General features: G+C 65.2%; 50 protein-coding genes, 1 tRNA gene, 1 other RNA gene, 1 pseudogene and 1 riboswitch. Of the genes and pseudogenes, 31 read left to right on the forward strand and 22 right to left on the reverse strand.

Annotated elements, in window-relative coordinates; all coding sequences use genetic code 11:
- Together KBY74_RS02885 and mutT are read left to right on the forward strand one after the other, a co-directional pair.
- The coding region (locus KBY74_RS02885) for a sigma factor-like helix-turn-helix DNA-binding protein (protein WP_315859026.1) at window positions 1-361 on the forward strand (361 nt) is incomplete at its 5' end.
- An 8-nt stretch (window positions 362-369) separates the two neighbouring features.
- Window positions 370-783: pseudogene (gene mutT / locus KBY74_RS02890) on the forward strand (8-oxo-dGTP diphosphatase MutT); the annotation flags it as partial.
- Between the two features lie 50 nt (window positions 784-833).
- Here the strand turns inward: mutT and tsaE are convergent.
- On the reverse strand, window positions 834-1,409 hold the full coding sequence (gene tsaE, locus KBY74_RS02895) for a tRNA (adenosine(37)-N6)-threonylcarbamoyltransferase complex ATPase subunit type 1 TsaE (protein ID WP_315859027.1): 576 nt from the start codon (window positions 1,407-1,409) through the stop codon (window positions 834-836).
- Here tsaE and ahcY point away from each other — a divergent pair.
- Both ahcY and KBY74_RS02905 read left to right on the forward strand, forming a co-directional pair.
- Window positions 1,408-2,847 carry an adenosylhomocysteinase gene (gene ahcY, locus KBY74_RS02900; protein ID WP_254941431.1) on the forward strand — a complete coding sequence of 480 codons (1,440 nt, stop codon included), beginning with the start codon at window positions 1,408-1,410 and terminating at the stop codon, window positions 2,845-2,847. The genes tsaE and ahcY overlap by 2 nt on opposite strands.
- Before the next feature lie 10 nt (window positions 2,848-2,857).
- Window positions 2,858-3,517, forward strand: coding sequence for a DedA family protein (locus KBY74_RS02905; RefSeq protein ID WP_254941432.1), 660 nt, complete (start codon window positions 2,858-2,860; stop codon window positions 3,515-3,517).
- A gap of 12 nt (window positions 3,518-3,529) precedes the next feature.
- Here KBY74_RS02905 and KBY74_RS02910 read toward each other — a convergent pair whose 3' ends face one another.
- Window positions 3,530-3,931, reverse strand: a complete 402-nt coding sequence (locus KBY74_RS02910; RefSeq protein ID WP_254941433.1) for a single-stranded DNA-binding protein — start codon at window positions 3,929-3,931, stop codon at window positions 3,530-3,532.
- A 129-nt stretch (window positions 3,932-4,060) separates the two neighbouring features.
- Between KBY74_RS02910 and KBY74_RS02915 the strand changes: the two genes are divergently transcribed.
- From KBY74_RS02915 to KBY74_RS02945, 7 genes are all read left to right on the forward strand, one after another.
- Window positions 4,061-5,107, forward strand: a complete 1,047-nt coding sequence (locus KBY74_RS02915; protein WP_106632915.1) for a rod shape-determining protein — start codon at window positions 4,061-4,063, stop codon at window positions 5,105-5,107.
- A gap of 5 nt (window positions 5,108-5,112) precedes the next feature.
- A complete protein-coding gene (gene mreC / locus KBY74_RS02920) occupies window positions 5,113-5,853 on the forward strand; it encodes a rod shape-determining protein MreC (protein ID WP_254941434.1) in 741 nt (246 codons plus the stop codon).
- Window positions 5,850-6,353 carry a rod shape-determining protein MreD gene (locus KBY74_RS02925; protein ID WP_106632917.1) on the forward strand — a complete coding sequence of 168 codons (504 nt, stop codon included), beginning with the start codon at window positions 5,850-5,852 and terminating at the stop codon, window positions 6,351-6,353. The genes mreC and KBY74_RS02925 overlap by 4 nt, the downstream gene beginning before the upstream one ends.
- Before the next feature lie 4 nt (window positions 6,354-6,357).
- The gene (locus KBY74_RS02930) at window positions 6,358-7,707 is read left to right on the forward strand and encodes an ABC transporter substrate-binding protein (protein WP_254941435.1); all 1,350 of its coding nucleotides are present in this window, start codon (window positions 6,358-6,360) and stop codon (window positions 7,705-7,707) included.
- 135 nt (window positions 7,708-7,842) lie between these two features.
- Entirely contained in the window at window positions 7,843-8,571 is a 729-nt protein-coding gene (gene rpaB / locus KBY74_RS02935; protein WP_106632950.1) for a response regulator transcription factor RpaB, read from the forward strand.
- 39 nt (window positions 8,572-8,610) lie between these two features.
- A complete protein-coding gene (gene lysS, locus KBY74_RS02940) occupies window positions 8,611-10,143 on the forward strand; it encodes a lysine--tRNA ligase (RefSeq protein ID WP_254941436.1) in 1,533 nt (510 codons plus the stop codon).
- A 43-nt stretch (window positions 10,144-10,186) separates the two neighbouring features.
- Window positions 10,187-10,450: a hypothetical protein gene (locus KBY74_RS02945; RefSeq protein WP_094559041.1), complete on the forward strand. Its 264-nt coding sequence runs from the start codon at window positions 10,187-10,189 to the stop codon at window positions 10,448-10,450.
- Window positions 10,451-10,530: 80 nt separating this feature from the next.
- Here the strand turns inward: KBY74_RS02945 and KBY74_RS02950 are convergent, their stop codons facing one another.
- From KBY74_RS02950 to egtB, 5 genes are all read right to left on the reverse strand, one after another.
- Entirely contained in the window at window positions 10,531-11,358 is an 828-nt protein-coding gene (locus KBY74_RS02950; protein WP_254941437.1) for a YdcF family protein, read from the reverse strand.
- Between the two features lie 155 nt (window positions 11,359-11,513).
- Window positions 11,514-11,984, reverse strand: a complete 471-nt coding sequence (locus tag KBY74_RS02955) for a hercynine metabolism protein (RefSeq protein ID WP_254941438.1) — start codon at window positions 11,982-11,984, stop codon at window positions 11,514-11,516.
- Entirely contained in the window at window positions 11,981-12,217 is a 237-nt protein-coding gene (locus KBY74_RS02960) for a hercynine metabolism small protein (protein ID WP_254941439.1), read from the reverse strand. Before KBY74_RS02960 ends, KBY74_RS02955 begins: the two co-directional genes overlap by 4 nt.
- Before the next feature lie 17 nt (window positions 12,218-12,234).
- Complete coding sequence (gene egtD / locus KBY74_RS02965) at window positions 12,235-13,200, reverse strand: L-histidine N(alpha)-methyltransferase (protein WP_254941440.1); 966 nt, start codon at window positions 13,198-13,200, stop codon at window positions 12,235-12,237.
- On the reverse strand, window positions 13,190-14,344 hold the full coding sequence (gene egtB, locus KBY74_RS02970; protein ID WP_254941441.1) for an ergothioneine biosynthesis protein EgtB: 1,155 nt from the start codon (window positions 14,342-14,344) through the stop codon (window positions 13,190-13,192). The genes egtD and egtB overlap by 11 nt, the downstream gene beginning before the upstream one ends.
- Before the next feature lie 81 nt (window positions 14,345-14,425).
- Here egtB and KBY74_RS02975 point away from each other — a divergent pair, with 81 nt between their 5' ends.
- Window positions 14,426-15,427, forward strand: a complete 1,002-nt coding sequence (locus KBY74_RS02975; RefSeq protein ID WP_254941464.1) for a cysteine synthase A — start codon at window positions 14,426-14,428, stop codon at window positions 15,425-15,427.
- Entirely contained in the window at window positions 15,427-17,445 is a 2,019-nt protein-coding gene (locus KBY74_RS02980) for a protein kinase domain-containing protein (protein ID WP_254941442.1), read from the forward strand. Before KBY74_RS02975 ends, KBY74_RS02980 begins: the two co-directional genes overlap by 1 nt.
- Window positions 17,446-17,550: 105 nt before the next feature.
- Here KBY74_RS02980 and smpB read toward each other — a convergent pair whose 3' ends face one another.
- Entirely contained in the window at window positions 17,551-18,048 is a 498-nt protein-coding gene (smpB, locus tag KBY74_RS02985; protein WP_254929619.1) for an SsrA-binding protein SmpB, read from the reverse strand.
- A gap of 62 nt (window positions 18,049-18,110) precedes the next feature.
- Between smpB and ruvB the strand changes: the two genes are divergently transcribed.
- The 6 genes from ruvB (at window position 18,111) to thiC (ending at window position 23,575) form a co-directional block, all read left to right on the forward strand.
- Window positions 18,111-19,193 (forward strand): Holliday junction branch migration DNA helicase RuvB, encoded by a 1,083-nt coding sequence (ruvB, locus tag KBY74_RS02990; RefSeq protein ID WP_254941443.1) that lies wholly within the window; start codon window positions 18,111-18,113, stop codon window positions 19,191-19,193.
- Between the two features lie 13 nt (window positions 19,194-19,206).
- Window positions 19,207-19,965 carry a tetratricopeptide repeat protein gene (locus tag KBY74_RS02995; protein WP_254941444.1) on the forward strand — a complete coding sequence of 253 codons (759 nt, stop codon included), beginning with the start codon at window positions 19,207-19,209 and terminating at the stop codon, window positions 19,963-19,965.
- 14 nt (window positions 19,966-19,979) lie between these two features.
- The gene (locus tag KBY74_RS03000) at window positions 19,980-21,212 is read left to right on the forward strand and encodes an amidohydrolase (protein ID WP_254941445.1); all 1,233 of its coding nucleotides are present in this window, start codon (window positions 19,980-19,982) and stop codon (window positions 21,210-21,212) included.
- Window positions 21,209-21,427, forward strand: a complete 219-nt coding sequence (locus KBY74_RS03005) for a DUF3188 domain-containing protein (protein ID WP_241518347.1) — start codon at window positions 21,209-21,211, stop codon at window positions 21,425-21,427. The genes KBY74_RS03000 and KBY74_RS03005 overlap by 4 nt, the downstream gene beginning before the upstream one ends.
- Window positions 21,424-22,014, forward strand: a complete 591-nt coding sequence (locus KBY74_RS03010) for a HEAT repeat domain-containing protein (protein ID WP_254941446.1) — start codon at window positions 21,424-21,426, stop codon at window positions 22,012-22,014. Before KBY74_RS03005 ends, KBY74_RS03010 begins: the two co-directional genes overlap by 4 nt.
- A gap of 5 nt (window positions 22,015-22,019) precedes the next feature.
- Window positions 22,020-22,138: riboswitch (TPP riboswitch) on the forward strand.
- A 42-nt stretch (window positions 22,139-22,180) separates the two neighbouring features.
- Window positions 22,181-23,575, forward strand: coding sequence for a phosphomethylpyrimidine synthase ThiC (gene thiC, locus KBY74_RS03015; protein WP_254941447.1), 1,395 nt, complete (start codon window positions 22,181-22,183; stop codon window positions 23,573-23,575).
- A gap of 85 nt (window positions 23,576-23,660) precedes the next feature.
- On the opposite strand, the gene tkt is transcribed toward thiC, so the two are convergent.
- From tkt to acpP, 3 genes are read right to left on the reverse strand one after another with little or no spacing between them, the layout of a single operon-like run.
- A complete protein-coding gene (gene tkt, locus KBY74_RS03020) occupies window positions 23,661-25,667 on the reverse strand; it encodes a transketolase (protein ID WP_254941448.1) in 2,007 nt (668 codons plus the stop codon).
- 34 nt (window positions 25,668-25,701) lie between these two features.
- Window positions 25,702-26,949, reverse strand: a complete 1,248-nt coding sequence (gene fabF / locus KBY74_RS03025; RefSeq protein WP_106632932.1) for a beta-ketoacyl-ACP synthase II — start codon at window positions 26,947-26,949, stop codon at window positions 25,702-25,704.
- 8 nt (window positions 26,950-26,957) lie between these two features.
- Complete coding sequence (acpP, locus tag KBY74_RS03030; RefSeq protein ID WP_106632933.1) at window positions 26,958-27,200, reverse strand: acyl carrier protein; 243 nt, start codon at window positions 27,198-27,200, stop codon at window positions 26,958-26,960.
- Window positions 27,201-27,351: 151 nt separating this feature from the next.
- Here acpP and psaC point away from each other — a divergent pair, with 151 nt between their 5' ends.
- Both psaC and glmS read left to right on the forward strand, forming a co-directional pair.
- Window positions 27,352-27,597, forward strand: a complete 246-nt coding sequence (gene psaC / locus KBY74_RS03035; RefSeq protein ID WP_006042515.1) for a photosystem I iron-sulfur center protein PsaC — start codon at window positions 27,352-27,354, stop codon at window positions 27,595-27,597.
- Window positions 27,598-27,679: 82 nt separating this feature from the next.
- Window positions 27,680-29,599 carry a glutamine--fructose-6-phosphate transaminase (isomerizing) gene (glmS, locus tag KBY74_RS03040; RefSeq protein ID WP_254941449.1) on the forward strand — a complete coding sequence of 640 codons (1,920 nt, stop codon included), beginning with the start codon at window positions 27,680-27,682 and terminating at the stop codon, window positions 29,597-29,599.
- Here the strand turns inward: glmS and KBY74_RS03045 are convergent.
- Together KBY74_RS03045 and rimM are read right to left on the reverse strand one after the other, a co-directional pair.
- Window positions 29,586-31,082, reverse strand: a complete 1,497-nt coding sequence (locus KBY74_RS03045) for a mannose-1-phosphate guanylyltransferase/mannose-6-phosphate isomerase (protein WP_254941450.1) — start codon at window positions 31,080-31,082, stop codon at window positions 29,586-29,588. The genes glmS and KBY74_RS03045 overlap by 14 nt on opposite strands.
- 72 nt (window positions 31,083-31,154) lie before the next feature.
- Window positions 31,155-31,727, reverse strand: a complete 573-nt coding sequence (gene rimM, locus KBY74_RS03050; RefSeq protein WP_254941451.1) for a ribosome maturation factor RimM — start codon at window positions 31,725-31,727, stop codon at window positions 31,155-31,157.
- A gap of 52 nt (window positions 31,728-31,779) precedes the next feature.
- Here rimM and KBY74_RS03055 point away from each other — a divergent pair, with 52 nt between their 5' ends.
- A complete protein-coding gene (locus KBY74_RS03055; RefSeq protein WP_106632954.1) occupies window positions 31,780-31,959 on the forward strand; it encodes an NAD(P)H dehydrogenase subunit NdhS in 180 nt (59 codons plus the stop codon).
- Here the strand turns inward: KBY74_RS03055 and KBY74_RS03060 are convergent.
- A complete protein-coding gene (locus tag KBY74_RS03060) occupies window positions 31,937-32,656 on the reverse strand; it encodes a ribonuclease III family protein (RefSeq protein WP_254941452.1) in 720 nt (239 codons plus the stop codon). The genes KBY74_RS03055 and KBY74_RS03060 overlap by 23 nt on opposite strands.
- An 18-nt stretch (window positions 32,657-32,674) precedes the next feature.
- An RNA gene (gene rnpB / locus KBY74_RS03065) (RNase P RNA component class A) lies at window positions 32,675-33,085 on the reverse strand.
- Window positions 33,086-33,130: 45 nt separating this feature from the next.
- On the opposite strand from rnpB, the gene KBY74_RS03070 reads away from it, so the two are divergent.
- The 3 genes from KBY74_RS03070 (at window position 33,131) to KBY74_RS03080 (ending at window position 34,125) form a co-directional block, all read left to right on the forward strand.
- Window positions 33,131-33,204, forward strand: a tRNA-Arg gene (locus tag KBY74_RS03070).
- A gap of 132 nt (window positions 33,205-33,336) precedes the next feature.
- On the forward strand, window positions 33,337-33,609 hold the full coding sequence (locus tag KBY74_RS03075) for a hypothetical protein (RefSeq protein WP_106632938.1): 273 nt from the start codon (window positions 33,337-33,339) through the stop codon (window positions 33,607-33,609).
- Between the two features lie 36 nt (window positions 33,610-33,645).
- Window positions 33,646-34,125 (forward strand): hypothetical protein, encoded by a 480-nt coding sequence (locus tag KBY74_RS03080; RefSeq protein ID WP_254941453.1) that lies wholly within the window; start codon window positions 33,646-33,648, stop codon window positions 34,123-34,125.
- Between the two features lie 13 nt (window positions 34,126-34,138).
- Here KBY74_RS03080 and KBY74_RS03085 read toward each other — a convergent pair whose 3' ends face one another.
- Together KBY74_RS03085 and KBY74_RS03090 are read right to left on the reverse strand one after the other, a co-directional pair.
- On the reverse strand, window positions 34,139-36,661 hold the full coding sequence (locus KBY74_RS03085; protein WP_254941454.1) for a glycogen/starch/alpha-glucan phosphorylase: 2,523 nt from the start codon (window positions 36,659-36,661) through the stop codon (window positions 34,139-34,141).
- Window positions 36,658-39,066, reverse strand: coding sequence for a phosphoketolase (locus KBY74_RS03090; RefSeq protein ID WP_254941455.1), 2,409 nt, complete (start codon window positions 39,064-39,066; stop codon window positions 36,658-36,660). Before KBY74_RS03090 ends, KBY74_RS03085 begins: the two co-directional genes overlap by 4 nt.
- Window positions 39,067-39,209: 143 nt before the next feature.
- Between KBY74_RS03090 and KBY74_RS03095 the strand changes: the two genes are divergently transcribed.
- A complete protein-coding gene (locus KBY74_RS03095; RefSeq protein ID WP_254941456.1) occupies window positions 39,210-40,565 on the forward strand; it encodes a cation:proton antiporter in 1,356 nt (451 codons plus the stop codon).
- Entirely contained in the window at window positions 40,546-41,079 is a 534-nt protein-coding gene (locus KBY74_RS03100) for an isoprenylcysteine carboxylmethyltransferase family protein (protein WP_254941457.1), read from the forward strand. The genes KBY74_RS03095 and KBY74_RS03100 overlap by 20 nt, the downstream gene beginning before the upstream one ends.
- On the opposite strand, the gene KBY74_RS03105 is transcribed toward KBY74_RS03100, so the two are convergent.
- Complete coding sequence (locus tag KBY74_RS03105; protein ID WP_396123073.1) at window positions 41,039-41,386, reverse strand: hypothetical protein; 348 nt, start codon at window positions 41,384-41,386, stop codon at window positions 41,039-41,041. The genes KBY74_RS03100 and KBY74_RS03105 overlap by 41 nt on opposite strands.
- Before the next feature lie 24 nt (window positions 41,387-41,410).
- On the opposite strand from KBY74_RS03105, the gene KBY74_RS03110 reads away from it, so the two are divergent.
- Window positions 41,411-42,346, forward strand: coding sequence for an alpha/beta fold hydrolase (locus KBY74_RS03110; RefSeq protein ID WP_396123075.1), 936 nt, complete (start codon window positions 41,411-41,413; stop codon window positions 42,344-42,346).
- On the opposite strand, the gene KBY74_RS03115 is transcribed toward KBY74_RS03110, so the two are convergent.
- Entirely contained in the window at window positions 42,273-43,448 is a 1,176-nt protein-coding gene (locus KBY74_RS03115) for an FAD-binding oxidoreductase (protein WP_261360234.1), read from the reverse strand. The two genes, KBY74_RS03110 and KBY74_RS03115, sit on opposite strands and share 74 nt — an antisense overlap.
- A 17-nt stretch (window positions 43,449-43,465) precedes the next feature.
- Between KBY74_RS03115 and KBY74_RS03120 the strand changes: the two genes are divergently transcribed.
- Complete coding sequence (locus KBY74_RS03120) at window positions 43,466-44,803, forward strand: four-carbon acid sugar kinase family protein (protein WP_254941459.1); 1,338 nt, start codon at window positions 43,466-43,468, stop codon at window positions 44,801-44,803.
- Here the strand turns inward: KBY74_RS03120 and KBY74_RS03125 are convergent.
- Genes KBY74_RS03125 through KBY74_RS03135 form a run of 3 tightly spaced genes read right to left on the reverse strand, consistent with a single transcriptional unit; the run spans window position 44,800 to window position 48,925 of the window.
- Window positions 44,800-46,188 carry an APC family permease gene (locus tag KBY74_RS03125; RefSeq protein WP_254941460.1) on the reverse strand — a complete coding sequence of 463 codons (1,389 nt, stop codon included), beginning with the start codon at window positions 46,186-46,188 and terminating at the stop codon, window positions 44,800-44,802. The two genes, KBY74_RS03120 and KBY74_RS03125, sit on opposite strands and share 4 nt — an antisense overlap.
- Window positions 46,185-47,483 carry a (Fe-S)-binding protein gene (locus tag KBY74_RS03130; RefSeq protein WP_254941461.1) on the reverse strand — a complete coding sequence of 433 codons (1,299 nt, stop codon included), beginning with the start codon at window positions 47,481-47,483 and terminating at the stop codon, window positions 46,185-46,187. The genes KBY74_RS03125 and KBY74_RS03130 overlap by 4 nt, the downstream gene beginning before the upstream one ends.
- A complete protein-coding gene (locus KBY74_RS03135; RefSeq protein ID WP_254941462.1) occupies window positions 47,480-48,925 on the reverse strand; it encodes an NADP-dependent isocitrate dehydrogenase in 1,446 nt (481 codons plus the stop codon). The genes KBY74_RS03130 and KBY74_RS03135 overlap by 4 nt, the downstream gene beginning before the upstream one ends.
- A gap of 83 nt (window positions 48,926-49,008) precedes the next feature.
- Between KBY74_RS03135 and KBY74_RS03140 the strand changes: the two genes are divergently transcribed.
- Together KBY74_RS03140 and KBY74_RS03145 are read left to right on the forward strand one after the other, a co-directional pair.
- Window positions 49,009-49,467, forward strand: a complete 459-nt coding sequence (locus KBY74_RS03140; RefSeq protein ID WP_106632949.1) for a hypothetical protein — start codon at window positions 49,009-49,011, stop codon at window positions 49,465-49,467.
- A 77-nt stretch (window positions 49,468-49,544) separates the two neighbouring features.
- On the forward strand, window positions 49,545-49,636 hold a 92-nt coding region (locus tag KBY74_RS03145; protein ID WP_254941467.1), incomplete at its 3' end, for a biliverdin-producing heme oxygenase.

Below are 49,636 nucleotides of genomic sequence, written 5' to 3' on the forward strand. Positions count from 1 at the left end.
GCTGTGCCGTGCGCGCCAACCGGTGAGCTTGGAGACGAAGGTGGGCGACGGTGATGACACCGAGCTGCTGGACCTGCTGGCAGGAGATGCGGAGCTGCCTGAAGACCGGGTGGATGGAGAGTGCCTGAAGGGGGACCTGCGAGCGCTGCTGGAGCAACTGCCGGAGCTGCAGGGGCGGGTGCTGAAGATGCGCTACGGCATCCCCTGCGCTGACAACCCTGAGGGTGGCGAGCCGATGAGCCTCACAGGTATCGGCCGCATCCTCGGCATCAGCCGTGATCGGGTGCGCAACCTGGAGCGAGACGGCCTGGCTGGCCTGCGCCGCATCAGCGATGCCGTAGAGGCTTACGTAGCCGGTTGAGCAGCGAGTTGCCGATCCAGGTGATCGGCGTGGGGGTGGTGCGCAACGGCGCCGGTGAGGTGCTGATCGATCAGCGGCTCAATGAGGGTTTGCTGGGGGGGCTGTGGGAATTTCCTGGTGGCAAGCAGGAGCCGGGTGAGCCGATCGTTGAAACGATCCGCCGTGAGTTGGAGGAGGAGTTGGCGATTGAGGTGGAGGTGGGCGAGGAGCTGATCGTGGTGGAGCACGCCTACAGCCATAAGAGGTTGTGCTTTGTGGTGCATCTCTGCACCTGGTTGAGCGGCGAGCCCCAGCCGCTGGCCTCCCAGCAGGTGCGCTGGGTGCGGCCTGAGCAGCTGGGCGAATATCCCTTCCCGGCGGCTAACGCCCAGATTATTGCTGCGCTGTTGGCGGCGGCCCCTTCATTCGCGGCAGCTAGCTAAGCCAAGACTTAGCTAGTCAAATAAAACAGCAAGCTGCCCCGGTCGGTCGATCAGCTCGGCGAACGCACCTCAATCAGGCGTCCAGTTTCTGGGTTGAAGGGGTCGCTCAAGCTGAGCTGGATCTGCCAGCAGCCGGCCGGTGCGCTGCTGAGGCGCTCGGGCCACTCCACTGCCAGCAGGGCGCCTAGTGATCGAGCTTCCTCCTCCTCCTGGGCAAATAGTTCGTCGGCGGCTGCGGGCAGCTCCAGCCGGTAGAGATCGAGGTGCACCAGCCCGCCGCCCTTCGGCAGCGGGTAGTGCTGGGCGAGGGCGAAGGTGGGGCTGGTGATTGGTTCCTCAATTCCGAGGCCGGCGGCCAGGCCCTGCACCAGGCAGGTTTTGCCGGCCCCCAAGTCACCTGCCAGCAAAAGGATGCTGCCAGCGGGTAGACGCAGCGCCAGTTGCCGCCCGAAGGCCTGGGTGGCGGCGGCATCACTCAGGGCTTGCATCACAGGGCTTGGATCACGAGAGTTGAGGTGCTCCTTGTAGATTGCATTTTCAGCGAGCCCGAAGCCTCGGCGTCTCCGCAGATATTTCCAAACCACGCCCTCCCAGCCGGGAGCGAGCAGTACCCCAACAAAACCCATGGTGGCTTCACCCGCCTCAACGGCCTCCGCGCCCGTGCTGCACAGCACCAACACCTATGTGATTGCCGATCTCGGCCTGGCCGATTTTGGCCGCAAGGAGATTGCAATTGCTGAAACTGAGATGCCTGGCCTAATGGCCCTGCGCTCCAGGTTTGGCGCTGAGCAGCCCCTCAAGGGCGCGCGCATTGCAGGTTCCCTGCATATGACGATTCAGACTGCGGTTCTGATTGAAACTTTGGTCGCCCTTGGCGCCGAAGTGCGCTGGGCCAGCTGCAACATCTTTTCAACCCAGGATCACGCTGCTGCCGCGATTGCTGCGGCCAACGTTCCAGTGTTTGCCTACAAGGGCGAAACCCTTGATGAGTATTGGGCCTTCACCCACCGCATTCTTGAGTGGGGCGATGGCGGCACGCCCAACATGATTCTTGACGACGGTGGCGATGCCACTGGACTCGTGGTGCTGGGTTCGAAGGCTGAAAGCGATCTTTCAGTTCTAGATAACCCCTCTAACGAAGAGGAGACTGCCCTCTTCAACAGCATTCGCCAAAAGCTGGCCGCCCAGCCTGGCTTCTACTCCCGCATCTACGCCGAAATTCAGGGCGTTACCGAGGAGACCACCACCGGTGTGGCCCGTCTCTATCAAATGCAGAAGAGCGGTGAGCTGCCCTTCCCGGCGATCAACGTCAACGATTCGGTCACCAAGAGCAAGTTTGACAACCTTTATGGTTGCCGCGAATCCCTGGTGGACAGCATCAAGCGCGCCACTGATGTGATGGTGGCCGGCAAGGTTGCCTTGGTGCTTGGCTACGGCGATGTGGGTAAGGGCTCAGCTCAGTCCCTGCGCGGTCTTGGCGCCACGGTGATGATCGCCGAAGTTGACCCCATCTGCGCCCTGCAGGCCGCAATGGAGGGCTATCGCGTCGTGCGTCTTGATGACGTGGTGGGCGATGTGGACATCTTCGTGACTGCCACGGGCAACTTCAAGGTGATCCGCCACGAGCACCTGATTCAGATGAAGGATCAGGCGATCGTTTGCAACATCGGTCACTTCGACAATGAGATCGATGTGGCATCCCTCAAGCAGTACACCTGGGACAACATCAAGCCTCAGGTTGATCACATCTTGCTGCCCAGCGGCAACAAAATCATTCTTCTGGCTGAGGGCCGTTTGGTGAATTTGGGTTGCGCTACAGGCCATCCCAGTTTTGTGATGAGCGCCTCCTTCACCAACCAGGTGCTGGCTCAAATTGAGCTGTTCACCAAGGGCGACCAGTATGCCAAGCAGGTGTATGTGCTTCCAAAGCACCTCGATGAGATGGTGGCCCGCTTCCACCTCGACAAGATCGGCGCCAAGCTCACCGAGCTCTCCCAGGAGCAGGCCGATTACATCAACGTGCCGGTAGCCGGGCCCTACAAGCTCGATCACTACCGCTACTGAGGCGAGCCCGATGGGGATTGGCGAACTGGTGCAACAGCTGCCTCAGCTGATCGGTGCGGCAGTGGAGGCCAATCCCTGGCTTGGCTATGGAGCGATCTTTGCGGCGATGTTCCTTGAGAACCTCTTCCCGCCGATCCCCTCCGAATTGATTATGCCCCTCGGGGGCTTTTATGTGCAGCAGGGCCAATTGGCCCTGCTGCCAGTAGTAGTGGCGGGGCTGCTCGGCACCGTGCTGGGGGCTTTGCCTTGGTATGGCATTGGCCGGCTGATAAACGAGCAGCGCCTTGAGCAATGGCTGGCGCGCCACGGCCGCTGGATTGGTATTAGCCCTAAGGAGCTGCACCGCAGCCGCGATTGGTTTGCCAAATACGGCACCGCTTTGGTGTTTTGGGGCCGGCTTGTGCCTGGCATCCGCACCTTGATATCGGTGCCCGCGGGCATCGAGATGATGCCCATAGCGCCGTTCCTGCTTTGGACCACCGCCGGCAGCCTTATCTGGACCCTATCGCTCACCTTGGCGGGCCTGGCCCTGGGTGAGGGCTACACAAATGTGGAGCAGTGGATCGAGCCGGTGGCCAAGGCTGTGAAGCTGGTGCTGTTGCTGGCCTTGGCCGCTGGCGCCGTCTGGCTGGGGCTGCGCATCTGGAAGAAGAGCCGCGATTCCCACTGAGCCAGACCCGGCTTAGAAGGGCACTTCCTCCTCGCTTGGAGAGCCACCACCGAAGCCTCCTCCCATGCCACTTCCCATGCCGCCGCCACCTTCGGCGTCGCGTTTAGAGCCGAGCAATTCCAGCCGGTCTACCCGGATCACGGGCTTTGTGCGCTCCTCACCGCTGGCCCTGTCGGTCCAGCGGTCAAGCTTGAAGCTGCCGATGATGCCCACCAGGGCCCCTTTGCGGACATAGTCGGCGGCTACCTGGGCTTGTTTGCCCCAGATTTCGAGGTTGAACCAGTCGGGCTCGTCGTCACGGCTGCGGCGGTTGACGGCGAGGGTGAGGTTGGCCACCACACTGCCTGATTCGAAATAGCGGACTTCGGGGTCGCGGCCGGCCCGGCCGACAAGGGTGATGGAATTCACGCCCATGGTTGATGTCTCCTGTTGCTGATGGATCAATGATGCGGCACCCGGTTCGGCTGCCACCTTTCATCAGTTCCACCGTTAGAGCCGTCTGTAACACCCTCGTATGATTCGGCCCTTGCAGGCCGGGCGTCCGTGTTTTTCCGTCGTTTCCAGTTTTCGCGCGATATCGGTATTGATCTGGGCACCGCCAACACCCTGATCTTCGTGTCGGGCAAAGGCATCGTGCTCCAGGAGCCCTCTGTGGTGGCCATGGATCTGGAGCGGGGTGTGCCCCTGGCCGTGGGTGATGAGGCCAAGATGATGCTGGGCCGAACCCCCGGCAACATTCGCGCCGTGCGGCCCCTGCGTGACGGCGTGATCGCCGACTTCGACGCCGCCGAGCAGATGATCAAAACCTTTATTCGCAAGGCCAATGAAGGCCGCGGCATCGTGGCGCCCCGATTGGTGATCGGCATCCCCAGTGGAGTTACAGGTGTGGAGCGCCGTGCTGTGCGGGAAGCCGGCCTGGCCGGCGCCCGTGAGGTGCACCTAATTGATGAGCCGGTGGCGGCCGCCATCGGCGCGGGCCTGCCCGTCACCGAGGCGGTGGGCACCATGATTGTTGATATAGGTGGCGGCACCACTGAAGTGGCCGTGCTCAGCCTGGGCGGCACCGTGCTGAGCGAGTCGGTGCGGGTGGCTGGCGACGAACTCAGTGACGCCATAGGCGTCTATCTCAAGAAGGTGCACAACCTGGTGGTGGGCGAGCGCACCGCCGAGGACATCAAGATCCGCATCGGCTCCGCCTTCCCTGACGATGCCCACGACAACACCTCCATGGATGTGCGCGGCCTGCACCTGCTCTCCGGTCTGCCCCGCACCATCAACGTCCGCGCCGGCGATATTCGCGAGGCCATGGCCGAACCCCTCAACGTGATCGTGGAAGCCGTTAAGCGCACATTGGAGCGCACGCCGCCTGAGCTGGCCGCCGACATCGTCGATCGCGGCATCATGCTGGCCGGTGGTGGTGCCCAAGTGCGCGGCATCACCGACCTGATCAGCCACGAGACCGGCATCCTTACCCATGTGGCAGAAGACCCGCTGCTGTGCGTGGTGAACGGCTGCGGCATGGTGCTTGAGGACTACAAGCGGCTGCAGCGCGTGCTCGACACCCCTGACTTCGTGCGTCAGACCGCCTGATCCCGATGCAGGCCGGCCGCAGGCTTCGCCTTCCCGCCCTGGGCGCTGTAGTTCAGGCCTGGCCCTGGGCCTTGCTGGTGCTGGCCCTGCTGGCCGTGCGGCTCAGCAAAGGAGTGGGTTTTACTGATGCTTACGCCCTGTTGAGCAGGCCTTTCTGGCCCGGTAGTGCCCAGGGTGAGTGGGTGCGTAGCGGCCAGGCTCTCAACGATCAAACCCGCTTGCGCCAGCTGGATGCCGACAACCGACGGCTGCGCAGCTTGCTCGAGCTGCAGGGTCAGGGGGGCCGCGAATTGGCGGCAGCAGTGATCTCGCGCCAGACAGGGGGCTGGTGGCAGCAGCTCGTGATTGGCCGCGGCGAGTTGCAGGGCCTACGGCCCGGCATGGCGGTGACGGCGCCGGGGGGGCTGATTGGCAGGATTGCCGGCGTTACTCCCACTACTGCCAGCGTCACCTTGCTCACCGATCCCGGCAGCCGGGTTGGCGTCTGGGTGGGACGGGTTCGGCGCCATGGTTTGCTCACGGGCATTGGCACCAGCCGCCCCTTGCTGCGCTTTCTGGAGAAGGATCCAGGCGTGCGCCCGGGGGATGTGGTCGTCACCTCCCCCGCCAGCACCCTGGTGCCTCCCAACCTCACGGTGGGTGTGATCCAGTCGGTCGACGACCGGGCCGTACCGGCGACCGAGGCCGTGGTGCAGCTGAGTGCTCCGCTTGAGGCGGTCGACTGGGTGCAGGTGCGGCTGCCATGAGTCGGCTGGCCCGCCACGGTTGGTGTGTGGCTACGGCTTTAGTAGTGCCCTGGCTGGTGCTTGCTGCGCCCGGGCCCCTAAAGCTGGCGGGCATTCCCCCGGCTTGGTCCGTGCTTTGGCTGCTGCCCTGGGCCCTGGCCGATGGACCCCTCTCCGGCGCCCTGGCTGGGGCTGGGCTGGGACTGCTGCTTGATGCTTTGCACCCCGGGTCTATTACGCAGATTCCTGCCCTGGCCCTGCTGGGCTGGTGGTGGGGTCGGCTGGGCCGCCAGGGGCCGCCGATCGAGCGCAGCTTCAGTCTTGGCCTGCTGGCCCTGTTGGGTGCGGCCCTGCTTGGCGGCAGCCTGATTTTGCAGAGCCGGTTGCTGGGCCCCTGGCCCCTTGAGCCCGCATTGCACACCTGGCTGGCCCAAACCCTGCTCACGGCCCTGCTGGCACCGCTGCTTTGCTCCCTGCAGCTGCTGCTCTGGCGCCAGCAGATCCAGGGCGGGCGAGGCTGAGTAGATGGCATTGATCCAGACACGGCGGCGTTTCCTTGAGCTTCTTGGTGGCGGCTCCGCTGCTGCCCTGCTGGCAGCGGGCCTGGGCAGTTGTGGCAGGACTGGTCCGGGGACTGATTCCGCGGCGGCCCAGGTGCTGAATTTCTGGACCCTGGACCTGGCCCCCAAGTTCAACGACTATTTGCGGGAGCTGATCGCAGCCTGGGAGGGCCAGAACCCCGGGTTGCAGGTGCGCTGGACCGACGTGCCTTGGAGCTCGGTAGAGCGCAAGTTGCTGGCGGCTGTGTTTGCCCGCACCGCCCCGGACCTGGTGAATCTCAACCCCCCTTTCGCGGCCAACCTGGCCAGCAAGGGGGGGCTGCTTGATCTAAGTGATGTGCTGCCGGAGGGGGCTGCTGATGCCTATTTGCCAGCGATCTGGGAGGCAGGCCGCCAGGGGCAGGGGGGCCAGCAATTTGCCATTCCTTGGTATTTGACCGCGCGGATCACCATGGCCAACCGCCGGCTGCTTGAGCGGGCCGGCTACAGCGCCCCACCGGCTTCCTGGGACCAGGTGCCGGCTTTTGCCGAGGCCGTGCGCCGCCGCACGGGCCGCTACGCCTTGTTTGTCACCGTGGTGCCCGACGACTCCGCCGAGCTGCTCGAGACCCTGGTGCAGATGGGGGTGAAGTTGCTGGATGGGGAGCAACGAGCCGCCTTTAATAGCCCCGCAGGGCGGCGTGCCTTTGCCTTCTGGAGTGACCTCTACCGTCGCGGTCTGCTGCCGCGGGAGGTGGTGAGCCAGGGCTACCGGAGAGCCATCGAGCTCTACCAATCGGGCGACCTGGCCCAGGTGGCCACGGGCCCCGACTTCCTGCGCAACCTGCAGACCAATGCTCCCGGCATTGCAGCGGTCACGGCACCCTTTGCGCCGCTCACGGGTGCCAGCGCTGAGGCCAACGTGGCGGTGATGAATCTGGTGGTGCCCAAGCAGAGCGTCCTGGCGGCCGAAGCGGCCCGCTTCGCCCTATTTCTCACCAATGGCCCCAACCAGTTGGCCTTCGCCGAGCAGGCGCGGGTGCTGCCCTCCAACCGGCAAGCCCTGCAGCAGCTGGAGGCCAGCCTGGCGACTGCTACTGCTCTTGGGGCTGGGGCTGGGGCGCAAGAGGCCCTGGTTCAGCGGGCCCGGTTGCTGTCGGCCCAGGCTCTTCGCCAGGCCAGGGTGCTGGTGCCTGCGAGCCCGGGGGTGAAACGACTGCAGGCGATTGTGTACACCCAGCTGCAGCGCGCCATGCTTGGCCAGGTGGCCAGTGATGCGGCCTTGACTGCTGCGGCTGACGAGTGGAACCGCTACTCCCGAGCCCGTTGGGGGTGACCCAAGGGAGCATCGAGCGTTATGGTTGCGATTCTTCATCCCGGCGCACCGCCCATGCCTTCGGAGGACAGGCCCATTTCAGACGCCTTCTCCGATTCCCTGGGGCCTGCCCCGGTCGAGCCCAAAGCCACCGTGATGGTGGTAGATGACGAAGCCGCCGTGCGCCGGGTGCTGGTGATGCGCCTGCAGCTGGCTGGCTACAGGGTGATCTGCGCTGAGGACGGCGAGGAAGCCCTCAGCCTGTTTCACCAAGAGCAGCCCGATCTCGTCGTGCTCGATGTGATGCTGCCCAAGTTGGACGGCTTTGCGGTTTGCCGCCGGCTGCGGGCTGAATCCTGCGTGCCGATCATTTTCCTCTCGGCCCTTGATGCAATCGCCGAGCGGGTGTCGGGCCTAGACCTCGGGGCTGACGACTATCTGCCCAAGCCTTTCAGCCCCAAGGAGCTCGAAGCCCGCATCGCCACAATTTTGCGACGGGTTGGCCGCGGTTCAGCCTCTGCCGAGCCTCGCGAGGTGCCCAGCGGCAGCGGTGTGCTGCGGGTGGGTGATCTGGTGGTGGACACCAACCGCCGCCAAGTGACCCGCGACAGCGAGCGCATCGGGCTTACCTACACCGAATTCAGCCTGCTTGAGCTGCTGTTCCGAGAACCGGGTCGGGTGGTGCCCCGGGCCGAAATCCTTGAGCAGCTTTGGGGCTATCCCCCCCGCCGCGCCGCCGACTTGCGGGTGGTGGACGTGTACGTAGCTCGCCTGCGCGGCAAACTCGAGCCCGACCCCCGCAATCCGGAGCTGATCCTCACGGTTCGCGGCACTGGCTACGCCTCCCAGCGGATGGCGGAAGCAAGCCTGGCTGCAAACGGCTAGCGCTCCTGCAGGATGGGCCGATTCAGTCCCCTGTCTGCCTTGTCGGATCTGCGCGAGACCCGTCTGGAGAAAGCCGCCGCCCTAGCCGCCCTCGGCCAGGGTCCCTACGGCCTGCGCTTTGAGCCCAGCCACCGCACGGCGGCTTTGCAGCAGGACCATGTCGACCTAGCCAACGGAGAGGAGCGGCAACTGGAAGTGGCCGTGGCAGGCCGGGTGATGACTCGCCGCGTGATGGGCAAGCTCGCCTTCTTCACCCTGGCTGATGAAACCGGTCCGATTCAGCTGTTTATTGAGAAGGCCACCCTCGAGGCGTCCATGCCGGAGGACCCCGAGGCTTTCGCTCACCTCACTTCTTTGGTGGATGCCGGTGACCTGATCGGCGTGCAGGGCAGCCTGCGCCGCACCGATCGCGGTGAGCTTTCGGTGAAGGTCAAGGGCTGGACCATGCTCTGCAAGAGCCTCCAGCCCCTGCCCGATAAGTGGCACGGCCTGGCGGATGTGGAGAAGCGCTACCGCCAGCGCTACTTGGATCTGATCGTGTCGCCCCACACCCGCGAAACCTTCCGGCGCCGGGCCGTGGCGGTGAGCTCCATGCGTCGCTGGCTCGATGAGCGCGACTTTTTGGAGATCGAAACGCCGGTGCTGCAGAGCGTGCCCGGTGGTGCTGATGCTCGCCCGTTTGAGACGCACCACAACGCCCTCGATCTACCCCTCACCCTGCGCATCGCCACCGAGCTGCACCTCAAGCGGCTGGTAGTGGGCGGCTTTGAGCGGGTCTACGAGCTGGGGCGCATCTTTCGCAACGAGGGGATCAGCACCCGCCACAACCCCGAGTTCACCTCGGTGGAGATCTACCAGGCTTATGCCGACTACACCGACATGATGGCGCTCACTGAGCAGCTGATTGCCCACGTATGCCAACAGGTGTGCGGTAGCACCGAGATCAGCTATCAGGGCACCGACATCGACCTGGCGCCCCCTTGGCGGCGGGCCACCATGCACGAGTTGGTGCAAGCCGCCACCGGCCTTGATTTCAATTCTTTTGATAGCCGAGAGGCAGCGGCTGCAGCCATGGGAGCCCAGGGGCTGGAGGTGCCAGCCCTGGCCGATTCCGTCGGCCGGTTGTTGGTGGAGGCCTTCGAGCAGCGAGTGGAGGCGGATCTGATCCAGCCAACCTTCGTGATCGACTACCCCGTGGAGAACTCACCCCTGGCCCGAGCCCATCGCAGCAAGCCCGGCATGGTGGAGCGGTTTGAGCTTTTCATCGTGGGCCGTGAAACCGCCAACGCCTTCAGCGAGTTGATCGATCCGGTGGACCAGCGCCAGCGGCTTGAGGCCCAGCAGGAGCGCCGTGCTGCCGGCGACGAAGAGGCGCAAGGCGTTGACGAGGACTTCATCCAAGCACTGGAGGTGGGTATGCCCCCCACGGGCGGCCTGGGAATTGGCATTGATCGACTGGTGATGCTTCTCACCGACAGCCCCTCGATCCGTGATGTGATCGCCTTCCCCCTCTTACGTCCGGAGGTGCGTTCGGAGGCCCGTCAGGAGGTTGGGCCTGGCGCAATGGGATAATCCCTCTAGTAGGCAATCTCCCCCATCCGGGGTCAGCGATTCCATGAGTGGCGAGCGCGTTGGTTTTCGCTTCAAACACGCGGATGCTGTGGTGAAGCGCAACCCCCAGGGTCGCTCGCGCCGGGGCTGGGTGATGGAGCCGGTGGAGCAGACCACCAGCCGTGGCACCAAGATGCCCGCCTACCGAATTCGTTGGCGGGACAGTGAACGTCCCGAGATAGTGCTGCAGCACATGCTGATCGCCGATCCCGACCCCACTCCGCCACCCGATGGTGTCAGCCTGGTGCCCCCGGCGCCCAAGGCTTGAACGCCCAAAGGCTTGAACGCCCAAAGGCTTGAACGCCAAAAGGCTTGAAGGTCAACAGGCTGGACCACAAGCCAGCTCGATCAACTCCAGCCCCGTAGCCGATAGATCGCCAGCCCCAAGTGCTCCTTCAGGGCCAAGGTGCTCAGGTAGAGCGCTTCGGCGTCGGGCAACAAACTCTTGAGCGTGTTGCCCAAGGTGGGTTTGCCGTAGTGGGCACGATCCGGCAGCTGGTAGTCGCAGGCGACCGGCACCACCGTCAGGCCGCTGCGCTGTTGGAAGGTGGCCAGTGAGCGGGGCATGTGAAAGGCACTGGTGACCAGCAGAACCCTGGTCCAGCCCCGTCGCCGGCCCAGCGCGCCGATGTCGCGAGCCTCCTCGGCGGTGGTGCGGGAGCCGGGGTTGATCAGGATCCGATCGGCTGGCAGCCCTAGCTCCTGGGCCAGATCCCTGGCCCAGAGCGCTTCAGGTGGGGCGGGATCATGGCCCGTGAAGCTCACCCGTCCACCGCTGGTCACCAGCAGGGGAGCCAGGCCCCTGCGCACCAGTTGCACGCCGCGCAGCAGCCGGTCGCCCCCTTCCGTCACTTCGACACCCTGGCGGGGTGGCAGGGCCGGCCGCAAGCCGCCGCCCAGCACCACCACCGCGTCGGCACGGGGCAGCTGCTGCGGGGTGAGCGCCGCCGCCCGATCCTCCAGGCCCCAGATCAGCTGGCGGCTGCTGAGCGGCATGGCACACAGCCAGATCAGTCCCACCCCCGTTCCACTCAGCCAGAGGCTGGCCTGACGTCGCCGGCGACTGCCTTGCTCACTGCCTTTGGCCGCCGCAGCCAGGCCCAGGAGTTGTAGCAGCAGCCCTAGACCCAGCGGGTAGAGCAGCAACGGCAGCAGTTTGGACAACAGAAAACCCATGGCGGCAGGTGGTTGGGCTGGGCGTCAGCGGCTGTGATTGTGGGCTCTCCAGGATTCTGTACAGCCTGTACGGAATACAGCAGGGCTCGGGCTTGGAACGCGTCGAACGGTGGAGCGACACGACAGGAGACTCCGGCGTAGCTCTGCTTTTGTTTTCAGCCCTGGCGCCGGCGCAACGTCTCCAAGGCCTGTTCGGCCTCGAAGCTGGCCCAGTCCTGCTCCAGGCTGGAGGCCTTTGGCGGGCGGGGACGGCTCTCCAGTTCGCGCAGATCGCGCTCCACGGCCGCGAAGCTCACCCCCAGTTCCCCGAGGCGTTGCCAGCGCAGCCGGCCCTGTTCCATCAGGCCCAGCTGGTGGGCTTCAGCCCGCTCGGCCAGGGCTGTGGCGCCGGCGGCGCGGGCCTTGGCAAGCCGTTCCTGCCAGCAGCGGATTTCAGCGGCCAATTGCAGCAGGGCCTGGCGCTCCTGTTCCGCCTGCCTTTGCAACTGGCGCCGCTGCCCCACCAGCCGGGCCTGGCGATCCCGCGCTTCCTGCTCGCCAAGCAGGGCTTCCTGGCTGGGGTTGGCGGCGAGAAAGGCCGCAAGTTGCTGATCCAGCTGCGCCTCCAGCTCGTCGAGCCAGCTCACGGGGCGGGCTGCCCGGCGGGCGTGGTGATCAACGGCGCCTCGATCTCTTGCTGGAGCGGTGTGATCGCCGCTTCGCGGGAGCGCAGCAGCAGCTGGGTGAGTCGGGCGATTGCCCCTTCGCCTAGGTCCTGGCTGCCGATGCGATCAAAGGCGCCCCGATACAGCTCCTCCAGCTCGGTGATCAGGCCCTCGCGCACCTGGCGCATGGTGGCCCGTTGCTCTTCACGACCCATGGATCTCCTACCTGATGTCAGGAGTCTGCCGTCACCAGCAGGTGCAGCGAAAGGTCGTCGGCCGGATCGCTCCAACGGCCAGCGCCCCGCCAGCCGGCGCGGGCGGCGAGGGCGAGGAAGGCCACCGGGTCGTACTTGACGCTGTACTCAGTGATCAGCGGCTCGCCCACCGCAAAGCTCCAGGCCTCCCCCGCCAGCTGCACGGTTTGCGCTTCGCGGCTCACCAGGGCCATGGCGATGCGGCTGTGCTCGGGTTGCCACCGGGCGGAGTAGGCGAAGGCGTCGGGGTTGAAGCTGCCCGCCAGGTCGCGGTTGAGCCGAATCAGCAGGTTGCGGGCAAAGGCCGCCGACACGCCAGCGGCATCGTTGTAGGCGGCCTTCAACCTTGCCACGGCTTTGGGCTGGTCGATGCCGATCAGCAGCCTGGCGCCAGGGCCCAGCAGTTGGCCCAGCTGCTGCAGCAGCGCCTGCGCTTCCTCGGGGCTGAAGTTACCGATTGAGCTGCCTGGATAGAAACCCAGGCGCCGCCTGCCGCTGAGCAAGGGGTGCTCGGGCAGCTGCCGCAGGGCGCTGTAGTCGCAGCAGATGCCGAGCACGGGCACTGCCGGGTGGCGCGCCTGAAGGGCCACGCAGCTCTGCTGAAGATGATCGGCGCTGATGTCGAGGGCTACATAGGCCGGTGGCTGCAGCGCCTCGAGCAGGGGCCCCACTTTGCGGGCATTGCCGGCGCCAAACTCCACCAGCACCCCTTCCCCCAGGGCCGCCGCCAGCTCAGGCGCCCGCGCTTCCAGCAGGGCCGTTTCGGTGCGGGTGAGCCCGTATTCCGGCTGCTCACAGATCGCCTCAAACAGCCGTGAGCCTTCGGCGTCGTACAGCAGCCAGGCCGGCAGCTGACGCGGTTGCTGGGCCATGCCCTCGCGCACTAGCCGCTGCATGTCTGCCGGTTCGGGGTGGAGGTCGATCAGTTGCATGTCAGCCGCCATCGCGGGCTAGGCGTAGGCCACCGGCCAGCCAGCGGCTCGCCGGTGGGTAGAAGTTGCGGTAAGTGAGCCGTTCGTGGCCAGGCGGGGTGAGGAAGCAGCTGCCGCGCAGCACCATCTGGGAACTCATGAACTTGCCGTTGTATTCCCCCACCCCCCCGGCCGCTGGCGCGAAGCCCGGATAGGGCCGGTAGGGGCTGGCGCTCCACTGCCAGAGCACCCCGAAGGCCTGGTCAAGTTGGGGTGCCAGCAGCTCCCATTCGGCTTCGCCCGGCAGCCGGGCACCCGCCCAGCGGGCGTAGGCATCGGCTTCAAACCAGCTCAGGTGCCGCACCGGCAACTCGGGGCGCCGCGGCTGACGCCCCGCCAGTGAAAACTCCTCGTCGCCGTCGCGCCAGTATCGCGGTCCCCGCCAGCCCCGGGCCTGAACCACCGCCCAGCCCTCGCTCATCCACAGCTCCGGCCTCTTGTAGCCGCCATCGGCAATGAAGGCTGCAAATTCGCCGTTGCTCACCAAACGGGAGCTAAGCGCAAAGGGTTCAAGCCATTGGCGGTGCCTGGGCGCCTCGTTGTCGAAATGAAAGCTGCCACCTGGATGGCCGATCTCCACCAGCCCCCCCTCGTGCTGCAGCCAGGTGGGCTCTTGGGCAACGCTCGCTTGATAGGCAGCCTCCGGCTCTGGGCCATATGCCGGCTCGAGCGGGTTGCGGCTGAAGCCATCCAGCAGGTCCATCAGCAGCAGCTCCTGGTGCTGCTGCTCGTGCTGCAGCCCCAGTTCCACCAGCTCCAGCCGGGGATCGCCCGGCTCCAGCTGCTCCAGCAGGCTGAGCAGGGCCCCATCCAGCCGCTGCCGCCAGGCCAGCACCTCGGCCAGTGCCGGCCGGCTGAGCAGGCCCCGCTGGGGCCGGGGGTGGCGGGCTCCTACTGAGTCGTAATAGCTGTTGAAAAGAAAGCCCCAGGCCTCTGGCGACACGGGGCTGCGCAGCACAAACTGCTCAAAAAACCAGGTGGTGTGGCCCATGTGCCACTTGGGCGGGCTGGCATCGGCCATGCCCTGCAGGCACACGTCTTCGGGCTGCAGGGGAGCCACAAGCTCGAGGCTGCGTTGGCGCACCTGCGCATAGCGCGCCTTCAGCTCCTGCCCCATGCCGCTGCCGCCAATCTGGGGCTAATTCAGGCCCGACCTTAGGGACCTTGCCTACGATCCCGCCACGCATTGCACGCGGATATGGCCGGCATCACTTCAGGGTTCGTGGGCGCCGTTGGCAACACGCCCCTGATCCGGCTCAATGCCCTGAGCGAGCAAACGGGCTGCGAGATCCTCGGCAAGGCCGAGTTCATGAATCCTGGGGGGTCGGTGAAGGATCGCGCCGCCCTGGGCATCCTGCTGGAGGCGGAGGAGCAGGGGCTGCTGCAGCCTGGAGGCACGGTGGTGGAAGGCACCGCTGGCAACACCGGCATTGGCCTCACCCACCTCTGCAACGCCCGCGGCTACCGGGCCCTGATCGTGATTCCCGACACCCAGTCGGCTGAGAAGATCGGCCTGCTGCGCAGCCTTGGCGCCGAGGTGCGCACGGTGCCGGCGGTGCCTTACCGCGACCCCAACAACTACGTGCGGCTTTCGGGCCGTATCGCCGCCGAAACGCCAGGGGCAGTGTGGGCCAACCAGTTCGACAACCTGGCTAACCGCCGCGCTCACTTCAACTCCACCGGCCCGGAGATCTGGCAGCAAACCGATGGGGCGGTGGATGCCTGGGTGGCGGCCACTGGCACCGGCGGCACCTATGCCGGGGTTGCCCTGTATTTGAAGCAGCAGAACCCAGCCGTGCGCTGCGTGCTGGCCGACCCCCACGGCAGTGCCCTACACAGCTGGGCCAGCCGGGGTGAGCTGGTCAGTGAGGGAAGTTCGATTACCGAGGGGATTGGCAACAGCCGCGTTACCGCCAACCTGGAGGGTGCTCCCATCGATGATGCAGTGCGCATCGACGACCAGACCGCGCTCGAGACGATCTATCAGCTGCTGTGGCAGGAGGGCCTGTTTTTGGGCGGCTCGGTGGGCATCAATGTGGCCGCGGCGGTGGAAACGGCCCGGCGGCTTGGTCCTGGTCACACGATCGTGACCGTGTTGTGCGATAGCGGCGATCGCTACCGATCTCGGCTTTATGAAGCCGATTGGCTGGTGGGCAAGGGGTTACACCAACCCCTGCGGCCCTCGCTGGAGGTGGGCTGATGGCGGTGCAGGTGGGTCAGTTGATCGGCGAGCGCTACCGGCTCGAGCAACGCCTCAGCTCCGCCCCGCCGGCAGAGGCTCCCCAGGGGGAACTCTGGCGCGCTAGCGATCAGCTAGCCGCCGAGGCGCCGATGGCCTTGCGTCTGCTGGGCCCAGCGATCGACCCGGCTCGGGCGCGCCAGCTCTGGGGCCAGCTGCAGGGGCTGCTCCATCCCCAGGTGCCCCGGCTCGGGGCGGCCATTCAGGCCCAGGAGGGTTTGTGGCTGGTGCGCGAATGGCAGGCCGGCCGTACCTACCAACTGCTGCTGCAGGCCCGTGCCGAGCGCCAGTTGGTCTTCGGTGCCGGCGAGGTGCTGCTGCTGCTGCGCCAGCTGCTGCCGGTGCTGGCCGTGTTGCATAGCCAGTCGCTGGTGCACGGCGACCTCAGCCCCGCCAACCTGTTGCGCCGCGACAGCGACGGGCTGCCGGTGTTGCTCGATTTCGGCCTGGTGGCAGGCACGGCCGTCGCCACCCCGGGCTACGCCCCACCCGAGCGGGTTCGGGTCGTAGACCCCGAGCCCTCCCCGCCGGAGCCCTGGATGGACCTGCATGCCCTCGGGGTGGTGGCCCTGGTGCTGCTCAGCGGCGAGGAGCCCGGCCGGCTACTGGATCCGGTCACCATGGACTGGCGCTGGCCGGCGGCCCTCACTGCTGAACCGGCCTTGCAGGCCCAAATCAACCGCCTGCTGGAGCGCCAGCCCGGCGAGCGCTTCGCTTCCGCCTCCCAGGCCCTGGCCGCTTTTCAGGCCATACCCATGCCAGAAAGCACCGGTCCGGTGCCCCGCGCCGACCGCACCGTCGCCCTGGTGCCCCCACCACCTCCCGCACCTGCACCTCCAGCACCAGCACCTCCAGCACCAGCACCCGCAGCACCTGAAGCTCCTGCTGAACCCGCACTGGAGCCGCCCCAGCCGCCTTCGCCCGCGTTGCGTAGCCGCTTGGAGGAGCGCGAGGAGGTCGCTGAAGGCGGCGTCTGGCCTGTGGTCATTGCCCTGGTGTTGTCGGCGGTCGTGGGCACTGCCCTGGGCTGGTGGTGGCTGAGCCGCGGTCGCTTGACCCTCCCCACCCCCGATGCGGCCCTGCAGTTGCCCAACAGCCTGCCGCCGGCGGAGGTGGATCAGCGCCAGCAGCTGCTCAACCGGCTGCGGGCCATGCAGGTGGATCGGGGCTGGTTCTTGAAGTTGGTGGACGCCAGCCTGCTGGCCCAGTTTCCAGAGCGGGGCGGCCGCCTGCCCAGCGATTCCCTCGACGACTCTCCTCTGCGCAAGGTTTGGAATGAGCTTGCAGAGGAGTGGCTGGCTCGGGTGGAGCAGCTACCCCTAGAGATTCGGCGCCGCTTGGGTTCCTACACAAACGGTGACTGGGAGAGGCGCCAGCAGGCCCTGGTTAGCCAGGGACTCAGCTCAGCGGTATTGCGCCAGCTGGTGTCGGGCAGTGCCCAGAGCCTGCTGCCCGGCCGCCCCGGCGCTGACATCCCTGCCGAGCCCTTTCGCCAGCTGTGGTTTGCCGCGGCGGAGCAGGGCCTGGCCAACGTGCAGATCGAGGCGATTCAGGCCCAGGCCCAGGCAACCCAGGTGATTTCAGCCCAGGTGGAGGCTGGTGGGGCCCGGCTGTTCCCGGTGCGGTTGCCGCCGGGCTATCGCCTGGTGCTGGGCGTGAACGGCTCGCCCTTGATGCAGATGAGTGTGTTTGGTGCCGATGGCGAGCTGCTGGAAGCCAAGGGGCCCCTGCGGGTGGTCAGTTTGGGGGTGCAGAAGAACTCCCCAGTGCAGTTGCTGGTGACCAACGAGGGCGTGGCGCCGGCTCTGATCACCCTGTCGTTGCGGGCCGATCCGCCCCCTGTCGAGACGCCGCCGGTGGCCGTCCCCGAACCCTCACCGCAGGCGCCGGCGGCCCAGCCAGAGCCTCCCCAGGCTCCGGCAGTGCTCGAACAGCCCGCCGCCGCGCCACCACCGCCCGTGCCACCGCCAGTGAACTGATTCCAGCTGAGGGGTGCGGTGTTGGGCGTCTCCCGGTTTCTGTACAAGTTGTACGGAATCCGGGAGGCATATGGGCGGGTAGGTCGAGCGCTCCGGCCCCCCAATTCAGAGCCGGGCGATTGCGGCCTTGGCGTCCTTGATGTCCTGCTTGCGCCGCTCCTCGTGACGCTTGTCGTGCAGCTTGCGGCCCTTGGCCAGACCGATTGTCAACTTGATCCAGGAGCCCTTGAGATGCAGGTTCAGGGGAATCAGGGTGAGGCCTTTTTGATCTAGGCCAATCCGCAATTTGTCAATTTCGCGGCGGTGGGCCAGCAATTTGCGCACCCGCAACGGCTCGTGGTTAAAAAATGCGCTGGCATGGCTGTGGGGCGAAATGTGCACGTTGTGCAGCTGCAGTTCTCCCTTGCGAATCAGGCAGAAGCCATCGCGCAGGTTTGATTGCCCGGCCCGGATCGACTTCACCTCGGTGCCAAATAGCTCCAGGCCACACTCCAGGGTTTCCAGAATTTCGTATTGATGCCGGGCAAAGCGGTTGTCAGCCAGCAGCTTGTTGGCGGCATCGCGCTGGGCCTTAGCGCTCTTCTTGCCCCCGCCCTTGGCCATCGCTGCTCCGCAACCGTCCCCTTGATCTCCCGACCCTAGGGAGCCCCCGGTACCCTCGCTGCATGGCCATCGTCTCCTCGGGATCTTCGGCGCCCCGCGGCCGCCCCAGCCGCGACGAGCCACCAGCGCGTCTTGTGGATCCCGCTCCCGTGCTCGAGGAGCTCCCCTCTGTAGCCAGTGGCCTGCCCCGGGAGGACAGTCTCCGTCCCAAGCGCCTTGCCGATTACATCGGCCAGAGCGAGCTCAAGCAGGTGCTGGCCATCGCGGTGGAGGCCACCCGCGCCCGCCAAGAGGCCCTCGACCACGTGCTGCTCTACGGCCCACCGGGCCTGGGCAAAACCACCATGGCTTTGGTGCTGGCTGAGGAGTTGGGCGTGCGCTGCCGCATCACCAGCGCCCCGGCCCTAGAGCGCCCTCGCGACATCGTTGGCCTGCTGGTCAACCTGCAGCCCCATGAGCTGCTGTTCATCGATGAGATTCATCGGCTCAACCGGGTGGCTGAGGAAATTCTTTATCCAGCGATGGAGGATTACCGCCTCGATCTCACCGTGGGTAAGGGCACGACGGCCCGCACCCGCAGCCTGGATCTGCCCCCTTTCACGCTTGTTGGCGCCACCACTCGGGCCGGATCGCTGAGTTCACCGCTGCGGGATCGCTTCGGCCTGATTCAGCGGCTTGAGTTCTACGGACTCGATGAGCTTCAGCAAATTGTGGAGCGGGCTGCTGGCCTGCTCCAGATCAAGCTGGAGGGTGGGGCCGCCTTGGAAGTTGCCCGCCGCTGTCGCGGCACCCCCCGCATTGCCAATCGCCTGCTGCGTCGGGTGCGCGATGTGGCATCGGTGCGGGGCCATGGCCGCATCGGCGCGCCCCTAGTTGCGGAGGCCCTAAGCCTGCATCGCGTTGACGACCGCGGCCTCGATGCCAGTGACCGGCGTTTGCTCACCTTGATGCTCGAGGGCTACGGCGGCGGCCCCGTGGGCCTCGACACCCTGGCTGCCGGTCTCGGCGAAGATTCCTCCACCCTCGAAGCGGTGGTGGAGCCCTACCTGTTGCAGCTGGGTTTTCTGCAGCGCACCCCCCGGGGCCGGCTGGTTACCCCGGCGGGCCGCAACCACCTGGGCTGGCCGGCTAATGCGGCCGCATGACCAGCAGCCAACAATGATTCCTACGTTGTTTTCCTTGCTGCTGGGCCTGCAGCTGCTGCTGCCCCAGCTATTTGATCAGGCCCTCAGCGCCAGCCGGCAGGGGCGCTTTGATGAGGCTCTACCCCTCTGGAACCAGGTGCTGGAGGTGGCCCCGGACGATGCGGCGGCCTGGAGTAATCGCGGCAATGTGCAGCTCGCCCTGGGCGATCCCCGCGCTGCCATTGCTGACCAGACCAAGGCGATGCAGCTCGACGGCGAGAGCCCCGATCCCCACCTCAATCGCGGCACAGCCGAGGAGGCCCTGGGCCAGTGGGCTGCCGCCGAAGCCGACTATCGCTGGATCCTGGAGCGCGCCCCCAGCGATGAGGGTGAACCGCGCGCCTCGGCCCTCTACAACCTCGGCAACGTGCAGGGCTCCCTGGGTGACTGGCAGGAGGCGCGCCGTTGCTTTGAAGCCGCTTCCCTAGCTAGGCCAGGCTTTGCCATGGCCCGCTCCAGTGCCGCCCTGGCGGCCTTCCAGCTGGGCGATCGCGCTGAGGCCGAGCGGCAGCTGCGCAACCTGATCCGCCGCTATCCCCTGTTTGCTGATGCCCGAGCTGGTCTCACCGCCCTGCTCTGGCAGAAGGGGGCTCGCGGTGAGGCCGAAAGCAACTGGGCCGCGGCCTCCGGCCTCGATCCCCGCTACCGGCAGCAAGAATGGTTGCTTGCGACGCGGCGTTGGCCCCCCGAGCCGGTGGAAGCTTTGGCGCAATTCCTCGCTTTGGCCCCTTGAACGATGGCCCTCTAATGACGGCAACACCCTGCAGCTGGAATTGGCAGGCCCTGGGGCTTGAGCAGGCCTTGGCCGAGGTGCTGCCGGAGCTGATCCAGTTGCGGCGTCATATCCATCGCCATCCCGAGCTAAGTGGCCATGAGCAGCAGACCGCTGCCCTGGTGGCAGGTGAGCTGCGGCGCTGGGGTTGGCAGGTGCGCGAGGGTGTCGGCCGCACCGGCGTGCTGGCGGAGTTGGGGCCAGAGCAGGGGCTTGATGGCTTGCCCGCCCCCCTGGTGGCCCTGCGGGTGGATATGGATGCCCTGCCTGTGGAGGAGCGCACCGGCCTCGACTACGCCTCCACCCAGCAGGGCCTGATGCATGCCTGCGGCCACGACCTGCATACCGCCGTGGGGCTGGGGGTGGCCTACCTGCTGGCGGAGCTTGCCGAGCGCCACCCCGAGCTGTTCACGGCCAGGGTGCGGCTGTTGTTTCAGCCCGCTGAGGAAACGGCCCAGGGGGCGGCCTGGATGAAGGCCGATGGCGCCATGGACGGCGTGGCAGCCCTGTTTGGTGTGCACGTGTTTCCCAGCCTGGCGGCGGGCACGATCGGCGTGCGCAGCGGCAGCCTTACGGCGGCGGCCGGTGAGCTGGAGGTGGAGGTGCTGGGCGAGGGCGGCCACGGCGCCCGGCCCCACCAGAGCACTGACGCCATTTGGATTGCGGCGCGGGTGGTGAGTGGTCTGCAGGAGGCGATCAGCCGCCGCCTTGATGCCCTGCATCCGGTGGTGGTGAGTTTCGGGCGGATCGAGGGCGGTAAGGCTTTCAACGTGATCGCCGACCATGTGCGCCTGCTCGGCACGGTGCGCTGCCTCGACACCGACGTGCACGCCCAGCTGCCAGGGTGGATCGAAGACACGGTGCAGGCCCTCTGCCGCGGCCATGGCGGCGAGGCCCGGGTCCGCTATCGGGTGATTTCACCGCCCGTGCACAACGACCCTGCCCTCACCGAGCTGGTGGCGGATGCTGGGGTGGAGCTGCTCGGCCGCCAGCAGGTGCAGTGGCTCGAGCAGCCGTCTTTGGGAGCAGAGGATTTCGCTGAACTGCTCGATGGCATCCGCGGCACCATGTTTCGGCTGGGGGTGGCGGGGCCTCAGGGCTGCACGCCGTTGCATAGCAACAGCTTCGCTCCCGACGAAGCGGCCCTGCCGGTGGGGATTGGCGTGCTCACCTTGAGCCTGCTGCGCTGGATGGAGCGGCGCCCGTGAGGCAAAGGCCCTGGCTGCGGGGGTTGCTGGCCCTCTCCTCGCCCCTGTTGATCCTGCTGGCATTGCTTGTGCTGCTGCAGCGCCGCGGCGTCGATCGGATTCCAGCCCTGCCAGCTCTGCTGATCGGCACGGGCCTGCTTGTTACCAGTGCGGTGGGCCGGCGGCGACGACGGCGTGAGCTGCTGGCGGCCCTGCGCCACGATGGCGATGTATGAACAATCCCTCTCCCGATCTTGCGGCCCTGCGTGAGGCCATTCTTTGCGGAGACCCCAGCCGGGCCATGCCCGCCCTGGTGGGTTTGCGGGAGGTGCCGGTGGAGCAGGCCGTGCCCTTACTCCTGCTCGGGCTGGAGCAGAGCATGTTCATGGTGCGCTCGCTCAGCTGCGCCGGCCTTGGGGTGAAGCAAAACGAGGCCGGCTGGCAGGCGCTGGTGGCCTCGATGCAGGGCGATGAGGACGCCAATGTGCGGGCCGAAGCTGCTAACTCCCTGGTGAGCCACAGCCTTGAGCGGGCCTGGCCCCTGCTGCGTGATGGGTTTGCAGCCGATCAGCAGTGGCTGGTGCGCTGCAGCATCCTTTCGGCTCTTGCTGAGCAGCCAGCCATTGATCCGGCCTGGTTGCTGGAGCTGGCGTCGATGGCGATCACAGACGCTGATGGCACAGTGCGGGTGGGCGGCGCCGAGATCCTGGCCCGCTTGGTGCGGGAGCAGGGCACTCCCGAGGCCCGGGTCCTGTTGCAGCAGCTTCAGGCCGACCCCGACCACCGGGTGGTGGCCGCGGCGCTCAATGGTCTGCAGAGCTAGGTTGGATGGGTCACTAGGGGTGCCCCGCTGCCGGCCTTAATCAGTTGTGCAGCTTCGGGCTGAGATCACACCCTCCGAACCTGATCCGGGTCATGCCGGCGCAGGGAAGTGGAATTGGATTGTGAAACCACTCTCAGGCTGCGCCCCGCCCTATCTGCAGCCTCAAATGCGTAGCGCCTGGATTGAGAAGCGTCGCGGCACCGCGAACTATTCCCAGATGTATTACGCCCGCCAGGGCGTAGTGACTGAAGAGATGGCCTATGTGGCCAAGCGGGAAAACCTGCCCGAATCGTTGGTGATGGAGGAGGTGGCTCGGGGACGCATGATCATCCCGGCCAACATCAATCACCTCAATTTGGAGCCGATGGCGATCGGCATCGCCAGCCGCTGCAAGGTGAACGCCAATATCGGCGCCTCTCCCAACGCTTCCGATCTCGATGAGGAGGTGGCCAAGCTGCGCCTAGCTGTGAAGTATGGCGCCGACACGGTGATGGATCTCTCCACCGGCGGCGTCAACCTCGATGAGGTGCGCACGGCGATCATTAATGCCTCGCCGGTGCCGATCGGCACCGTGCCCGTATATCAGGCGCTCGAGAGCGTGCACGGCTCAATCGAGAAGCTCGACGCCGACGACTTCCTGCACATCATCGAGAAGCACTGCCAGCAGGGCGTTGACTACCAAACGATTCATGCCGGCCTGCTGATTGAGCACCTGCCGCTAGTGAAGGGTCGCCTCACCGGCATCGTGAGCCGCGGTGGCGGGATCTTGGCCCAGTGGATGCTTTATCACCACAAGCAGAACCCCCTGTTCACCCATTTCGATGACATCATCGAAATCTTCAAGCGCTACGACTGCAGCTTCTCCCTTGGGGACTCCCTGCGGCCGGGTTGCCAGCACGACGCCTCCGACGCCGCCCAGCTGGCTGAGCTCAAAACCCTTGGCCAGCTAACCCGCCGCGCCTGGGAGCACGATATCCAGGTGATGGTGGAGGGTCCGGGCCATGTGCCGATGGATCAGATCGAATTCAACGTTAAAAAGCAGATGGAGGAGTGCAGTGAGGCCCCCTTCTATGTGCTGGGCCCGCTGGTCACAGACATCGCCCCCGGTTACGACCACATCACCAGCGCCATCGGTGCGGCGATGGCCGGTTGGTATGGCACAGCGATGCTCTGCTATGTGACCCCCAAGGAGCACCTGGGCCTGCCTAATGCCGAGGATGTGCGTGAAGGCTTGATCGCCTACAAGATCGCTGCCCACGCTGCCGACATCGCTCGTCACCGCCCCGGTGCCCGCGACCGCGACGACGAACTCAGCCGGGCTCGCTATGCCTTCGATTGGAACAAGCAGTTTGATCTATCCCTGGATCCTGAGCGGGCTCGCGAGTATCACGACGAAACTCTTCCTGCAGATATCTATAAACAGGCCGAGTTCTGCTCGATGTGTGGCCCCAAGCACTGCCCAATGCAAACCAAGATCACTGATGAGGATCTGGAAGGGCTTGAGCAGGTGCTGGCGGAGCAGAAAGCAGGAGCTGAGGCTGGGGCTGCGGTAGTGGTGTGAGATCACCCTGCTTGGGGTTCACGGTTCTGTTAGTTGACATAAAAAAAGCCCCGCCGTTAGGCGGGGCTTTTCAGTCTCTGTTGAATCAGCCCAGCGACTTGGCTGTTGCCACCACGTTGTCGACGGTGAAGCCAAACTTCTCGAGGCAGACCGGGCCGGGAGCGGATGCGCCGAAGCGGTCGATCGAGATGCAGGCGCCATCGAAGCCGGTGTATTTGTGCCAGCCGAAGGAGCTGGAGGCTTCCACCACAACGCGCTTGCGTACGGCGGCGGGCAGCACGCTTTCGCGGTAGGCGGCATCCTGCTCTTCGAACAGCTCGATGCAGGGCATCGAAACTACCCGCACGTTCTTACCTTCGGCGCGCAGCTGGGCTGCGGCTTTCGTGCAGAGCTCCAGCTCGGTGCCGGTTCCGATCAGGATTAGTTCCGGGGTGCCATTGCTGTCCTCCAGGATGTAGCCACCTTTGGCCACATGGGCTGCAGCCGAACCAGGCTGGTTGGCCATGGCTTGGCGGCTGAGGGCCAGCACGGTGGGGCGCTTGCGGTTGGTGACAGCAACTTGATAAGCACCCATGGTCTCGTTGCCATCGCCGGGGCGCATCACCAGCAGGTTGGGGATGGCGCGCAGGTTGGCGAGGGTTTCCACCGGCTGGTGGGTGGGGCCGTCTTCGCCCAGACCGATCGAGTCGTGGGTGAGCACGTAGATCACTCCCAACTCGCTCAAGGCCGAAAGGCGCATGGCGCCGATCATGTAGCCAGCGAAAACCAGGAAGGTGCCGCCGTAGGGGATCAGGCCGCTGCCGTGGTAGGCGATGCCATTCATGATCGCCGCCATGGCGTGCTCGCGCACGCCGAAGTGCAGGTAGCGGTTGGCTTCGGCACCCTTCTGGAAGCTCGCCTCGCCTTTGATATCGGTGAGGTTGGAGTGGGTGAGGTCGGCCGAGCCGCCAATTAGCTCGGGCAGGTTGGGGCCGAAGGCGTTAAGGGCGTTGTAGGAGTGCATGCGGGTGGCCAAACCCTTGTCTTCTGGGCTGAAGCTCGGCAGGGAAGCGTCCCAACCCTGGGGCAGCTCGCCGCGAAGCTGGCGCTCGAATTCAGCCGCTTCAGCGGGGTACTGGCTGCGGTAGGTGGCCAGGCTGGCGTTCCAGGTGGCTTCAAGTGCTTCACCGCGGCTGATCGCTTGGCGCCAGTGGTCGTAGGCATCCTGGGGAACCTCAAATTCGCCGTAGCTCCAGTCGAGGGCTTTGCGGGTGAGCTCTGCTTCGTCGGCGCCTAGGGCTGCGCCGTGAACTCCAGCGGTATTGGCCTTGTTTGGCGAGCCGTAGCCGATTGTGGTGGTCACCTTGATCAAGCTGGGCTTGTCGGTGACGGCCTTGGCTGCCTCGATGGCTTGGGCAATGGCGGCCACATCGGTGTTGCCATCCTTGACGTGGATGGTGTGCCAGCCATAGGCCTCGTAGCGCTTCAGCACGTCCTCGGTGAAGGAGACCGAGGTGTTGCCGTCGATGGTGATGTGGTTGTCGTCGTAGAGGGCAATCAGCTTGCCCAAGCCCAGGTGGCCGGCCAGGGAGGCGGCTTCACCGCTCACGCCTTCCTGGTTGCAGCCGTCGCCCATGATCACGTAGGTGTAGTGATCAACCAGGTCGCAGCCGGGCTTGTTGAACTTGGCAGCCAGGTGCGCTTCGGCGATAGCCAGTCCCACGGCGTTGGAGATGCCCTGGCCCAGGGGGCCGGTGGTGACCTCAACGCCGGGGGTTTCGAAGGTTTCAGGGTGACCAGGGGTGCGGCTACCCCACTGGCGGAATTGCTTGATGTCTTCGATGGTCACCGAGTCGTAGCCGGTGAGGTGCAGCAGCGCGTAAAGCAACATGCAGCCGTGGCCAGCCGAGAGCACGAAGCGGTCCCGGTTGAACCACTTGGGGTTCTTGGGGTTGTGCTTAAGCACCTTGTCCCACAGGGCGAAGGCCATCGGGGCGCAGCCCATGGGCAGGCCGGGGTGGCCCGAATTGCTCTTATTGATCGCGTCAATCGCTAAGAAGCGGATGCTGTTGACGCAGAGCGATTCAACGGATGTGGAGGGAGCGGCGACCATGGCTAAGGCAGGTGGGGGAGTGGGAGGAGGAGGCTCACGCCATGCGGCGGAACGCCAGGCAGACGTTGTGACCGCCAAACCCGAAGGAATTGGAGAGCACCACGTTGAGGGTGTGTTCCCTGGCCTGGTTGGGAACCACATCCAGATCGCAGGCCGGATCCGGATTTTGGTAATTGATGGTAGGTGGCACCAGGTTGTGCTCAATAGCCAGCACCGCTGCGACCGCCTCGATGCCGCCGCTGCCTCCAAGGAGGTGGCCGGTCATCGATTTCGTGGAGCTCACGGGTATCTGGTAAGCCCAATCCCCGAGGGCACTCTTGATGGCGGAGGTTTCGTTGCTGTCGTTGGCCTGGGTGCTGGTGCCGTGGGCATTGACGTAGTCGACGGCTTCTGGCTCAAGCCGGGCATCCTTGAGGGCAAGACGCATGGCTTCAGCACCGCCAACCCCCCCCGGGGTAGGTGAGGTGATGTGGTGGGCGTCGCAGGTCATGCCGTAGCCCACCACCTCCGCCAGGATCTGGGCACCGCGAGCCTGGGCGTGCTCCAGGCTCTCGAGCACAATCACCCCGGCGCCTTCGCCGATCACGAAGCCGTTGCGCTCGGCGTCGAAGGGGCGACTGGCCGTGGTGGGATCGTCGTTGCGGAAGGACAGGGCCTTGGCGCTGGCAAATCCCGCTACCCCCAGAGGAGTAATGGCCGATTCGGCACCACCAGCGACCATCACGTCAGCCAGGCCCAGCTGGATCAGCCGGTAGGCATCACCGATGGCATTGGAGCCGGCGGCGCAGGCGGTGGCTACCGCGCTGCTGGGTCCCTTGGCGCCAAGGGCAATGGCCGTTAGGCCAGTCGCCATATTGGGGATCATCATCGGGACGCAGAACGGACTCACCCGATCGGGGCCCCGATCTTTGAGAACGTGGGCCTGGGTTTCCATCATCAGCAGGCCTCCAACGCCGGAGCCAATGGCTGTGCCCACTCGGTGTTGGTTGGACTCATCAATGGTGAGGCCCGCATGGGCGACAGCTTGCTTGGCGGCGATTACCCCAAACTGGCAAAAGCGATCCCAGCGCTTGGATTCCTTTGGCTCTAGCCAGCCGGAGGGGTCAAAATCTTTAACTTCAGCTGCGAAGCGACAGGCATGACGACTGGCATCAAAAAGAGTGATGCCCGCCACGCCGTTGCGCGCCGTGCTCAGACCCTCCCAGTAGCTGGAGACGTCGTTACCGATCGGTGTGATCGCGCCGAGACCGGTGACGACGACGCGCTGGAGACCCTGCACCATGGGGTGGCTCAGGCCTGCTTGTCCTGAATGAACTTGACGGCATCGCCAACGGTGGTGATGCCTTCTGCAGCTTCGTCAGGGATTTCGATGTCAAAGGCTTCTTCCAGAGCCATTACCAACTCGACGGTGTCGAGGGAATCGGCACCCAGATCATTCTGAAAGTTTGATTCGGGCTTCACTTCCCCAGCGTCAACGCTGAGCTGCTCGGCAACGATCGAGCGCACTTTCTCGTAGATCGCTTCCTGGGACATGGCCGCTGTGAGAGTCGATGCACTCTACGGGTCACCCCGCTGGGCTCCCCCCGGCGTATGAACAAGGGTGACGGGCTGCGGGCTCCTTTGCTGTGGGTCCGGAGGCTGTGGGTACGTTGGGTTCCACGCCGTTTGTTCCCGGCTCAGGCCCATGTCCCACGCCGTCAAGATTTACGACACCTGCATCGGTTGCACCCAATGTGTGCGTGCCTGCCCACTCGACGTGCTCGAGATGGTGCCCTGGGATGGCTGCAAAGCCGGCCAGATCGCATCCTCTCCCCGCACGGAAGATTGCGTCGGTTGTAAGCGCTGTGAAACCGCTTGCCCCACCGACTTCCTGAGCATTCGCGTTTACTTGGGCGACGAAACCAGTCGCTCGATGGGCTTGTCCTACTGAAGATCATTGGCGCTAATGCCAATAAGCTCAAGCCCGGCCCTTCGCCGGGCTTTTTTGTTGCGCTCCTCGCTGGCCCAGGCCTATGTGCGGCATCGTTGCCCTGATTGGATCGCGGGAGGCGGCTCCCCAACTGCTGGAGGGGCTGCGCCAGCTGGAATATCGCGGCTACGACTCCGCCGGTATTGCCACGGTTGATGGGGCTAGCCTCCATTGCCTCAAGGCGGAGGGCAAACTTGTCAATCTCACGACCCGCTTTGAGGCCCAGGGAGCTCCCGGCCAGTGCGGCATTGGCCATACCCGGTGGGCTACCCACGGCAAGCCGGAGGAGCGCAACGCCCACCCCCACCTCGATGGCTCTGGCCGTTTGGCGGTGGTGCAAAACGGCATCATCGAGAACTACCGCGGCTTGAGGGAGGAGCTGCAATCGCAAGGGGTGCTGTTCCGCTCCGAGACCGATACGGAGGTAATTCCCCACCTGCTGGCTCGGGAGCTGGATCGCCGCCGGGCGGCAGGTGAGCAGGCTTCAGCGGTGCTGCTACTGGCTGCTTTGCAGTCGGTGTTGCCGTTGCTGCAGGGGGCCTATGCCCTGGCGGTGGTGTGGGCAGAGGCCCCTGGCGCCCTAGTGGTGGCCCGTAAGGCTGCGCCCCTGCTGATTGGGCTGGGGGAGGGAGAGTTTCTCTGCGCCAGCGACACCCCTGCCCTGGCGGGCTTCACCCGCACTATTTTGCCGATGGAAGACGGCGAGGTGGCCCTGCTCACCCCGCTGGGCATCGAGCTTTATGACGCCGCGGGCCAGCGTGTTCAGCGCAGCCCCAGCCTGCTTAGCGGCACCGAGCACGTGGCGGATAAGCGCAGCTTCCGCCATTTCATGCTCAAGGAGATCCACGAGCAGCCTGAAACGGCCGCCCTTTGGGTGGCTCGGCACCTGCCAGAGGTTGTGGAAGGGGAGGCGACTCCATTGGTGGCACTACCTCTGGCGGCTGAGGTGTTTGAGGGTGTGGAGCGGATCCAGATCCTGGCCTGCGGCACCAGCCGCCACGCCGCCCAGGTGGGCGCCTATCTGCTGGAGCAGCTGGCTGGTATCCCCACAAGCGTTTTTTATGCCAGTGAATTTCGTTATGCGCCGCCGCCGCTTAGCCCCCACACGCTCACGATCGGCGTGACCCAGTCGGGGGAAACCGCCGACACCCTGGCGGCCCTGGCGATGGAGCAGGAGCGTCGCCGGCTAGTGGCCGATCCGGCCTACCGGCCGCGGCTGCTGGGCATCACCAACCGGGCAGAAAGCTCCCTGGCCCGGATGGTGGACCACATCCTTGACATTGGCGCCGGCATTGAGGTGGGGGTTGCGGCGACCAAGACCTTCCTTGGCCAACTGCTGGCTTTCTACGGGTTGTCCCTGGCATTTGCGGAGCGGCGAGTGGGCCAGCGGCAGGGTGGCGTTAGCTCGGGCCGCAGCCGCGAGGAGCTCAAGGCGCTGGTGGCCCAGTTGCGCCAGTTGCCCCAGCAGCTGGAGGCCCTGGTGGCAGACCACGACCAGCGCTGCGCTTCCCTGGCCCACCGCTTTGAGGGCACTCAGGATGTGATCTTTCTGGGCCGTGGCATCAACTACCCGATTGCCTTGGAGGGTGCGCTCAAGCTCAAGGAGATCAGCTACATCCACGCCGAGGGCTATCCGGCCGGCGAGATGAAGCATGGGCCGATCGCCCTGCTTGATGCCAAGGTGCCTGTGGTGTCAATCGCCATGCCAGGTGCGGTGTTCGACAAGGTGCTCAGCAATGCCCAGGAGGCCAAGGCCCGCGATGCCCAGCTGATCGGTGTGGCACCCGAATGCCCTGACGCTGAGTTGTTTGATGTCTTGCTGCCGGTGCCGGCGGTAGACGAGCTACTCAGCCCGCTGCTAACTGTGATTCCTATGCAGTTGCTCAGCTATCACATTGCCGCCCACCGGGGCCTGGATGTGGACCAACCCCGCAACCTGGCCAAGAGCGTCACGGTTGAGTGAGGGTTGGCGCGGGGGTTGGAGCTGGGCTGGCGTCGCTGCGTCCGTAGCGATCTTCAAAGCGGACTATGTCGTCTTCGCCTAGGTAGGGTCCGCTCTGCACCTCGATCAGCTCCACCGGAATCTTGCCAGGGTTGGAGAGGCGGTGGCGGCAACCCAGGGGGATGTAGGTGCTCTGGTTTTCGCCTACCAGCTCCCTGCCACCATCTTTTTCCACTACCGCCGTTCCCTGCACCACGATCCAGTGCTCGGCGCGGTGGTGGTGCATCTGCAGCGACAGGCTGGCTCCGGGGTTGACCACGATCCGCTTCACCTGCCAGCGCTCACCCTCGGTGACGCCGTCGTAGGAGCCCCAGGGGCGGTAGATCTTGCGGTGGGCCTTGCTCTCTGGTGCCCCTTCCCTCTCCAGCCGCCCCACTATTGCTTTGACCTCCTGGGCTCGGTCGCGGTGGGCTACCAGCACGACGTCATCGGTTTCCACCACCACCAGATCCTCTACACCGAGTCCCACCACCAGCCGATGCTCGCTGCGTAGATAGCAATTGCTGCTTCCCTCGCTGATCACCCGGCCCCGCAGCACGTTGCCGTCGCTGTCTTGATCGGCGGTTTCCCACAGGGCGCTCCAGCTGCCCACATCACTCCAACCTGCCTCCAGGGGCAACACGGCGCCGCGGTCGGTGCGCTCCATCACCGCCACATCCAGCGCCACGCTGGGGCAGCTGGCAAAGGCCTCCCGCTCCAGCCGCAGAAAGTCGAGATCGGCGCTGTCGTGCTCCAGCGAGGAGCGGCAGGCGCTCACAACCTCAGGCGCCAGCCGCTCCAATTCGGCCAGGATCGCGCTGGCCTTGAACAGGAACATGCCGCTGTTCCAGGTGAAGCGCCCCGTCGCAAGAAATTGCTCCGCGGTGGCCCGATCCGGCTTCTCCACAAACCGGGCGATTGGTACCGGTTCGTTGGCACCGAGCAGCGACTGGGCGGCTTCGATGTAGCCGTAGCCGGTTTCTGGCGCCGTGGGCACGATTCCAAACGTCACCAGCTGGCCGGCTTCAGCTGCTGCCATCCCCGCAGTCACCGTGGCGCGGAAGGTGGCGGCATCACGGATCACGTGGTCTGCCGCCAGCACCAACAGCAGGGGATCTTCCCCATGGGCGGTGGCCTGCAGCGCTGCTACCGCCACCGCCGGAGCGGTATTGCGGCCGACCGGCTCCAGCAGGATCGCTTGGGGCTCCACGCCGATCTGGCGCAATTGCTCGGCCACGATGAAGCGGTGGTCTTCATTGCAGATCAGCAGAGGAGCCCCTAAACCCGGCAAACCCGCCAGGCGCTGCTGGGTCTGCTGCAGCAGGGTGTCTTCTCCCGTGCTTGCCAGGGGCCAATACTGCTTGGGGTAACTAGCTCTCGACAGCGGCCACAGCCGCGTGCCCGTGCCGCCGCACAGGATCACCGGCACAAGTGCACTGCTTGGGGAGCTAGGGCTATTTGCCATGGACCGGACTGGGTTGAACCCATTCAAGGTCACCTTTGGCTAACCAGCAAACGGCAGCCTTCTAAGAGTCGCCTAAAGCTCCAGCAGCCCGGGGGGCGGGGTGATGCCGATCCAGCCTTCCTCGAGATGGACTTCTGGCACGATCGCAGTCACGAAGGGGATAAGCAGTCGCCGCGGGCCATCGGGGGTTTCCTGCTCTACCTCCAGCAGGTCGTTGCCAGCGTGGATCAGATTGCGAACCTTGCCAATGGGCCTTTGATCCTCCAGCAGCCGCACTTCGGTGCCCACCAGGTCGAGCAGGTGAAATTCACCTTTGGCCAGCTTGGGGCGGTCGGCTAGGGGTACCAGCAACTGGTCACCCACCAGGGCTTCGGCCGCTTCCCGGCTGTCGATGGCGGCGAGTCGCACCACAAACAGTTCCTTGCCTGGCAGTTGCCTGCCGCTCAGCAGCTCTACCTGCCGCGGCGCCTCTTCCCGCCGCTGCAACCAGCGCCGCCCGGCTCGGGTGAACCGCTCCGGGAAATCGCTCATGGGCAGCACCCTCAGCTCGCCCTGCAGCCCTTGGGCTGACACCACTTTGCCGACCACAAGTAGATCGTCGGGGGCAGGAGTGGCGATCTGGCTGCTGCTGGTTTGATCGGCCATGGCCAGCTACTTCCCGCGTCACCCGATAATGGCCCTACGCCTCGCTCAAATCATGGCCGACCTGCCGATCCTGCCGGGCTCCACCGTGGTGGTGCGTGACGGCCGCTCGATTTACAACGGCTACCGCGGCTTCGTGCAACGGATCAGCGGTCAGCAGGCCGCCGTGCTGTTTGAGGGCGGCAACTGGGACAAGCTCGTCACCATGCCGCTCAAGCTCCTGGAGCAGGCTTGATCACCGCGAGGGCGGCCCGGGCTGCCTCCTGTTCGGCGCTGCGCCTTGAAGGCCCCCAGCCGGTACGGCTTGCCTGGCCCGCAATCGTCACGCTGCAATGAAAGCGGCGCGGGTCAGCGTGGACTTGGCTGCGCTCCTGGCAGTCGTAGTGCGGCAGGCCCAGCCCGGCCGCCTGGGTCCACTCCTGCAGGGCCGACTTCCAGTTGTGGCGGTCCGGATCGGCCAGCAATTCGCTGCTGCTGCGCTGCCAGTGGGGAGAGAGCCAGCGGTGCACCGGCTCCAGTCCGCCCTGGCCGGCGCCCCAGGCTTCATAGAGGCCACCTAGGAGGGCTTCACAGCATTCAGCCCGCACAGTGGCCCTTCCGGCCTGATCACCACTGGCCATTGGGCCTAGGTGCAGCACGGATTCGATCTTGCAGTGCTCGCCCAGTTCGGCCAGCCAGCGGTCGCTTACCAATTGGGCTCGCAGGGCAGAGCAGCGCCCCACGCTCAGGTTTGGATAGTGCCGTTGCAGAAACTCCGCTGCGGCTAGGCGCAGCACGGCGTCGCCGAGGAATTCCAGGCGCTCGTGGTTGCCGGCCAGACCCGCTGAGGTGTGGCTGAGGGCCTCCTCTATGGGGGCAAGGTCACGGTCGCCAATCTCCAGGCCCAGGGAGCGCAGGAAGGCAACCAGCTGCTGGTGGCGTTCGGGCCGCATGGGCTGGCGGGGAAAAAGTGGTGAAAGCAGGACGTAAGCCGGGTTCTGTTCTCCCACCAGCGAGCCGGTGGGGGGTGATCATCTGTCTGGGACCGCCGTTGCCGGCGGCCTCGAGCGGCGCACTTGAAACGGGACGGGTGTCATGGCCAACCGTTGTCCCTGGGCCTTGCTCCTAGCTGGGGTTTACCTAGCCAGCACCTCTCGATGCTGCTGGTGCGCTCTTACCGCACCCTTGCACCCTTACCTGTGCGGGGGGCGAGCCCCCTGCCATCGGCGGTGTGTTTCTGTGGCACTGTCCTCACGGTCACCCGCACTGGGCGTTACCCAGCAAGCCTGGCCATTGGGGAGCCCGGACTTTCCTCAACCAAGCGCTCCAGCTGCCTCCGTGGAGGTGCCGCAGCCCTGATCGCGATCACCTCGCCTGCTTTCGCATTCCATAATGCCGACACGGACGTCTTGCGGGATGGCCGGGATGGGGCTGTAGCTCAGCCGGATAGAGCGACGGTTTCCTAAACCGTAGGTCGTGGGTTCGAGTCCCGCCAGCCCCGTTCTTTAAAAGCCCAGTCACGCGATGAAGCTTCGCCAAGCCAGCCTTCACGGCTTGGGGTAGCGAGCGCTACAGGTGGTGCCCTACCCATTCGCAGCACCGGGGCTAGCGTGGTCCAAGTCGTTTGACCGCGATGACCCAGCTTCACGATCTGCGTCTGCGTCTGCTGGTGCAGCAGGAGAGCGAACGCATCGCCGATAGCCAGCCCGATGAGCTCGACCTTTCGGTGGTTCAAGCCCGCTGCCTTTGCTGGCTGGCCCTGCTAGCTGAGGCTCACGAGGAGCAGGCCACCGACGCTGAGCGCAGTGGTGATACCGAGCAAGCCATGGGCTGGTTTGCCGATTCGATGCGGCTGCGCGACGTAATCAACGTGGTGACCTCGATCGAGATCCCCTTGGCGGCGTGAGTGCCATGATGGGGATTGAGATCCAAAGGGAGTGCGGTGCCAGAAGAGCCCTGCCAATGCCCTGATTGCCAACGGTTCTATCGGGAACATGACCGATTGATCCGTGAAAACCCCACCCTGCGTCAGCAGCAGGAGCTTAATTGGGCTGCGCTGCAATCTTTTCGCACCCTGGCAGGCCGGGTGATGGAAGAGTTGCAAAAGCAGCAGGAGGCCACGGAAGCTGCCGCCAGTCCGGCCAATGCCGCTCCTGGCGGCCAAGGGGCAGGTACAGGGGCTGTTGAGGATGAGGGCGCTGAGCCCGATGCCTTCCAGCAGGCCATGGCGGACCTGGAAAACATCAATGCCCACCTCTTCTCCATTGAGGCGCTGATGGAGCGCATCTTTGACGTGCGGGTGCCCGACGAGGTGGAGCAAAAGTTTCGGGAAGTGGCCGGTGAGCTGGCCCCTGATCCGCTTAATGCCGATCGCCTAAGGCTGAATCGGCTGCTCCACCAAACTCCAGACCTGCCCGGTTAGACCATCTCCCTGCTCAGTCCAGCTCGCAGGTGATCGTGACAGGGAAGCTTTCGGCTTTCCAGATCCGCTCGGCGTAGTCGCGGATTGAGCGATCTGAAGAGAAGAAGCCACTGCGGGCTGAATTCAGCAACGACATGCGGTTCCAGCGACCCCTGTCGGCCCAGGCCAGGTCGACCTCGGACTGGGCCCGCAGATAGTCGTTGAAGTCGGCCAGCACGAAGAAGGGATCCCGGCCGGTGAGGTTTTGCAGCAGCGGCCTAAATAGGTCGCCATCCCCATTGCTGAAGTGGCCCTGCTCCACCAGTCGCAGGATCTCGGCCAACTCGGGCATTCCCCCGATCAGCTCCCAGGGGCGATAACCCGACTGGGACAGCTCGGAAATCTCCTCAGCGGTCTTGCCAAACAGGAAGAAGTTTTCCGCCCCCACCTGTTCGCGGATTTCCACGTTGGCGCCATCGAGAGTGCCGATGGTCAGCGCCCCATTCATGGCGAACTTCATGTTGCCGGTGCCGGAGGCTTCCTTGCCGGCGGTGGAGATCTGCTCCGAGAGGTCGGAGGCGGGATAAACCCGCTCACCCAGCTTGACGTTGTAATCAGCCAGGAAGATCACCCGCAGCCGGCCCTCCATGTCGGGGTCTGCGTTGATCGTTTCGGCGATGCCGTTGATGAAACGAATAATTAGCTTGGCCATGTAGTAGCCGGGTGCCGCCTTGCCGCCGAAGATCACCGTGCGCGGGGCCATACCCTCAGCCTGACCATTTTTGATGCGCAGGTACTGGGCCACCACCTGTAGGGCGTTTAGGTGCTGGCGCTTGTATTCGTGGATCCGCTTCACCTGCACATCGAACAGGGAGGTGGGATCGACCAGCACACCCGTGTGGCGATGGATGTAACGACTCAGCTGGCCCTTAACGCCCAGCTTGGTGGCCTCCCAGCGCTCGAGGAAGCTGCTGTCGTCGACAAACTGCTCCAGGCGGCGCAGCTCATCGAGGCGGTTAATCCAGCCGGTGCCAATCGATTCATTCAGTAGGGCCGAAAGCTGCGGATTGGCCAGGGCCACCCAGCGCCTCGGGGTGACGCCGTTGGTGACATTGGTGAATTTCTCGGGCCATAGGGCCGCGAATTCTGGAAACAGCTCGGTTTTGACCAGTTCGCTATGCAGGGCTGCTACGCCGTTGACGTGGTGGGAAGCAACGGTGGCCAGATTGGCCATACGGACGGCTTTGTCGCCCTCCTCATCGATGATCGAGACCTTGCGTAGGATCTGCTCGTTGCCCGGATATTTCAAACGCACCTGTTGCAAGAAGCGGCGGTTGATTTCGTAGATCAGCTCCAGGTGGCGGGGTAGCAGGGAGCCAAATAGCCCCAAGCCCCACTTCTCGAGGGCTTCCGGCAGCAGGGTGTGATTGGTGTATGAGAGCGCGCGACTGGTGATGTTCCAGGCGACCTCCCAGTCCAGGTGCTTGTCGTCGAGTAGCAGGCGCATCAGCTCCGCCACGGCGATGGCCGGGTGGGTGTCATTTAGCTGCACCGCCCAGTGATCGGGGAAATCCGTGATTGGGAGGCCGCGGGCATCGAGGTTGCGGATCATGTCCTGCAGGGAGCAGCTCACGAAGAAGTGCTGCTGCTTCAGGCGCAGGCGCCGACCCTCATCCGTGCCGTCGTTGGGATAGAGCACCTTGGAGAGGGTCTCGGAGCCCACCTTTTCCTCTACGGCGCCGTAATAGTCGCCGCTGTTGAAGGCATAGAAGTCAAACGATTCGGCGGCATCGGCTCGCCACAACCTCAGCCGGTCGCAGGTGTTAACCCGGTACCCAAGCACCGGCACGTCGTGGGGAATGCCGATGGCGTGCTCTGCCGGAATCCAGCGCACCCGGTAGGTGCCGTGCTCATCGCGGTAGCTCTCGGTGTGGCCACCGAAGCCCACGAAGCAGGCTTGATCGGGGTGGGGTAGCTCCCAGGGCCAGCCGCTCTTGAGCCACTTATCGGTGATTTCCACCTGCCAGCCATCGCGAATCAGCTGGTCAAAAATGCCGAATTCGTAGCGGATGCCGTAGCCGGTGGCTGGGATTTCCAGCGAGGCCAGCGACTCCAGGAAGCAGGCCGCCAGCCGCCCCAGGCCTCCGTTGCCCAGGCCAGGCTCCTCTTCGACATCGAGGATCTCGTTGATGTCGTTGATGCCGAAACGGCGCAAGGCTTCTGCCGCTTCTTGCTGGATGCCCAGCATCAACAGGTTGTTGCCCAATTGGGGCCCGATCAGAAATTCAGCGGAGAGGTAGGCCACCACTCGAGTCGGGGTGGCACTGAGCGCTTCAATGCCAGCCAGGTATCGGGTCATCAGCCGGTCGCGCACCGCGTAGCTGAGGGCCATGTAGAGGTCGTGGCGGCTGGCCGTGGGGGCGAGCTTGCCGAGCGTGTAAAAAAGGTGTTCGGTCATGCCGTCGAACACGTTTTCGGCGGTCAGACCACTGCGATCTGGGTCGGCGTAGCAGCCCGGGGTGGGCAGACGCAGGTTGCTGGGTTGGAGGTCGCTCATTTGAGTGATTCTCCCGCATGGGCCGCTGCAGGCAGTGGGTTCCATCGCCAGTTGGTGACATCTTCCGCATCCATGCCGTGCTCATGGGCGTGGGCCCGGTTGGCCAAAATCGCCTCCTTCATGCGCTCTTTGACGTGGGCAGCGCGGGAGCCCAGGCCCGCAACCCGGTCAATCACATCAATAACCAAGTTGAAGCGGTCGATCTGATTGTTCATCGCCAGCTCCAGAGGGGTGTTGATGTTGCCTTTCTCCTTATATCCGCGCACATGGAAGTTGACGTGGTTGGTGCGGTGGTAGGTGAGTCGGTGGATTAGCCACGGGTAGCCGTGAAAATTGAAGATCACAGGTCGATTCGTGGTGAACAGGCTGTTGAAGTCCCGATCACTGAGGCCGTGGGGGTGTTCGCCCGGAGTGGTGAGAGCAAATAGCTTCACCACATTGAGCACTCGAATTTTTAGGCTCGGGATCTCACGCCGCAGAATTTCAACTGCGGCAAGGGTTTCCTTAGTAGGGATGTCGCCAGCGCAGGCCATCACCACATCAGGCTCATCTGGTTCGGTGCCGCATTCGTCGTTGCTCGCCCAGCTCCATAGGCCGATGCCCTTGGCCACGTGGGCCCGGGCCTGCTCCAGAGTTAGATATTGCAGGTGCTTCTGTTTGTCAGAAACGATGATGTTGCACACATTCGTTTCCTGTAGCGCCTGTTCAGCTACCGCCAGCAGGCTGTTGGCATCGGCCGGCAGGTAGACCCGCACCACCTCGCCACTTTTGTTGCCGGCGAGATCGATGAAGCCAGGATCCTGGTGGGTGAAGCCGTTGTGGTCTTGGCGCCACACGGTGCTGGAGATCAGACAGTTCCAGGGGGAAATCGGCGCGCGCCAGGGGGCGTGGTGAATGCAGGATTCCAGCCACTTGGCGTGTTGGTTGAACATCGAGGCAATCACATGGGCGAAGGCCTCATAGGTGTGGAAAAAACCATGGCGGCCGGTGAGTAGGTAGCCCTCCATCATTCCCACCAAGGTGTGTTCGCTCAACATCTCGACAACGCGGCCGCTGCGGGAGAGTTCGCTGCCGTTGAGGTCTTCCGGCAGAAATTCCTCCATCCACACCTTTTTACTGATCTCGTAGATGGCTTGCAGCCGGTTGGAGGCGGTTTCATCCGGTCCGAACACGCGCACGGAATCGGGGTTCAGGGCAATTGCATCGCGCAGCAGCTCTCCCAGGGGAGCGGTGTTTTCGGCCTCGTGCTGGCCCGGTTGCTCAACGGGCACGGCATAGGTATGGACCGGCGGCAGATTCAGGCGCCGGCGCAGCAGCCCACCGTTGGCATGGGGGTTGGAGCCCATGCGGCGCTGGCCACTTGGCGAGAGGGCGCGTAGCTCGGGTAGCAGGCTGCCCTGCCCATCAAAGAGTTCGCCAGGGCGGTAGCTATGCAGCCAGGCCTCGAGTTGCCCTAGCTGGGCCGGGTCTCGCTTGGGATCGGGCAGGGGCACTTGGTGGCTGCGCCAGAAGCCTTCCAGCTTTTTGCCATTCAGCTCCGCCGGCCCTGACCAGCCCTTAGGCGATCGCAGCACGATCATGGGCCAACGGGGCCGGTTGACGTTGCTGGGATCGCCGCTGCGGCGGGCCTCCGCCTGCACCTCTTGAATACGGTTTATGGCGCTGTCCATGGCGGCTGCCATGGCTTGGTGCATCGCCATCGGCTCGCTGCCTTCCACAAACAGGGGCTCCCAGCCGTAGCCCCGCATCAAGCTGGCGAGCTCCTCCCTGGGGATGCGTGCCAGCAGGGTGGGGTTGGCGATTTTGTAGCCGTTGAGGTGCAACACCGGCAGCACGGCGCCGTCGGATGCGGGGTTGAGGAACTTGTTGATGTGCCAGCTGGTGGCCAGGGGCCCGGTTTCCGCCTCGCCATCGCCGACGCAGGCCAGGGCGATCAGGCTGGGGTTGTCGAACACCGCTCCGCAGGCGTGGGAGAGCACGTAGCCCAGCTCGCCGCCCTCGTGAATTGAGCCAGGGGTTTCGGGTGTGCAGTGGCTACCGATGTGGCCGGGGAAGGAAAACTGCTTAAGGAAGCGCTGCATGCCGGCAGCATCCGTCGACTTGTCGGGATAGATCTCGCTGTAGGAGCCGTCGAGGTAGGTGGGCGCCAGCACCCCAGGGGCGCCATGGCCCGGGCCCGACAGATAAATCATGTCGAGGTCGTGGGACCGGATCACCCGGTTGGCATGGGCCCAGATGAAGGATTGACCCGGGCTCGAGCCCCAATGCCCCAGTAGCCGACTTTTTATATGGGCAGGTTGCAGCGGTTCGCTCAGCAGGGGGTTGTCCTGCAGGTAGATCATCCCCACCGCTAAATAGTTGGCGGCTCGCCACCAGGCATCAAGACGCTGCAGTTGCTCTGCCATTACCCGCGTCATCTACTCGTTATTCAAACCGTAGCCACGGTTGCCAAAGCCCAACCACACGGCTTGATAGTGATCAGGGTCCAAACACCGTGGCGCGGGCGGCTTTATGGTCGCGCCTCTCACTACCGCGAACTCACCGATCCATGGTTCTGCCAGCGCTTTTGCTTGAAATCGGCAGTCACCAAGCCGAAGTTGCTGAAACCCTGATTTCGGTGGGGGAGTTTCTAGTGATCTTCGTGGCGGCCAGGCTGCTGGCGGAGCTGATGGTGCGAGTGCAGTTGCCCACGATCCTGGGGGAGCTGGTAGCTGGCGTTCTGATTGGCGTTTCCGGTCTGCATTTGATCGTGCCGCCCGAAACCCAGGTCCAACTCAGCAGTTGGGGCTTGGGCTTGCTCAGCTCTCTGGCCGATCTCTCACCGGAAATGGTGCAGGAGATCTACGCCGAGACCTTCCCGAATCTGCAAGCGGTCTCCCAGATCGGTCTGTTTGCCCTGTTGTTTCTCACCGGACTGGAAAGCGAGCTCGAGGAGCTGGTAGCGGTGGGTGCCCAGGCCACCACCGTTGCCGTAACCGGGGTGGTGCTTCCCTTTGCCCTAGGCACTGCGGGCCTTTATTACATCTTCCATGTGCCCCTGATTCCGGCGATCTTCGCCGGTGCGGCGATGACGGCCACCAGCATCGGCATCACCGCCAGTGTGTTTGGTGAGTTGAAGTTTCTGCGCACTCGCGAGGGTCAGACGGTGATCGGCGCGGCCGTACTCGACGACATACTCGGCATCGTGATCCTTGCGGTGGTGGTGAGCCTGGCTGGCGGCGAGGGCTTCAGCCTTGGCCCGATCCTGAAGTTGGTTGCGGCGGCAGCGGTGTTTGTCGCGGCAGCCCTGTTCCTGAGCCGCACTGCTGCTCCTGGGTTCGACTGGCTGCTCGATCAGCTCAAGGCCCCTGGCGAAGTGGTCGTGGCGGCTTTCGTGGTGTTGTCGCTCTGCTGTTTTGTGGCCCAGGCGATCGGCCTGGAAGCCGCTCTTGGCGCTTTCGCTGCAGGCTTGATTCTCAGCTCTTCTAAGCACACCCATGCGATCCAGGACACCGTTAAGCCCCTAGTTGCCCTGTTTGCCACGATCTTCTTTGTGCTGATTGGCACGGGCATGGATCTGTCGGTGCTCAATCCGCTGAACCCTGAAAACCGGGAGGGATTGATCGTGGCGGCCTTCCTGCTCACCGTGGCGATTGCCGGCAAGGTGGCAACCGGCTGGAGCTATTTCAGCAAGGAGAAAACCAACCGGTTGGTGGTTGGTTTGGGGATGATGCCCCGGGGCGAGGTGGGCTTGATTTTTCTTGGCCTGGGTACCCAGGCAGGGCTGCTTACCAAGCCGCTGGAGGCCGCAATCTTGCTGATGGTGATCGGCACCACCTTCCTGGCGCCGATTCTGCTCAGACTGGTGCTGGGTGGCAGCGCTGGAGGTCCGGATCTTGATCCACTTGCCGAAATTCCAACCTGACCGCTGGGGCCTGAGTTGGGGGGGCTGGCTAGACAATCGCCACGGTGAGTGGTGGCTGCTCGCCCAGCTGGCCCTGATTGCCGCCCACCTGCTGCCCCTCTGGCCTGCCCCCGGTGCCTGGGGTTATGCCTGGCCCCTGCCGCTGGCCTTAGCCGGTGCCATTTTGCTGCTGCTGGGTCTGGTGTTGGCGGTCCAGGCGTTCTGGGGGCTGGGTTCCAGCCTTACGCCCCTGCCTGATCCGATTCCTGGCGCCCCGTTGGTGACAAGCGGGGCCTACGGCCGTTGCCGTCACCCCCTCTATCAAGCGGTGCTGCTTTGTTCCCTGGGGGTGAGTTTGGCCCTGGGCAGCCTGCTGCATCTGGCCTTGCTGCTGGCCCTGGTGGCCGTGCTGGGCGGTAAGGCGCGCCGCGAGGAGCGGGCCCTTGAGCTTGCCTATCCCGATTACGCCATCTACCGGGCCCGCACACCAGCAATCATTCCCCGTCTTCCCTGGCTCGACTGGCGAGCGCTGTGAACAGCCCCCAGCCTGCGGCGATCAGGCCGAGGCTGCTGGCCCAGTCGGGGCCCAGGGCCCAGCTCAGGCTCAGGTCGGCCAGCACCCCGATGGCCAGGGCTAGCAGCAAGCTGCTAATCACCAGCATCACCTGCTGGACAGGGCTCGGCAGGGAGCCCGCGGCCAGGGCTTCCTCCAGGCGCCCAAGGGGGCCGCTCAAGGGGAGGTACAGAGCTAGGGCCCACAGGGCGATCCCCGGCAGGAAGGGGCTCCAGTCAGGGCTGGTGAGGGGCAATGGCGCGCCGCGGATCTCCCTAGCATCGATCACCCTGGACACATCAAGGTGGCTTCCGTGTCTGCACCCCAGCCCTGGAGCTACGCGGGCCATCCAGTGCACGCCATCGCAGCGGCGCCAGCTGATCCCGATGGCCCCGCGATCCTGCTGGTGCATGGCTTTGGTGCTTCCACCGACCACTGGCGCCACAACATTCCCGTGCTGGCCCAGCGCCATGAGGTGCACGCCATCGACCTGCTGGGCTTCGGTCGCAGCGCCAAGCCGGCCGAGCTTGCCTATGGCGGCCCCCTCTGGCGCGACCAGCTGGCCGCATACGTGAGCGAGCGCATCGGCCGGCCGACGGTGTTGGTGGGCAATTCCCTTGGCGGGTTTTCAGCCCTGGCGGCTGGCGCTGCCCTGGGAGACCAGGCGGCCGGGGTGGTGCTGCTGAATGCGGCAGGGCCGTTCAGCGATGAGCAGGCGCCGCCTAAGGGCTGGGGAGCGATCACCCGCCAGACCATTGCGGGAGCCCTGCTCAAAAGCCCGGTGCTGCAGCGGTTGTTGTTTGAAAATTTGCGCCGGCCGGCCACGATTCGCCGCACCCTCAACCAGGTGTATGTCGACAAGACCAACGTCGATGAAGCCTTGGTGGAGGCGATCCGGCGGCCGTCGCTGGATCCGGGGGCATTCGGTGTTTTCCGCACCGTGTTTGATATCCCCCGCGGCCAGCCCCTCGATGAGTTGTTTGCCCAGCTGACATGTCCCTTGCTGTTGCTCTGGGGCATCCGGGACCCCTGGATCAACGCCGTGGGCCGGCGGGCTGCTTTCCAGCGCCATGCTCCTGCAGGTACCAGCGAAGTGGTGCTCGAGGCGGGTCACTGTCCCCACGACGAGGTGCCAGATCAGGTGAATGCTGCCCTGCTCGACTGGATCGCCGGCCTCAGCTCCGGGGCGGCTCCACTCCAGGCAGGCGACCGCGCGACAGTTGCTGCTTCGGGTCAAACTGCCGCTTGATCGCTTCGATCATGGGCCGCGATGGGGCATCCAGCCAGGCCGGCAGTTTGCTGCTGGCGGGCTGGCGTAGCACCGTCAGGAAGCCACCAACCTGCTGGCAATGGCGCCTGAGCGCCTCCACCTTGTAGGTCGGTAGGGCTGAGGCAGTTGCCCAGGCGAGACCTAAGCCACTGCCAGCCCCCAGGACCACCGGCAAGCCGGCCAGGGCTGGATCGTTGAGCAGAGCAGTCGCCTGGTTGGGGCGCACCGCCAGCCGCAGCAACCAGTCGCTGGACCCAGTTTCAGACCCTTGGCTTTGGCCTACCAGGCTTGCGAGTTCGGCGGGTTCAAGAGTTTGGGCCGTAATTGCCAAGGCAGCAGCCTTGGCGGCGATGCAGCCGATCTGCTCATTGAGAGTGAGGGCGTTGATGCTGGCCAGGCTGATCAGCAGTCCGGTGTCTTCTTCTTGGGGGCCAGGGGGGCGCCACCAGTCGATCCGCTCCGGGCTGAGGCTTGAGCCCAGCAGCCAGGCGGCCAGTTGGCCGAGGGCTTCGAGCGGCCCCGCCAGCTTCAGGCCGCGCCGCTGGGGTGGCTCCGGCATGGTGCGCAGAGTGAGGCTGCTGATCAGTCCTAAGGCTCCCCAGCTGCCCGCCATCAAGCGCATCAGGTCGTAGCCGGCCACGTTTTTCACCACCTTGCCCCCGGCCCGGGCGCGGGTGCCGTCGCTGCGGATCAACTCCAGCCCAATGATCTGGTCGCGCACGCCCAGATAGCGCTGACGCAGACCGCCGGCCAGGCCTCTTGCCACCAGGCCGCCCAGGCTGCCGCTGGCTTGGCCGTTTGGGCCGCTGCCCCAGGGCCAGTCAAGGGCTAGCCATTGCCTGTGGCGGGCCAGTTCGGCTTGCAATTCGACCAGGGGCGTGCCGGCTAGGGCCGTCACAGTGAAATCGCCAGGGCTGTGCTCCACGATGCCGCTCAGCCGCCTACAGCTAACGGTGGCGCTGGCGCCCATAACTGGCGGCCCCCAGTTGAGTCGGCTGCCCAGGCCGGCGGGTTGCCAGGGCGCAGCCTGCTGGTGCAGCTCGCGCACCAGCTCCTGCAGCTCCCTGGGCTCCGGAGTCATCACGGCACGATGGTGCCATGGCCGCCTCCTCCAAAATCATCGTCATCGACGATGACCCCACCGGCTCCCAGACGGTGCACAGCTGCCCGCTGCTGCTGCGCTGGGATGCCGCCACCCTGGCTGCGGGGCTGCGGCACCCTTCGCCGCTGCTGTTTCTGCTGGCTAACACCCGGGCCCTGGCGCCGGAAGCAGCCGCGGAGCGGGTGCGCCAGATCTGCCGGGCCCTGGCCGCGGCCCTGCCCCTGGCAGGCATTGAGCGTTGGTGGCTGGTGAGTCGCGGCGACTCCACCCTGCGGGGTCACTTCCCGTTGGAGGTGGAGGTGATCGCGGCCGAGCTCGGCCCCTTTGCGGCCACCTTGTTGATCCCGGCCTTTTTTGAGGGGGGCCGCACCACCGTGGAGGGGGTGCATCGCTTGCACGGCCAGCCCGTGCACGAAACCGCCTTCGCCCGCGACCGCCTGTTTGGCTACGCCAGTAGCGATCTGCCGGTTTGGGTGGAGGAAAAAAGCGGGGGCCGTATCGCCGCACACCAGGTCCAGCGTCTGACCGGCGCCGAGTTGGATTACGCCGCCGCTGATGGCGGCCAGGCCCTGGCGGAGCGATTGGCGGCCCTAGATGGCGGGCCCGTGGTAGCCGTTGACGGGGAGCGACCTGAGCAACTGGCCGCCCTGGCCCAGGTGGTGCGCCAGGCCTGGCCGCGGGCGGTGCTTTCCCAGTCGGCGGCTAGTTGGATCCAGGCCTTAGCGGCTTTGCCGCCCCAGCCCCTGGCTGGAGCTGCCCTGGCCCGGTTGCGCCGCTCTGAGCCAGGGCTGGTGCTGGTGGGCTCCCACGTGCCTTTGGCTGATGCCCAGCTCACCCAGCTGCTGACGGAGCCCCGCTGCGTGGGGCTGGAGCTGCCTGTCGCCAAGCTGGCGCGGCTGCTGGAAGGCTCCCTGCCGGAGCCCCTGCTGGCTTCCCTGGAGGCCGACTGGCTGGTTCAGTTGCGGCGGGTGCTGGCCCAGGGGCAAACGCCCGTGCTGTACACCAGCCGGGGTGAGCTCCAGTGCGCATCAGTGGCGCAGCGCCGCCGCTTAGGCGACGCTCTGGCGGCGCTGATGGCCCGGCTGGCTGCTGCCCTGGCCCCCCAGTTGGGTTACCTGATCAGCAAGGGGGGCATCACCACCCACACCCTGCTGGCCGATGGTCTGGCTCTGGCGGCGGTCGAGTTGAAAGGCCAGCTGCTGCCTGGGCTTTCCTTAGTGCTGGCTGATCTGCCAGAGCCTCTGCCGGTGCTCACCTTCCCCGGCAACCTCGGTGATGGGGACACGCTGCGGCTTGCCTGGCGCTGGATGGAAGGCTTGGCAACCGCGGATTAACTCGTTTCCTCTGCTAAAGGTCGTCGCTCCGCCAACAGGCAGACGCCGTAGCCCGTGGCCACGAGGGCTAGGGCGGCAAGGCTGCTTAGCCAGTCGTTGGCCGTACTGCCCATAAGGAAGGCCAGGGATACCGCCGTGATCAGTAAGGGGGACACGGGGTAGCCCCAGGTGAGAAAGGGGCGGGGCAGCTCCGGCTCCCGCTGGCGCAGGGTCACCAGGGAGGCAATGCCCGCCAGCGGCAGGCTCACGTAGAGCACGGCGCCCATGGTTAGCAGCCGCTCGAAGGAGCCGGCCAGCACTAGGGCCGCGGCGGCAGTGCTGGTGAGCAGCAGGGCCGCGCTCGGGGTGCCGCCCCCGTTCACTTGGGCAACAAAGCTCGGCAGCAGGCCGTCGCGGCTGAGACCAAACAAAATGCGCGGGGCGGCCATCACCACGGTGTTGATCAGGCCCAGCAGGGAGACCAGCGCTAACGCGGTGATCAGTAGGCCACCCAGCGGCCCAGCCAGGGCGCGTGCGGCGGCGGCGGCCGGCAGGTTTGAGCTGGCCAGCTGGGCGATCGGCAGCACATGCAGCAGGGCCAGGTTGATCAGCAGATAAAGCACCAGCACCGCCAGAACCCCGCCGATCAAGGAGCGGGGTAGATCTCGCCCCGGCTCGCTGAATTCTTCAGCGAAATAAACGGGGCTGGCCCAGCCGTCGTAGGTGGTGATCACTGCCTGTAGGGCCAGCACCACTGCCAGGCTCAGGCTCCGCCAGTCCGCGATCGCTGTGGGCGCAGGCGGTGGTGGCGCGATGGGGGGCGCCGCCTGGATGGGCAGTAGGAAGCAGGCCGCCACCAGGGCCAGAAAGGCCACCGCCTTGGCCAGGCTGAGTAATTCCTGGCTGGCGCTGCCGGCCCGCAGGCCTCGCAGCTGGATCAGGCTGAACAGGCCGATGGCCAGCAGCGCCAGGATTCGGGCCGTGTAGGGCCCCTGGGGGATCGCGGCGGGCAGCAAGGCCTGGCCGTATTCCCCCACGGTGGTGGCCACCCAGGCCAGGCCGATGCAATGGGCCAGCCAGTCGGTCCAGCCCACCAGAAAGCCCACGCGCTTGCCGAAGGCCCGCTCGGCGTAGATGTACCAACCGCCGGCCTTCGGCAAGGCTGCCGCCAATTCGGCTATGCACACCGCCCCCACCAGCGCATAGAGACCGCCGGCCAGCCAGGCGGCCAGCACCAGCTCCGCTGAGGGCAATTGGGCTGCCACCAGGCCCGGAGTGCGCAGAATGCCGGCCCCGATCGTGCCGCCTACGGCACCGGCCAAGCCAAAACCCACTCCCAGAATGTTTAGTAGTCGGCCTTTAGGGGCCTGGTTGTCTGGCGGCTGGTCGGGGATGGGTTGGCTCAACCGCTGTAGCTCTGCTCCAGCAACTGCATCGGATGCAGCACCGGGATCGGCTGGGGCAGCTCCTGCAGGTGGCGCCGGATCTGCAGGCTGCAGCCGATGTTGGCGCTAACCGCCAGCTCGGCTCCGGTGCCGGCTAGGTCTTTGGCCTTGAGCTGCCCAAGGGCGGCGGCCTCCTCAGGCTGCACCAGGTTGTAGATGCCGGCGCTGCCGCAGCACACTCCCGCTTCCGTCGCTTCGCGCAGCTGGATGTGGGGGATGGCATTGAGCAGGGCCCGGGGCTGGCTGCTGATGCCCTGGCCATGCAGCATGTGGCAGGCGTCGTGATAAGCCAGTCGGAGCGGGCGTTTGGCGCTGGCTGGCTCGCCGTCAGCGTGGGTAAGGGGCTTAAGGGCGGCGAGGAATGGCTGGCTTAGGCCGAGATCGGCGAGAAACTCCTGAATATCCGCGACCGGGGCGGAGAAGCTGCTGCCGGTGAGCCGCCCGTAGGCCTTCATGGTGTGGCCGCAACCGGAAGCAGCCACCAATACGGCGTCGAGAGGCCCGGCCCCGGCGGGCTTGCCTGGGCCCACTACGGCCTCGAAGCTTTGGATCAAGCCGATTGCCAGCTCGTTGGTCTGGCTGAGTTCTCCCTGGTGGTGGGTCACGGCGCCGCAGCAGCCCTGGCTGGGCGGAATCACCACCTCGATGCCGTTGGCGCTCAGCACCTGCACGGCGGCCTGGTTCACGGCTGGATCAAATAGACGCTGGACGCAGCCCAGCACCAGCCCTACCCGGGCGCGGCGAGGACCCTGGGCGGGCACTACCAGGGGGAAGTCGTCGCGGAAGCCGGCCGGCGCCAAGGGAGGTAGCAGCTGATCGAGGGCCTCCAGCTGGGGGCCGAATAGGCGGGTGATCCCACTGCGGCGGGCCAGGGCCTGCAGGGGGGTGCCGGCGTAAAGGCGCAGCGGCGTGAGCAGGGCCCGAAGCCGCGCAGGGTAGGGAAGCAGGGCAAACAGCAGCTTGCGAAATGCCTGCTGGGCGGAGCTGCGCAGCTCAGGCGCGTTGAGCTGGGGGCGCGTGGCCTCGATAAGTTGGTCGTAGCGCACCCCTGACGGACAGGCGGTTACGCAGGCGAGACAGCCCAGGCAACTGTCGAAGTGTTTCGCCACGGTGGCATCGAGGCTCAGTTCACCGTTGGCGATCGCCTTGAGGGTGTAAATGCGGCCCCGGGGTGAATCCATCTCCGTTCCCAGCACCCGGTAGCTGGCGCAGGTGGGCAGGCAGAAGCCGCAGTGCACGCAGGGGTCGGTGTTCATCCGCCGAAGTGGCGGATCACAGAATCAGCAAAGCCACTGCAGCTCACCGGCTCCACAGCAGGCTCCATCAGTCGGGCCAGGTCGTAGGTCACCTCGCCATTGGCGATGGCGGCGCTCAGGCCCGCAGTGATTAGGTCGGCGGCCTCCTGCCAGCCCATGAACTCGAGCATCATCACGCCGCTGAGGATCACCGAGCCGGGATTGATGCGATCAAGGCCGGCGTGCTTGGGAGCGGTGCCGTGGGTGGCCTCGAAGATGGCGGCGTTGTCGCCGATGTTGGCGCCGGGGGCCATGCCCAGGCCTCCCACCACGGCTGCGGCCGCATCGGAGATGTAGTCGCCGTTGAGGTTGAGGGTGGCGAGGATCGAGTAGTCCGCGGGGCGAGTCTGGATCTGCTGAAAGATGCTGTCGGCGATGCGGTCGTCGACAAGCACCATCTGCTTCCAGTTACCACCGCCGTGGCTGGCGCCGATGGCATCGAGCACGCCCTGCACCTCGGCATCAATGGCGGCTTTCTTCTCGGGGGTGAGGCTGTCGTAGCCGGGCTCGATCATGCGGGAATTGGCCTCGATGCTCAGGCCGGGATTGCGCTCGACGTTGTCCAGAATCCAGCTCTCCCGCTCAGTGATGCAGACATCGCGGAATTCGGTGGTGGCCAGCTCGTAGCCCCAGTCCCGGAAGGCACCTTCGGTGAACTTCATGATGTTGCCCTTGTGCACCAGGGTCACGTGGCGCTTGTCGCCCTCCAGGCGCAGGGCGTGCTGAATCGCCTTGCGGATGTGGCGCTGGCTGCCGTGCTTACTCACGGGCTTGATGCCGATGCCGGAGCCCGCTGGGATCTGGCGCTGGCCCAGCTTGCCGTTGGCTGGGATCACCACTTCATTGAGGTGCTTGATCAGATCGAGGCACACCGGATCGTTGGCTTCCCACTCGATCCCCATGTAGATGTCTTCGGTGTTTTCGCGATAGACGATCACGTCCAGGTCTTGCGGCCGCTTGTGGGGGCTGGGGGTGCCCTCGTAGTAGCGGCAGGGGCGCACGCAGCAGTAGAGATCAAAGATCTGGCGCAGGGCCACGTTGAGGGAGCGGATGCCGCCGCCGATCGGTGTGGTGAGGGGCCCCTTGATCGCCACGCCGTACTGCTTGATGGCGCTCAGGGTGTCTTCCGGCAGGTATTGATAGGTGCCGTAGAGGTCGCAGGCCTCATCGCCGGCGTACACCTTGAACCACTCAATCCGGCGCTCACCGCCGTAGGCCTGGGCCACCGCCGCGTCCAGCACTTTCTGGGTGGCGGGCCAGATGTCTACGCCCGTGCCATCGCCGCGGATGAAGGGAACAATCGGATCGTTGGGCACGATCGGTTGACCGTTTTCGAAGCGAATTGCGGTGCCGCTGGCGGGGGTGGTGAGCTTCTCAAAGCTGGCGGCGCTACGGGTTGCCATGGGCTGTTACTGACCGGATCGGCCTTATCGGTGTGGCGAGCCTAGGTTTTAGGCATGTTGCGGTTCTGCTCAGGGGAAACGGCATGAATGCCGCCGATCAGGCCCAATCCCTTGAACTTGCCCAGGCAATCGCTGCGGCGGCGAGCCTGTTTCGCGTCCACTTCCCCGATGCCCGAGCCAACCTCACCCCCTGGCGCGACGACGCGCTGACCCGTGCCTTTGCCGAGCAGGAGAGCCTGGATCTCTCCTTTCACCTACCGGGTTGGAGTCCCCGCAGCCAGTGCCGCTCCTTTCTGGTGCAGCTGCGCCTGGACGGGGCCCCAGGGCGGAGCAGGGCTGAACGCCCTCGCCTGCTGGGGGTGACGATCAGGGGACTCACCTACGAGAGCGAGCGCTGGCGGCTGGCCACCGTGGGCGACTGGCAGCCGTCAGGCAGTCATCTGCCCCAGGCCGAGGTGGCGCAGAAGTTGCAGCAGTTTTCCCGGGAGCTGTTTGATCTGTTCGGTGGCGCCGAGCAGGCCGATCAGAACCTGGCGGCGTAACCCTTCGCAACCTTGCCAGGCGCCTCGGTAAAACTCCCGCCTAACTTGGCTCCTCGCCCGTACAACGTCCCCGTCAGATGGCCGTCGCCCTTGCTTCCCAACTGCGTGAAGGCACCAAAAAGGCCCACACGATGGCGGAGAACACCGGCTTCGTGAGCTGCTTCCTTAA

Source organism: Cyanobium sp. A1C-AMD (assembly GCF_024346495.1).
Lineage (GTDB): Bacteria > Cyanobacteriota > Cyanobacteriia > PCC-6307 > Cyanobiaceae > Cyanobium_A > Cyanobium_A usitatum.

Bases quoted from the DNA above. Each gene is read 5' to 3' on its own strand.
- glmS (WP_254941449.1), top strand. From the start codon at position 27,680: ATGTGCGGCATCGTTGCCCTGATTGGATCGCGGGAGGCGGCTCCCCAA.
- smpB (WP_254929619.1), bottom strand. From the start codon at position 18,048: ATGGCCAAGGGCGGGGGCAAGAAGAGCGCTAAGGCCCAGCGCGATGCC.
- KBY74_RS02980 (WP_254941442.1), top strand. From the start codon at position 15,427: ATGGCGGTGCAGGTGGGTCAGTTGATCGGCGAGCGCTACCGGCTCGAG.
- tsaE (WP_315859027.1), bottom strand. From the start codon at position 1,409: ATGGGTTTTGTTGGGGTACTGCTCGCTCCCGGCTGGGAGGGCGTGGTT.
- KBY74_RS03090 (WP_254941455.1), bottom strand. From the start codon at position 39,066: ATGGCAGAGCAACTGCAGCGTCTTGATGCCTGGTGGCGAGCCGCCAAC.
- KBY74_RS03120 (WP_254941459.1), top strand. From the start codon at position 43,466: ATGGCCGCCTCCTCCAAAATCATCGTCATCGACGATGACCCCACCGGC.
- KBY74_RS03045 (WP_254941450.1), bottom strand. From the start codon at position 31,082: ATGGCAAATAGCCCTAGCTCCCCAAGCAGTGCACTTGTGCCGGTGATC.
- KBY74_RS03000 (WP_254941445.1), top strand. From the start codon at position 19,980: ATGACGGCAACACCCTGCAGCTGGAATTGGCAGGCCCTGGGGCTTGAG.
- KBY74_RS02905 (WP_254941432.1), top strand. From the start codon at position 2,858: ATGGGGATTGGCGAACTGGTGCAACAGCTGCCTCAGCTGATCGGTGCG.
- KBY74_RS03140 (WP_106632949.1), top strand. From the start codon at position 49,009: ATGAATGCCGCCGATCAGGCCCAATCCCTTGAACTTGCCCAGGCAATC.
- fabF (WP_106632932.1), bottom strand. From the start codon at position 26,949: ATGGTGCAGGGTCTCCAGCGCGTCGTCGTCACCGGTCTCGGCGCGATC.
- egtB (WP_254941441.1), bottom strand. From the start codon at position 14,344: ATGGGGCAGGAGCTGAAGGCGCGCTATGCGCAGGTGCGCCAACGCAGC.
- KBY74_RS02975 (WP_254941464.1), top strand. From the start codon at position 14,426: ATGGCCGGCATCACTTCAGGGTTCGTGGGCGCCGTTGGCAACACGCCC.
- thiC (WP_254941447.1), top strand. From the start codon at position 22,181: ATGCGTAGCGCCTGGATTGAGAAGCGTCGCGGCACCGCGAACTATTCC.
- acpP (WP_106632933.1), bottom strand. From the start codon at position 27,200: ATGTCCCAGGAAGCGATCTACGAGAAAGTGCGCTCGATCGTTGCCGAG.
- ahcY (WP_254941431.1), top strand. From the start codon at position 1,408: ATGGTGGCTTCACCCGCCTCAACGGCCTCCGCGCCCGTGCTGCACAGC.
- rimM (WP_254941451.1), bottom strand. From the start codon at position 31,727: ATGGCCGATCAAACCAGCAGCAGCCAGATCGCCACTCCTGCCCCCGAC.
- KBY74_RS02930 (WP_254941435.1), top strand. From the start codon at position 6,358: ATGGCATTGATCCAGACACGGCGGCGTTTCCTTGAGCTTCTTGGTGGC.
- KBY74_RS02925 (WP_106632917.1), top strand. From the start codon at position 5,850: ATGAGTCGGCTGGCCCGCCACGGTTGGTGTGTGGCTACGGCTTTAGTA.
- psaC (WP_006042515.1), top strand. From the start codon at position 27,352: ATGTCCCACGCCGTCAAGATTTACGACACCTGCATCGGTTGCACCCAA.
- KBY74_RS02945 (WP_094559041.1), top strand. From the start codon at position 10,187: ATGAGTGGCGAGCGCGTTGGTTTTCGCTTCAAACACGCGGATGCTGTG.
- KBY74_RS03095 (WP_254941456.1), top strand. From the start codon at position 39,210: ATGGTTCTGCCAGCGCTTTTGCTTGAAATCGGCAGTCACCAAGCCGAA.
- KBY74_RS02960 (WP_254941439.1), bottom strand. From the start codon at position 12,217: ATGGGTCGTGAAGAGCAACGGGCCACCATGCGCCAGGTGCGCGAGGGC.
- KBY74_RS03135 (WP_254941462.1), bottom strand. From the start codon at position 48,925: ATGGCAACCCGTAGCGCCGCCAGCTTTGAGAAGCTCACCACCCCCGCC.
- KBY74_RS03075 (WP_106632938.1), top strand. From the start codon at position 33,337: ATGACCCAGCTTCACGATCTGCGTCTGCGTCTGCTGGTGCAGCAGGAG.
- KBY74_RS02995 (WP_254941444.1), top strand. From the start codon at position 19,207: ATGATTCCTACGTTGTTTTCCTTGCTGCTGGGCCTGCAGCTGCTGCTG.
- egtD (WP_254941440.1), bottom strand. From the start codon at position 13,200: ATGGCGGCTGACATGCAACTGATCGACCTCCACCCCGAACCGGCAGAC.
- mreC (WP_254941434.1), top strand. From the start codon at position 5,113: ATGCAGGCCGGCCGCAGGCTTCGCCTTCCCGCCCTGGGCGCTGTAGTT.
- tkt (WP_254941448.1), bottom strand. From the start codon at position 25,667: ATGGTCGCCGCTCCCTCCACATCCGTTGAATCGCTCTGCGTCAACAGC.
- ruvB (WP_254941443.1), top strand. From the start codon at position 18,111: ATGGCCATCGTCTCCTCGGGATCTTCGGCGCCCCGCGGCCGCCCCAGC.
- KBY74_RS03055 (WP_106632954.1), top strand. From the start codon at position 31,780: ATGGCCGACCTGCCGATCCTGCCGGGCTCCACCGTGGTGGTGCGTGAC.
- KBY74_RS03115 (WP_261360234.1), bottom strand. From the start codon at position 43,448: ATGACTCCGGAGCCCAGGGAGCTGCAGGAGCTGGTGCGCGAGCTGCAC.
- KBY74_RS03010 (WP_254941446.1), top strand. From the start codon at position 21,424: ATGAACAATCCCTCTCCCGATCTTGCGGCCCTGCGTGAGGCCATTCTT.
- KBY74_RS02910 (WP_254941433.1), bottom strand. From the start codon at position 3,931: ATGGGCGTGAATTCCATCACCCTTGTCGGCCGGGCCGGCCGCGACCCC.
- KBY74_RS02950 (WP_254941437.1), bottom strand. From the start codon at position 11,358: ATGGGTTTTCTGTTGTCCAAACTGCTGCCGTTGCTGCTCTACCCGCTG.
- rpaB (WP_106632950.1), top strand. From the start codon at position 7,843: ATGGTGGTAGATGACGAAGCCGCCGTGCGCCGGGTGCTGGTGATGCGC.
- KBY74_RS03130 (WP_254941461.1), bottom strand. From the start codon at position 47,483: ATGAACACCGACCCCTGCGTGCACTGCGGCTTCTGCCTGCCCACCTGC.
- KBY74_RS03060 (WP_254941452.1), bottom strand. From the start codon at position 32,656: ATGCGGCCCGAACGCCACCAGCAGCTGGTTGCCTTCCTGCGCTCCCTG.
- KBY74_RS03085 (WP_254941454.1), bottom strand. From the start codon at position 36,661: ATGAGCGACCTCCAACCCAGCAACCTGCGTCTGCCCACCCCGGGCTGC.